The 55,719-nt window shown below is 71.0% G+C and carries 50 protein-coding genes, 2 tRNA genes and 3 pseudogenes (1 of these 55 only partly in view); 29 read left to right on the top strand and 26 right to left on the bottom strand.

Annotated elements, in window-relative coordinates; all coding sequences use genetic code 11:
• Positions 1–706, bottom strand: the 5' portion of a protein-coding gene (locus tag AB0K15_RS16030) for an MFS transporter (RefSeq protein WP_364050060.1). The gene continues 518 nt to the left of window position 1, outside the view; 706 of the gene's 1,224 nt are visible here — the first part of the coding sequence; it begins with the start codon at positions 704–706; its stop codon lies off the left edge, out of view.
• A gap of 122 nt (positions 707–828) precedes the next feature.
• Here AB0K15_RS16030 and AB0K15_RS16025 point away from each other — a divergent pair, with 122 nt between their 5' ends.
• The gene (locus AB0K15_RS16025; protein ID WP_364050058.1) at positions 829–1,803 is read left to right on the top strand and encodes an aldo/keto reductase; all 975 of its coding nucleotides are present in this window, start codon (positions 829–831) and stop codon (positions 1,801–1,803) included.
• Between the two features lie 3 nt (positions 1,804–1,806).
• On the opposite strand, the gene AB0K15_RS16020 is transcribed toward AB0K15_RS16025, so the two are convergent.
• On the bottom strand, positions 1,807–3,177 hold the full coding sequence (locus AB0K15_RS16020; protein ID WP_364050056.1) for a wax ester/triacylglycerol synthase family O-acyltransferase: 1,371 nt from the start codon (positions 3,175–3,177) through the stop codon (positions 1,807–1,809).
• A 161-nt stretch (positions 3,178–3,338) separates the two neighbouring features.
• Between AB0K15_RS16020 and AB0K15_RS16015 the strand changes: the two genes are divergently transcribed.
• Genes AB0K15_RS16015 through AB0K15_RS16000 form a run of 4 tightly spaced genes read left to right on the top strand, consistent with a single transcriptional unit; the run spans position 3,339 to position 9,494 of the window.
• A complete protein-coding gene (locus tag AB0K15_RS16015; RefSeq protein ID WP_364050054.1) occupies positions 3,339–4,970 on the top strand; it encodes a thiamine pyrophosphate-binding protein in 1,632 nt (543 codons plus the stop codon).
• Positions 4,970–7,027, top strand: a complete 2,058-nt coding sequence (locus tag AB0K15_RS16010; RefSeq protein WP_364050892.1) for a hydantoinase/oxoprolinase family protein — start codon at positions 4,970–4,972, stop codon at positions 7,025–7,027. Before AB0K15_RS16015 ends, AB0K15_RS16010 begins: the two co-directional genes overlap by 1 nt.
• Positions 7,021–8,706 (top strand): hydantoinase B/oxoprolinase family protein, encoded by a 1,686-nt coding sequence (locus tag AB0K15_RS16005; protein WP_364050889.1) that lies wholly within the window; start codon positions 7,021–7,023, stop codon positions 8,704–8,706. The genes AB0K15_RS16010 and AB0K15_RS16005 overlap by 7 nt, the downstream gene beginning before the upstream one ends.
• Positions 8,707–8,708: 2 nt before the next feature.
• Positions 8,709–9,494: an SDR family oxidoreductase gene (locus AB0K15_RS16000; protein WP_364050052.1), complete on the top strand. Its 786-nt coding sequence runs from the start codon at positions 8,709–8,711 to the stop codon at positions 9,492–9,494.
• A 364-nt stretch (positions 9,495–9,858) separates the two neighbouring features.
• On the opposite strand, the gene AB0K15_RS15995 is transcribed toward AB0K15_RS16000, so the two are convergent.
• Complete coding sequence (locus AB0K15_RS15995) at positions 9,859–10,350, bottom strand: DUF4231 domain-containing protein (RefSeq protein WP_364050050.1); 492 nt, start codon at positions 10,348–10,350, stop codon at positions 9,859–9,861.
• 49 nt (positions 10,351–10,399) lie between these two features.
• On the bottom strand, positions 10,400–12,373 hold the full coding sequence (locus tag AB0K15_RS15990) for an NPCBM/NEW2 domain-containing protein (RefSeq protein WP_364050048.1): 1,974 nt from the start codon (positions 12,371–12,373) through the stop codon (positions 10,400–10,402).
• 151 nt (positions 12,374–12,524) lie between these two features.
• Here AB0K15_RS15990 and AB0K15_RS15985 point away from each other — a divergent pair, with 151 nt between their 5' ends.
• Both AB0K15_RS15985 and AB0K15_RS15980 read left to right on the top strand, forming a co-directional pair.
• Complete coding sequence (locus tag AB0K15_RS15985; protein ID WP_364050046.1) at positions 12,525–13,706, top strand: CoA transferase; 1,182 nt, start codon at positions 12,525–12,527, stop codon at positions 13,704–13,706.
• A gap of 15 nt (positions 13,707–13,721) precedes the next feature.
• Entirely contained in the window at positions 13,722–14,978 is a 1,257-nt protein-coding gene (locus tag AB0K15_RS15980; RefSeq protein ID WP_364050044.1) for an aminotransferase class III-fold pyridoxal phosphate-dependent enzyme, read from the top strand.
• 56 nt (positions 14,979–15,034) lie between these two features.
• Here AB0K15_RS15980 and AB0K15_RS15975 read toward each other — a convergent pair whose 3' ends face one another.
• The 7 genes from AB0K15_RS15975 to AB0K15_RS15945 all read right to left on the bottom strand — a co-directional run bounded on the left by AB0K15_RS15975 (position 15,035) and on the right by AB0K15_RS15945 (position 21,168).
• Complete coding sequence (locus AB0K15_RS15975) at positions 15,035–16,051, bottom strand: DUF2891 domain-containing protein (RefSeq protein ID WP_364050042.1); 1,017 nt, start codon at positions 16,049–16,051, stop codon at positions 15,035–15,037.
• Between the two features lie 990 nt (positions 16,052–17,041).
• A complete protein-coding gene (locus AB0K15_RS15970; protein ID WP_364050040.1) occupies positions 17,042–17,467 on the bottom strand; it encodes a VOC family protein in 426 nt (141 codons plus the stop codon).
• Entirely contained in the window at positions 17,446–17,643 is a 198-nt protein-coding gene (locus AB0K15_RS15965; RefSeq protein WP_220243923.1) for a hypothetical protein, read from the bottom strand. Before AB0K15_RS15965 ends, AB0K15_RS15970 begins: the two co-directional genes overlap by 22 nt.
• A 153-nt stretch (positions 17,644–17,796) precedes the next feature.
• On the bottom strand, positions 17,797–18,291 hold the full coding sequence (locus AB0K15_RS15960; protein ID WP_364050037.1) for a GNAT family N-acetyltransferase: 495 nt from the start codon (positions 18,289–18,291) through the stop codon (positions 17,797–17,799).
• 16 nt (positions 18,292–18,307) lie between these two features.
• A complete protein-coding gene (locus AB0K15_RS15955) occupies positions 18,308–19,003 on the bottom strand; it encodes an IclR family transcriptional regulator C-terminal domain-containing protein (RefSeq protein ID WP_364050035.1) in 696 nt (231 codons plus the stop codon).
• A gap of 195 nt (positions 19,004–19,198) precedes the next feature.
• Complete coding sequence (locus tag AB0K15_RS15950; protein ID WP_364050886.1) at positions 19,199–20,653, bottom strand: PH domain-containing protein; 1,455 nt, start codon at positions 20,651–20,653, stop codon at positions 19,199–19,201.
• A gap of 74 nt (positions 20,654–20,727) precedes the next feature.
• Positions 20,728–21,168: a PH domain-containing protein gene (locus AB0K15_RS15945; RefSeq protein ID WP_364050883.1), complete on the bottom strand. Its 441-nt coding sequence runs from the start codon at positions 21,166–21,168 to the stop codon at positions 20,728–20,730.
• Positions 21,169–21,409: 241 nt separating this feature from the next.
• Between AB0K15_RS15945 and AB0K15_RS15940 the strand changes: the two genes are divergently transcribed.
• Both AB0K15_RS15940 and AB0K15_RS15935 read left to right on the top strand, forming a co-directional pair.
• Entirely contained in the window at positions 21,410–22,333 is a 924-nt protein-coding gene (locus AB0K15_RS15940; RefSeq protein WP_364050033.1) for a PAC2 family protein, read from the top strand.
• 324 nt (positions 22,334–22,657) lie between these two features.
• Positions 22,658–23,524: a class I SAM-dependent methyltransferase gene (locus AB0K15_RS15935; protein WP_364050031.1), complete on the top strand. Its 867-nt coding sequence runs from the start codon at positions 22,658–22,660 to the stop codon at positions 23,522–23,524.
• On the opposite strand, the gene AB0K15_RS15930 is transcribed toward AB0K15_RS15935, so the two are convergent.
• Positions 23,521–24,510, bottom strand: coding sequence for an MCE family protein (locus AB0K15_RS15930; protein WP_364050029.1), 990 nt, complete (start codon positions 24,508–24,510; stop codon positions 23,521–23,523). The two genes, AB0K15_RS15935 and AB0K15_RS15930, sit on opposite strands and share 4 nt — an antisense overlap.
• A 134-nt stretch (positions 24,511–24,644) precedes the next feature.
• On the opposite strand from AB0K15_RS15930, the gene AB0K15_RS15925 reads away from it, so the two are divergent.
• Together AB0K15_RS15925 and AB0K15_RS15920 are read left to right on the top strand one after the other, a co-directional pair.
• Complete coding sequence (locus AB0K15_RS15925) at positions 24,645–25,616, top strand: magnesium transporter CorA family protein (protein WP_364050027.1); 972 nt, start codon at positions 24,645–24,647, stop codon at positions 25,614–25,616.
• Between the two features lie 71 nt (positions 25,617–25,687).
• Positions 25,688–25,882 (top strand): hypothetical protein, encoded by a 195-nt coding sequence (locus AB0K15_RS15920; protein WP_364050025.1) that lies wholly within the window; start codon positions 25,688–25,690, stop codon positions 25,880–25,882.
• Between the two features lie 2 nt (positions 25,883–25,884).
• Here the strand turns inward: AB0K15_RS15920 and AB0K15_RS15915 are convergent, their stop codons facing one another.
• Together AB0K15_RS15915 and AB0K15_RS15910 are read right to left on the bottom strand one after the other, a co-directional pair.
• Positions 25,885–26,076, bottom strand: a complete 192-nt coding sequence (locus tag AB0K15_RS15915) for a hypothetical protein (protein WP_364050023.1) — start codon at positions 26,074–26,076, stop codon at positions 25,885–25,887.
• Between the two features lie 137 nt (positions 26,077–26,213).
• Entirely contained in the window at positions 26,214–27,863 is a 1,650-nt protein-coding gene (locus tag AB0K15_RS15910; protein WP_364050021.1) for an amidohydrolase, read from the bottom strand.
• 366 nt (positions 27,864–28,229) lie between these two features.
• On the opposite strand from AB0K15_RS15910, the gene AB0K15_RS15905 reads away from it, so the two are divergent.
• A complete protein-coding gene (locus AB0K15_RS15905) occupies positions 28,230–28,718 on the top strand; it encodes a hypothetical protein (protein WP_364050019.1) in 489 nt (162 codons plus the stop codon).
• A gap of 7 nt (positions 28,719–28,725) precedes the next feature.
• Here AB0K15_RS15905 and AB0K15_RS15900 read toward each other — a convergent pair whose 3' ends face one another.
• Both AB0K15_RS15900 and AB0K15_RS15895 read right to left on the bottom strand, forming a co-directional pair.
• Positions 28,726–29,139 (bottom strand): cupin domain-containing protein, encoded by a 414-nt coding sequence (locus AB0K15_RS15900; protein WP_364050017.1) that lies wholly within the window; start codon positions 29,137–29,139, stop codon positions 28,726–28,728.
• Between the two features lie 2 nt (positions 29,140–29,141).
• Positions 29,142–30,251, bottom strand: coding sequence for a reverse transcriptase family protein (locus AB0K15_RS15895; protein WP_364050015.1), 1,110 nt, complete (start codon positions 30,249–30,251; stop codon positions 29,142–29,144).
• Positions 30,252–31,534: 1,283 nt separating this feature from the next.
• Between AB0K15_RS15895 and AB0K15_RS15890 the strand changes: the two genes are divergently transcribed.
• The 7 genes from AB0K15_RS15890 to AB0K15_RS15860 all read left to right on the top strand — a co-directional run bounded on the left by AB0K15_RS15890 (position 31,535) and on the right by AB0K15_RS15860 (position 38,220).
• Positions 31,535–32,035, top strand: coding sequence for a GNAT family N-acetyltransferase (locus tag AB0K15_RS15890; protein ID WP_364050013.1), 501 nt, complete (start codon positions 31,535–31,537; stop codon positions 32,033–32,035).
• Between the two features lie 59 nt (positions 32,036–32,094).
• Complete coding sequence (locus AB0K15_RS15885) at positions 32,095–32,562, top strand: MarR family transcriptional regulator (protein WP_364050011.1); 468 nt, start codon at positions 32,095–32,097, stop codon at positions 32,560–32,562.
• Positions 32,559–34,154 (top strand): chloride channel protein, encoded by a 1,596-nt coding sequence (locus AB0K15_RS15880; RefSeq protein WP_364050009.1) that lies wholly within the window; start codon positions 32,559–32,561, stop codon positions 34,152–34,154. The genes AB0K15_RS15885 and AB0K15_RS15880 overlap by 4 nt, the downstream gene beginning before the upstream one ends.
• 45 nt (positions 34,155–34,199) lie before the next feature.
• Positions 34,200–35,183 (top strand): DUF1996 domain-containing protein, encoded by a 984-nt coding sequence (locus AB0K15_RS15875; RefSeq protein ID WP_364050007.1) that lies wholly within the window; start codon positions 34,200–34,202, stop codon positions 35,181–35,183.
• 131 nt (positions 35,184–35,314) lie between these two features.
• Positions 35,315–35,860, top strand: coding sequence for a sigma-70 family RNA polymerase sigma factor (locus AB0K15_RS15870; protein ID WP_220243906.1), 546 nt, complete (start codon positions 35,315–35,317; stop codon positions 35,858–35,860).
• Positions 35,860–36,570: a zf-HC2 domain-containing protein gene (locus AB0K15_RS15865; protein WP_364050005.1), complete on the top strand. Its 711-nt coding sequence runs from the start codon at positions 35,860–35,862 to the stop codon at positions 36,568–36,570. Before AB0K15_RS15870 ends, AB0K15_RS15865 begins: the two co-directional genes overlap by 1 nt.
• 207 nt (positions 36,571–36,777) lie before the next feature.
• Positions 36,778–38,220 carry a hypothetical protein gene (locus AB0K15_RS15860; RefSeq protein ID WP_364050003.1) on the top strand — a complete coding sequence of 481 codons (1,443 nt, stop codon included), beginning with the start codon at positions 36,778–36,780 and terminating at the stop codon, positions 38,218–38,220.
• Between the two features lie 170 nt (positions 38,221–38,390).
• Here the strand turns inward: AB0K15_RS15860 and AB0K15_RS15855 are convergent, their stop codons facing one another.
• On the bottom strand, positions 38,391–39,362 hold the full coding sequence (locus AB0K15_RS15855) for a zinc-binding dehydrogenase (protein ID WP_364050001.1): 972 nt from the start codon (positions 39,360–39,362) through the stop codon (positions 38,391–38,393).
• A 123-nt stretch (positions 39,363–39,485) separates the two neighbouring features.
• Here AB0K15_RS15855 and AB0K15_RS15850 point away from each other — a divergent pair, with 123 nt between their 5' ends.
• Positions 39,486–39,863, top strand: coding sequence for a helix-turn-helix domain-containing protein (locus AB0K15_RS15850; RefSeq protein ID WP_364049999.1), 378 nt, complete (start codon positions 39,486–39,488; stop codon positions 39,861–39,863).
• A gap of 48 nt (positions 39,864–39,911) precedes the next feature.
• Here AB0K15_RS15850 and AB0K15_RS15845 read toward each other — a convergent pair whose 3' ends face one another.
• Together AB0K15_RS15845 and AB0K15_RS15840 are read right to left on the bottom strand one after the other, a co-directional pair.
• The gene (locus AB0K15_RS15845; RefSeq protein ID WP_364049997.1) at positions 39,912–41,270 is read right to left on the bottom strand and encodes an AMP-binding protein; all 1,359 of its coding nucleotides are present in this window, start codon (positions 41,268–41,270) and stop codon (positions 39,912–39,914) included.
• Positions 41,271–41,427: 157 nt separating this feature from the next.
• Positions 41,428–41,865: pseudogene (locus AB0K15_RS15840) on the bottom strand (TIGR03086 family metal-binding protein); the annotation flags it as partial.
• Positions 41,866–41,988: 123 nt separating this feature from the next.
• Between AB0K15_RS15840 and AB0K15_RS15835 the strand changes: the two are divergent.
• On the top strand, positions 41,989–43,059 hold the full coding sequence (locus AB0K15_RS15835) for a glycoside hydrolase family 3 N-terminal domain-containing protein (RefSeq protein ID WP_364049995.1): 1,071 nt from the start codon (positions 41,989–41,991) through the stop codon (positions 43,057–43,059).
• Here the strand turns inward: AB0K15_RS15835 and AB0K15_RS15830 are convergent.
• A complete protein-coding gene (locus AB0K15_RS15830) occupies positions 43,056–44,276 on the bottom strand; it encodes an MFS transporter (protein ID WP_364049993.1) in 1,221 nt (406 codons plus the stop codon). The two genes, AB0K15_RS15835 and AB0K15_RS15830, sit on opposite strands and share 4 nt — an antisense overlap.
• Positions 44,273–44,767 carry a MarR family transcriptional regulator gene (locus AB0K15_RS15825; protein WP_364049991.1) on the bottom strand — a complete coding sequence of 165 codons (495 nt, stop codon included), beginning with the start codon at positions 44,765–44,767 and terminating at the stop codon, positions 44,273–44,275. Before AB0K15_RS15825 ends, AB0K15_RS15830 begins: the two co-directional genes overlap by 4 nt.
• Positions 44,768–45,137: 370 nt before the next feature.
• Here AB0K15_RS15825 and AB0K15_RS15820 point away from each other — a divergent pair, with 370 nt between their 5' ends.
• Entirely contained in the window at positions 45,138–45,896 is a 759-nt protein-coding gene (locus AB0K15_RS15820) for a hypothetical protein (RefSeq protein WP_364049989.1), read from the top strand.
• A gap of 101 nt (positions 45,897–45,997) precedes the next feature.
• Entirely contained in the window at positions 45,998–46,546 is a 549-nt protein-coding gene (locus tag AB0K15_RS15815) for a hypothetical protein (protein ID WP_364049987.1), read from the top strand.
• Between the two features lie 323 nt (positions 46,547–46,869).
• On the opposite strand, the gene AB0K15_RS15810 is transcribed toward AB0K15_RS15815, so the two are convergent.
• Complete coding sequence (locus AB0K15_RS15810; RefSeq protein WP_364049985.1) at positions 46,870–48,336, bottom strand: alpha/beta fold hydrolase; 1,467 nt, start codon at positions 48,334–48,336, stop codon at positions 46,870–46,872.
• A 123-nt stretch (positions 48,337–48,459) separates the two neighbouring features.
• On the opposite strand from AB0K15_RS15810, the gene AB0K15_RS15805 reads away from it, so the two are divergent.
• The 5 genes from AB0K15_RS15805 (at position 48,460) to AB0K15_RS15785 (ending at position 53,934) form a co-directional block, all read left to right on the top strand.
• A complete protein-coding gene (locus AB0K15_RS15805) occupies positions 48,460–49,605 on the top strand; it encodes a CaiB/BaiF CoA-transferase family protein (RefSeq protein ID WP_364049983.1) in 1,146 nt (381 codons plus the stop codon).
• A gap of 61 nt (positions 49,606–49,666) precedes the next feature.
• Entirely contained in the window at positions 49,667–50,176 is a 510-nt protein-coding gene (locus AB0K15_RS15800) for an isochorismatase family protein (RefSeq protein ID WP_364049981.1), read from the top strand.
• Positions 50,177–51,357: 1,181 nt separating this feature from the next.
• Complete coding sequence (locus tag AB0K15_RS15795) at positions 51,358–52,716, top strand: MFS transporter (protein ID WP_364050880.1); 1,359 nt, start codon at positions 51,358–51,360, stop codon at positions 52,714–52,716.
• Positions 52,713–53,273: a TetR family transcriptional regulator gene (locus tag AB0K15_RS15790; protein ID WP_364049979.1), complete on the top strand. Its 561-nt coding sequence runs from the start codon at positions 52,713–52,715 to the stop codon at positions 53,271–53,273. The genes AB0K15_RS15795 and AB0K15_RS15790 overlap by 4 nt, the downstream gene beginning before the upstream one ends.
• Before the next feature lie 202 nt (positions 53,274–53,475).
• Positions 53,476–53,934 carry a DUF4232 domain-containing protein gene (locus AB0K15_RS15785; RefSeq protein ID WP_364049977.1) on the top strand — a complete coding sequence of 153 codons (459 nt, stop codon included), beginning with the start codon at positions 53,476–53,478 and terminating at the stop codon, positions 53,932–53,934.
• A gap of 7 nt (positions 53,935–53,941) precedes the next feature.
• Here AB0K15_RS15785 and AB0K15_RS15780 read toward each other — a convergent pair.
• Both AB0K15_RS15780 and AB0K15_RS15775 read right to left on the bottom strand, forming a co-directional pair.
• Positions 53,942–54,409, bottom strand: a pseudogene (locus AB0K15_RS15780) (enolase C-terminal domain-like protein).
• A gap of 29 nt (positions 54,410–54,438) precedes the next feature.
• A pseudogene (locus AB0K15_RS15775) lies at positions 54,439–54,600 on the bottom strand (enolase C-terminal domain-like protein); the annotation flags it as partial.
• On the opposite strand from AB0K15_RS15775, the gene AB0K15_RS15770 reads away from it, so the two are divergent.
• Complete coding sequence (locus tag AB0K15_RS15770) at positions 54,572–55,414, top strand: hypothetical protein (protein WP_364050931.1); 843 nt, start codon at positions 54,572–54,574, stop codon at positions 55,412–55,414. The pseudogene AB0K15_RS15775 and the gene AB0K15_RS15770 overlap by 29 nt on opposite strands.
• Positions 55,415–55,430: 16 nt before the next feature.
• On the opposite strand, the gene AB0K15_RS15765 is transcribed toward AB0K15_RS15770, so the two are convergent.
• Together AB0K15_RS15765 and AB0K15_RS15760 are read right to left on the bottom strand one after the other, a co-directional pair.
• Positions 55,431–55,505, bottom strand: a tRNA-Val gene (locus AB0K15_RS15765).
• A gap of 26 nt (positions 55,506–55,531) precedes the next feature.
• Positions 55,532–55,603: transfer RNA gene (locus AB0K15_RS15760), tRNA-Val, on the bottom strand.
• Positions 55,604–55,719: the final 116 nt, after the last annotated feature.

Below are 55,719 nucleotides of genomic sequence, written 5' to 3'. Positions count from 1 at the left end.
TGCCGAGGCCGGCGGCGTTGACGAAGGCGAACTGCACCACCACGATCCACACCCACGCGCGCGAGCGGAACTCGTGCCAGCCCGCCACGAGGTCGGCGAGGGGATGGCCCGCGTCGATCCGGGCGCCGCGCGGGAGACGGATGCCGCGGTAGGCGACGGCGGCGGCGAGGAACAGCAGGGCGTTCGCCGCGACCGCCCAGCCCGAGCCGGCCACGGCGACCACGATCCCCGCGGCACCCGCGCCCGCGACGCGGCCGGTGTTGGTGAGCAGCCGGATCAAGGCGTTGGCCTGGCTCAGCCGGGTCCGCGCCACGGTCTGGGGCGTGATCGCGGCCGCGGCAGGCAGCGAGATCGCCGCCACCGCGCCGTTCACCGCGCTCAGCCCGACGAGAAACGGGATCGACGCGAATCCACAAAGGACACTCACCGCGAGCACGCCCTGCGTGACGCCGGCGGCCACCTCGGTGCCCTGCATGATCACCGAGCGTGGCAGCCGGTCGGCCAGCACGCCGCCGAACAGCAGCAGCGCGATGTTCGCGACCGATCGCACACCCACCACGAGGCCGAGGTCGACGGCCGAACCGGTGAGGTCGAGCACGGCGAACGCGAGCGCCACGGGGGCGACGGCGTTGGCGAAGGTGGCGAGCGTCCGTCCGGTGGCGAGCGCGCGGAAACTCCTGCCGCGCAACGGCTCGAGGAGGCTCATCGGCGCGTCACGCGAGCGAGTATCCGATCACGGGGACATCCGGCACAACTCGATATCCGCTGGCCGGGACGCACGCCACAGGTGTGGTGCGCGGCCGTGGCCCGTGTGCTCTCCTAAGGGCCATGCGAACGACGATTCTGGGCAGGAGCGGCCTCGAAGTGTCGAGGGTCGCCTTCGGCACGTGGCAGCTCGGCGGGCAGTGGGGTTCCTTCGACGAGGACACGGCGATCGCGGCCATCCGGCACGCGCGCGAGCTCGGCGTGACCCTCTTCGACACCGCGCAGGCCTACGGCGCCGGCGCGGCCGAACAGCTCCTCGGCAAAGCACTTCGCAGTGAACTCGAGCGCGACCGCGACAGCGTCGTCATCGCGACCAAGGGCGGCACGAAACCGCGTGCCGAACGGGCCCGCGACTCCCGCCGTGAGTGGCTCACGCAGGGCGTGGACAACAGCCTGCGCCTGCTCGGCGTCGACCACCTCGACCTCTACCAGATCCACTGGCCCGACCCCGAGACGCCGGCGGCGGAGGTCGCGGCGACGCTGCAGGAGTTCGTCGACGCGGGCAAGGTCCGCCACGTCGGCGTCTCGAACTACAACGCCGCGGAGCTCGCCGCGTTCGACGAGACGCGCCCGGTGGAGACGCTGCAGCCGCCGTACCACCTGTTCCGCCGTGGCATCGAGACCGATCCGCTGCCGTACGCGCGGGAGCACGACATCGGGGTGCTCGCCTACAGCCCGCTCGGCAGCGGCCTGCTCACCGGCACCTTCACGGCCGACTCCGTCTTCGACGAGTCCGACTGGCGCTCGAAATCCTCGGCGTTCCAAGGCGAAAACCTGCGGCACAACCTGGAGATCGTCGACGAGCTCGCCAAGTTCGCCGCCGAGCGCGGCGCGTCGGTCAGCCAGCTCGCGATCGCCTGGACGCTCGCCCAGCCCGGCGTCCACGTCGCCATCGTCGGCGCCCGCAAGCCGCGCAACATCGAGGCCAGCACGGCCGCCGCCGACCTCGACCTGACGCCCGAAGACCTCGCCGAGATCGAGCGCATCACCGCCGGCGCCATCCAGGTCGGCGGCGCCAGCCCGGAGGGCATCGCGTAACCGCTACTTGACCCCCGTCGCCCCTTCCAGCTCCGCCAGCGCCGTGTCCAGGTGCGTGAGGATCCGCTGCAGGTGCGGCACGCTGCGCCGGCACCCGGTGATGCCGAAGTCGAGGTTGTCGCCGTTGCTGGTCAGCGTGATGTTCAGCGCCTGGCCGTCGAGCAGCACCGACGCGGGGTAGATGCCGTCGAGCGCGGCCCCGTTCCAGTACATCTGCTTGCGCGGGCCCGGGACGTTGGAGATCACCAGGTTGAACGGCGGCCGCGTGTTGTTCACGACGCCCGGGATCGGCGACGCGCCCAGCTGTGCCACGTTGACGCCCGAGAGCAGCAGTGTCTGCAACGGCGTGAGCTCCGAGAAGAGCTTCTTGCCGTTGGTCATCGACGTGTGGATCGCCGAAAGCCGCAGCGCCGGGTCGGACAGGTCGGTGCCGAGGTTGCACAGCAGCGCACCGATGTTGTTGCCGCTGGCCTCGCCGGCGTCGGCCTTGCGGCGCAGCGACACGGGCACCATCGCGATCAGCGGCGCGTCCGGCAGGGCGCTCTGCTCGATGAGGTAGTCGCGCAGCGCACCGGAGCACATGGCCAGCACCACGTCGTTGCGGGAGACGCCGGCGGCGGTCGCCACCGCGCGCACGCGGTCGAGCGACCACGACTGCGCGGCGAACCGGCGCGCGCCGCCGATGGGCACGTTCAGCATCGTCTTCGGCGCCTGCATCGGCAGTGTGAGCGTGTGCTCCCGGAACGCCTCGCGCGCGACCTTCGCCGCGGCCGGCGCGATGCCCGCGACCTGGTCGAACGTCTTGCCGGCGAGGCTGAACAGCGACGGTTGCGCGTGGCCGTTGCCGTGCGTCCCGTTCTGCCGGCTGCCCCACGGCGGCGGGCAGTCGAGGTCGTCCGGATCGTCGGACAGCGTGCCCTGCAGGTGGCGCAGCGCCGACACGCCGTCCATGAGCGAGTGGTGGATCTTGGAGTACATCGCGAACCGGCCGTCCTGCAGGCCCTCGATGAGGTGGATCTCCCACAGCGGCCGGTGCCGGTCGAGCAGGGTGCTGTGCCAGCGGGAGGTGACCTCCAGCAGCTCACGGATGCGGCCCGGCTGCGGCAGCGCGGAGTGGCGGAAGTGGTAGTCGAGCTCGAGCTCCGCGTCGGCGGCCCAGCGCACGTAGCCGGCGGTGTTCACGGGCCGGCTGGGCCGGCGCCGGAAGACGCTGCGCATGTTGTCCGTGGCGAGCATCTTCTGGCGGAGATCGCTGAGGTAGTTGCCGCCTGCGTTCTCCGGTTTGCGGAACAGCTGCAGGCCGCCGACGTGCATGGGGTGTTCGCGGGTCTCGACCATCAGGAACATCGAGTCGGTCACGGGCATCAACGGCATTTCCGACCACCTTCCGCCACGCCGGGGGCATCGGCGCTCCCCGGAGCCTGAGTCTACGCACGATGCGCCGTTCTCTGCCCTTTACCACGTAATCGCTGGTGACAAACGGTGTCCGGTGACGACTGTGCGGCGGTGTTCGTGTGGTGGATACGATCGCAGGCGTGGCAGGACGGACTGGTGCTCAGCATCTGGGCGACGCGCTGAAGGCACTCGGGACCGAAGTCGTGTTCGGGCTCCCGGGGGTGCACAACCTGCCGCTGTGGGAGGCGTTGGCGGAAACGGGAATCCGGATCGTCGGTGTCCGGCACGAACAGACCGCGGGGTACGCGGCCGACGGTTATGCCCGCGCCACGGGGAAACTCGGCGTCGCGCTCGTGACGACCGGGCCGGGTGCGGCCAACACCCTCGGCGCCGTGGGTGAGGCGATGGCCTCGGCCGCGCCGGTGCTCGTGGTCGCCACCGACATCCCGTCCACGCTCAAGCGCCCCGGCGTGGTGCGCGGCGTGCTGCACGAAACGTCCGACCAGCAGGCGATGTTCGCGCCCGTGACCAAGGCCGGCTTCACCGTCCACCGCGCCGAGCAGATCGGCACCACCGTGCACCGCGCGGCGCGCCTGGCGTTGATGCCGCAGACCGGCCCCGTGTACCTCGGCATCCCGACGGACTACCTGCGGGAAACCACGGAGGCGAGCGGACCGCCGAAGCCGCTGGCCGAGCGGGTGCTCGACCTGCCCGACCTGGCCCGCGCCGCCGATCTCCTGTCCCACGCCAGGCGTCCGTTGATCTGGGCCGGCGGCGGCGCACTGCGATCGGAAGCGGGCGAGGCCATCGGCAAGCTCGCCGAACGCCTGGCCGCGCCGGTGATCACGACGTTCGCCGCGCGCGGGCTGCTGCCGCTCGATCATCCTTGCCTGGCCCCGAATCCGGTGCACGCGCCGGAGGTCGGTGAGCTGTGGGACGAGGCCGACGTGGTGCTCGCCATCGGCACCGACTTCGACGGCCTGATGACGCAGAACTGGCTGATGCCCGCGCCGCCCCAGCTGATCGCGGTGAACGTGGACGCGTTCGACGCGGCGAAGAACTACAAACCGGACATCACGTTGGTGGGTGATGCCCGCCGGGTCGTCGAGTCGCTGCGGCCGGCCAGCAGGCCGGGCCTCGACGAGCTGACCGCGCGGCTGGCGTCGATCGGCCGCCGCGTGCGCCAGCGCATCCGCACCGAGGAGCCGCAGGCCGCCGACTTCCTGTCCACTTTGGAGGAGGTGCTCCCGGAGCCGGCCATGCTGGTCACCGACATGTGCGTGGCCGGTTACTGGATCGGCGGCTTCCACCGTGTGCCCGCGCCGCGCCGGCTCGCCTACCCGATGGGCTGGGGCACGCTCGGTTACGGCTTCCCCGCGTCGCTCGGCGCCGCCGCCACCGGTTCCGGGCGCGTCGTGTGCGTGACCGGCGACGGCGGTTTCCTCTACGCCGTGGGCGATCTCGCGACGCTCGCCGAGGAGCAGCTGCCGGTGACGGTCGTGGTCGTCGACGACGGTGGTTACGGCATGCTGCGCTACGACCAGGACCAGGAAGGCCTGCCGCACCGCGGCGTCGACTGGGACAGCCCGGATTTCGTCGGCCTGGCACGGTCGTTCGGGGTGCACGCCGACCGCGTTTCCGGGTTCGGTCGGGCGTTCCGGCGGCTGCTGGGCGAGTTCATCGAGTCGGACGAGCCCAATGTGCTGGTGGTGCGAGCGAAGCTGAAGCCGCCGGTCAACACCTCGCCTCGGTGGCCGCGGAAGCCGCGCTGATGGCCGGCCTGCGGGTCGGCGTCGACATCGGCGGCACGTTCACGGACCTGTGCGTGCTCGGCGAGTCCGGGGTCGTCGCGGTCGGGAAGGTGCTCACGACCCGTCGCGAGCCGGCGCTCGCGGTCGCCGAGGGCCTGGCGGAGGTGTTCGCCCGCGCCGGGTTGGACTTCGGTGACGTCGACCAGCTCGTGCACGGCACCACGCTGGTCACGAACGCGCTGATCGAACGCAAGGGCGCGCGCACGGCGTTGCTGGCCACGGCGGGGTTCCGCGATGTGCTGGAGATGCGCCGTGAACACCGGTACGAGCTCTACGACCTTCGTCTCGAGCTGCCCGAACCGCTGGTCCCGCGTTACCTGCGGTTCGACGTGCCGGAGCGGATCCTGGCCGACGGGACCGTCCACACGGGACTGGACGAGGAGCTCGTCGCACGGCTGGGGCGTGAGCTCGACGCGCGGGGGATCGACGCCGTCGCCGTGTGTTTCCTGCACTCCTTCACCAACCCCGCGCACGAGCGGCGCGCGGCCGAGGTGCTCGCGCGCGTGGCGCCGCGGCTGCGGGTGGCGCTGTCGTCCGACGTGGTGCCCGAGATCCGGGAGTTCGAGCGGACCTCCACCACGGTCGCGAACGTCTACGTGCGGGACCTCGCCGAGCGGTACCTGGCGGATCTGGCTCGCCGGCTGCGCGAGCTGGGGGTGCGCCCCGCGCCGCACATCATGTTGTCCCACGGCGGGATCGCGACCGTCGAGACCGCGGCCCGTTACCCGATCCGCATCCTCGAATCCGGGCCGGCCGGCGGGGCGCTCGCCGCGTCCGCGTTCGGTGTCGGGGCCGGGGAACGCGACCTGCTGGCGTTCGACATGGGCGGTACGACGGCGAAACTCTGCCTGGTCGCCGACGGCGCGCCCCTGGTGACGCACGAGTTCGAGGTCGGCCGCGAGTACCGGCTGCTGCCCGGTTCGGGGCTGCCGGTGAAGGTGCCGGTGACCGACATGATCGAGATCGGCGTCGGCGGCGGCTCGATCGCGCGGGTGAACGCGCTGGGGCTGCTGACCGTCGGCCCGGATTCGGCGGGGTCGGAGCCGGGGCCGGTGTGTTACGGCCGCGGCGGCACCGAGCCGACGGTCACCGACGCCGACCTGCTGCTGGGTTACCTCGACCCCGCGTACTTCCTCGGCGGCGGCATGGCGCTCGACGTCGAGGCCGCGCGTGCGGCGGTGCGGACGAAGATCGCCGAGCCGCTGGGCGTGAGCGTCGAGGAAGCGGCCTGGGGCATCCACACGAGCGTGAACGAGGACATGGCCAACGCGGCGCGGGTGCACGCGGTGGAGCGGGGCAAGGATCCGGCGAAGCTGCCGATGTACACGTTCGGCGGTGCGGGCCCGGTGCACGGCGCCGGGGTGGCCCGGGCACTCGGGGCGCCGACGGTGGTGGCGCCGCCGGCCGCGGGTGTGCTGAGTGCGCTGGGGTTTCTGACGGCGCCGCTGGCGTTCGACTTCGTGCGTTCGGCGCGGGCGGCCGTGCTCGACCTGTCTTGGGAGGACGTCGACGCGCGGTTCGCCGAGATGGAGGCCGAGGGGGCGGCACTGCTCCAGGAGTCCGGTGTGGACGGTGCGGACGTGACGCACACGCGCGTCGCCGAGATGCGCTACGCCGGGCAGGGGTACGAGATCCGCGTGCCGGTGCGGGCTTCGGCCGTCTCTTGGCCGGACGCGTTGGTCGCGGATTTCACGGACGTCTACCGCTCGTTGTACCGCCGAAGCGGACCGCCGGTGGCGGTGGAGGTGCTGAACTGGCGGGTGGTCTCGTCGGCGCCGGCGCCCGAGGTTTCGTTGCGGCTCGAGGACTCCGCGTCCGGGGATGCCTTCGACGGCAGCCGTCCGGTTTACTTCGCGGGTGGATTTGTCGACACGGCCGTGGTCGACCGGTACCGGTTGCGGCCGGGCACGCAGGTCGCCGGTCCCGCGATCGTGCAGGAACGCGAGTCGACCGTGGTCGTCCCGCCCGGCGCGCGCTGCGTGGTGCGTGGCGACGCGAGCCTGGAGGTGAGCTGGTGACCGACCCGATCCTCGTGGGCCTGATCGGCAACCGGCTGCACTCGATCCTGGCCGAGCAGCAGAACGCACTGGTCAACACGGCGTTCTCCGCCGTGGTGCGCGAGTCGCTCGATCTCGCGTGCGCCGTGTTCGACTCGCACGGCGAGATGATCGGCCAGTCGACCGGCGGCACGCCCGGCCACATCAACGCGATGGCCACCGGGCTGCGTCACTTCGTCGCCGAGCACCCGCCGGAGACGCTGGAGCCAGGCGACGTGCTGCTCACCAACGACCCGTGGCAGACGGCCGGGCAGATCAACGACATCACCGTCGCCACGCCGGTGTTCGCGGGCGGTCGGCTGGTCGCGTGGTTCGCGTCGTGCTGCCACGCGCCGGACATCGGTGGCCGGCTCGTGTCCGCGGACGCCACGGAGGTCTTCGAGGAGGGCCTGCGGCTGCCGATCCTGAAGTTCCTGCGCGCGGGCGAGGTCAACGCCGATCTGGAACGGCTGATCCGCGCCAATGTCCGCACGCCCGAGGAGACCATCGGCGACCTGTACGCGCAGGTCGCCGGCAACGACGTCGGCGCGGCGAGCCTCGTGCGGCTGCTGGAGGAGTTCGGGCTCGCGTCGCTCGACGACGTCGCCGCCGAGATCATGAACCGCTCCGAGCGGGCGCTGCGCGAGGCGATCAGCGCGTTGCCGGACGGCGTGTACCGCAACGAGCTGGTGACCGACGGCTTCGACGACGAACCGGTCACGCTGCGCGTCGCGGTCACCGTGGCGGGCGACGAGATCCACGTGGACTTCGCGGGTTCCTCGCCGCAGAGCCGACGGGGGATCAACGTGGTGCTGAACTACACGCGGGCGTACGCGTCGTTCGCGGTGAAGGCCGCGATCTCGCCGGAGGTGCCGCACAACGCGGGGTCGTTCCGGCCCGTGCACGTGAGCGCGCCGGAGGGCTCGGTGCTCAACTGCCTGCCGCCGGCGCCCGTCGCGTCACGGCACTTGATCGGGCACTTCCTGCCGTCGTTGCTGATCGGGGCGCTACCGGGCTGTCCGGTCGCGCCGAGCGCCGACGCGCTGTGGATGACGATCTGGCGCGGTGAAGGCTTCATGTCCACGGTGTTCCAGACCGGCGGCATGGGCGCGCGCGTGTCCCGCGACGGCCTCTCGACCACGGGTTTCCCCAGCGGCCTGCGCTCGACGCCCACCGAGGTGATCGAGACGAGCGCACCGCTGGTGCAGGGCGTGCGCGAGCTGCGGGTGGACTCGGGTGGCGCCGGGCAGTTCCGCGGCGGGCTGGGGCAGCGGACGACGATGTCGGCCCGGGGCGGGGTTTCCTGGAGCGTCAACGGGAACGTCGACCGCGTGCGGGCCGCTGCGTCCGGTGTGGACGGTGGTGCTCCCGGTGGTCTCGGGCGGTTCGGGCTGGTTTCCGGGGATGAGCTGCCCGCCAAGAGCCGCGTGGCCCTGGACCCGGACGCCGAGGTCGACGTCGTCCTCCCCGGTGGCGGCGGCTACGGCGACCCGCGGCGGCGCGCCGTGGCGGACGTGCTGGCCGACGTGGTGGCGGGGTACGTTTCCGCGGAGGCGGCGGAGTCCGTCTACGGCGTGGTGGTGCGGTACACCGGTGCGCCGGACGCGCTGGTCAGGCTGCCGGAGGACTACGAGGTGGCCGAACTTCGAGGGAGGGACTGAACATGGGTCGGCTGGCCGGCAAGGTCGCGGTGATCTTCGGGGGCGCGCGGGGCATCGGCCTCGCGACGGTGAAGGAGTTCCTGGCCGAGGGCGCCGTGGTTTTCGCGAGCGACATCCGCGAACCGGCAGCGCAGCTGGACGGCTACCGCCATTCGCTCGTGGACGCCACCGACGAGACCGCGGTGAACGACTTCGTCGCGGGCGTCATCGAGGACGCGGGCCGCGTCGACGTGCTGGTGAACAACGTCGGCGTCCACCTCGCGAAGCCCCTCACGGAGACGACGCTGGAGGACTTCGACACCATCTTCGCCCTCAACGTCCGCTCCGCCTTCCTCGGCACGCGCGCCGTCCTGCCCCACATGCTCGCGCAACGCTCCGGCAGCATCATCACGACGTCCTCCAACGGCGGCGTCATGGGCCGCCCGGGCGACCCGGTCTACAACGCGACGAAGCACGCCTTGGTGGGCCTGACGAAGTCCCTCGCCGTCGCCCACGCCCACCAGGGCATTCGCGCCAACACCGTCAACCCGGGCGCCATCGACACCGACATGCTCCGCTCGACCCTCGCCTCCCCGGACGACTTCGAGACCAAGCAACACCAACTCGTGGCCAGCACCCCGGCCGCCCGCGTCGGCGAGGCCACCGAAGTCGCCAAGGCCATCCTCTTCCTGGCCACCGACGAATCCCGCTTCATCAACGGCGCCGTCCTCCCCATCGACGGCGCCAAATCCGCCGGCGCGATGCCCTCGAACCGCTACAGCCTCGACTTCGACCTCGGCGCCCGCTGACCGCTGACCCCAACGCGGCGTTGGTTGCGCCCAACGCACCCAATGCGGCGTTCGTTGCGCTCAACGCTCCGAACGCCACATTGGGGCGCTTCGGCCCCCACCCCACCAGCCACCCGCCTGCCTGACTCACCACCCACCCAGGCCACGCGCGGACCCTCGCAACCGCCGCCCACCCACGCGACGAAACCGGCACCCAGACCCGCCCCGGCACCCCGATCCGAAGCCTCCTTGCGGCCGGCGAGCCGTTGGCAAGGCACGCTTTCCCGCCTTGACAACGGCTCACCGGCCGTCAACACAATCCAGCTTCGGGGTGCACACCCACCGCAACACGCCCTGCGAGGCCCAAGACCCAAAACCCAACCCCCTACGCCACCGGTTTCACCCCCCGCCCTCCATCCCCCAACTTCTTCCTCCTCGCAAACCACCCATCCCTCAACTCGGCACCGAGCTCCTCATGCCGCGTGACCAGCACCCGCACGGCCTCCTCATCCGAAACGTCATACGGCGCGATCCCGTACAGATACGCCGTCGCATCCCGTTCCAAGGAGAATCTCAACCGCACATACTCGATCCAGTCGTCGTGAAACCCCAGGACCGTCCGGATCGTCGTCGCGATCAGCACCAGCGCGCCGGCGATCGCGCTGAACGCCACGTCCCACCGCAGCGCCGCGAACACCGGCACGGCCGCCGCGCAGGCCACGCCGACGAACTCCGTGGTCACGTAGTGGATGCGGCTGCGGCGGGCGTGGTCGCAGAACCACACCCACCGCCGCACGACCACTTCCGGCAGCGGCTTCCCGTTGCGGGTTCCGGTGATCATCCAGTGCTCGGCCGGCAGGGCCTCCGTCGACGCCATGCCGCATTCTCCCGCCGCGACGTGGCGGGTGTGAATGGTTCGAACCGATTCAGCACGTCACCGCCGCATCGGCCCAGTCGGCGTGATCCGTGTTGTTCCCATCCCCACCATCCGTCACCACAAGGTCCAGCACCTGCACCCCACCCAACGGCACATCCACCACCTGCGCCGCCGACCCATGCCGCAACACGTCCGTCGAAGCCAACGTCTTCCCATCCCCCCGAACCTCGAACGTCACACTCCCCGTCGCGAACTCGTCGTCCAGGCCCACCACGGAATGAAACGTCTGGCAACCGCCACCCAGATACACCCGGACCAGCGAAGGCGCATGCGCCCCCAACCCATCCGAATACACCTGGCCATTGATCGTGATCGGATTCCCATCACCAGCCTGGTTCTCCCCATTGCTGGTCCCGCGCTCGACCGGACCCCAGCCGTTCTCCGTCAGCAGGAACGGTGCCTTCGACATCGGCGTCACCCCGGAAGCGAACGGGGTCACGACCGGTCCGCTCGCGTCGGCCGACAACGAACGCCGCCCCCACCCCGTCGTGTACGAAGCCTTCGCCGACATCGCCACCTGCGCCCCCGGCTTCACGGGCTTCACCGTTACCGCGCGGTCCCAGGACTTCCCCGGAGCCACCACCGGCACGAGGACGTCGCCGCGTCCGTCGAGCTGCCAGCCGGACGGCGCCGACACGGTCACCCGAGCCGCGGCGAGGGGGGTGCTGCCGTCGTTGGTGAGCCGGACGTGAGCCGTGAACGGCTTCCCCGCGGGGAAGTACGAGCCCGCGTCGAGTGACAGCGTCGCCGCCGGGGCGGCGGCCGGGAACTTGGCCGGCCACACCCGGAACACCGCCGACCCGTGGCTCGGCACGGTCGCCCGCAGCGTCCCGGTGCTCTCCGTCTCGGCGCCCGTCCACAGGTCACGCACGCGGAAATCGCGCCCGGACAGGCCGATCTCCGACGCGTTGCTCGTCATCGTCGCGGCGGAGATCCCGCGGTTGAACAGCACCACCGCGGCCGAACCGTCGGACATCGGCTTGGTCCACACCTCGGTGTCGCCGTCGTCGCGGACCTTGTGGCCCTGCACGCCCGCCCAGTCCTGGTCGAGGGCGACCACGTCCTTGTTCGCCAGGATCGCCTTCGTCGCGGCCGGCATCGAGCGGACGTCGTTGCCCGCCAGCAGCGGCGCGTTCATCAGCGACCAGAGCGCGAAGTGCGAGCGGTACTCGGCGTCGGTCATGCCGCCGTTGCCGACCTCGAGCATGTCGGGGTCGTTCCAGCCGCCCGGACCGGAGTACTTCTCGAGCCCCACCTGCTGGTCGAGGATGCCGGTCATGCTGGTCCAGTTGTCGCTGATGTCACCGGTGGTGCGCCACAGCTGCGCGCCGGAGGTCTTGCCCCACAGCCACGGCTGGTTCTCACCCCACTCGCACAGCGCGTAGATCATCGAGCGGCCGGTCTTCTTGATCGCGTCGCCCATCTTCGTGTAGCGCTCGATCGCGGGGCGGCCCTCGTTGTTGCAGTTGTCGTACTTGAGGTAGTCGACGCCCCAGTCGGCGAAGGTCTGCGCGTCGACGTCCTCGTGGTCGAGGGCGCCGGGCATGGTCTTCGCGCAGGTCTGCGTGCCGGCGCTGGTGTAGATGCCGAGCTTGAGGCCCTTGCCGTGCACGTAGTCGGCGAGCGTTTTGATGCCGCTCGGGAAGCGTTCGTGGTTGGGTTCGAACTTGCCCTCGGCGTTGCGGTTCTGCTCGGCCCAGCAGTCGTCGATGTTCACGTACTGGTAGCCGGCGTCGCGCAGGCCGCTGCTGACGATCGCGTCGGCGGTCTCGCGGATGAGGGTCTCGTTGATGTTGCAGCCGAACTTGTTCCAGCTGTTCCAGCCCATCGGCGGCAGCGCGCCGGTTTCCTGCTGGACGGCGTTCGGGGCGGCGGGGGCCGCTTCCGCGCTCGCGGTGGTGAGGGTGGTGGCCAGGCCGGTGGCCAGACAGGCAGCCGCCAGCAGGCCCACAAGACGACGCATACAAACCTCCCAGAGTGCGCAACTCTGCACAGACTTCCTCAAGAATCAACAGGAGTGAACGGTTCACGTCAATGGGCCGTTGGTAGGTAATCCGTTGGCCGGAAGGTAGAAAGGAGGTGTAGGTCCGCGACGATGCCCCGAGGAGCCGCCCATGCTCGAGGTCCGCCCGCTCGACGGTCTCAAGGTCGTCGACCTCTCCCGGATCCTGGCGGGGCCGTACTGCACGCAGTACCTCGGCGAGATGGGTGCCGACGTCGTCAAGGTCGAGCCGCCCGGCCACGGCGACGACACGCGCCTGTGGGGCCCGCCGTTCGTCGGCGACGAAGCCGTGTACTTCCTCGCCGCCAACCGCAACAAGCGCGGGATCGTGCTCGACCTCAAGTCCGACCGCGGCCGCGAAGCCGTGCGCCGGCTCGTGGCCGACGCCGACGTGCTCGTCGAGAACTTCCGGCCCGGCACGCTGGAGCGTTGGGGCCTGTCGTACGCCTCGCTGTCCGAGCTGAACCCGCGCCTGATCCATGTCTCGATCACGGGCTTCGGCCAGACAGGGCCGTACCGCGACCGGCCGGGCTACGACCTCGTCGCGCAGGCGCTCGGCGGCGTGATGGGCCTGACCGGCGAGCCGGACGGCGCGCCCGCCAAGGTCGGCCTGCCCGTGGCCGACCTCAACGCCGGCACGTGGGCGATCATCGGCGTGCTGATGGCGCTGCAGGCGCGGCACACGACCGGACGTGGGCAGTACCTCGACGTCTCCCTGCTCGACGCGCAGCTCGCCTGGCACATCTACGCCGCCGGCGCGCACTTCTACGACACCCCGCGCCCACGCCGGATGGGCTCGGCGCACCCGAGCATCGTCCCGTACCAGGCGTACCACGTGTCCGACGGCTGGCTGATCATCGCGGTCGGCAGCGAGAAGCTGTGGCGCGCGTTCTGCGGTGTGCTCGGCCTGGACATCGCCGAGGACCCGCGGTTCTCGACCAACGCGGCGCGGTCGGCGCACCGCGACGAGCTCAACGCGTTGCTGGAGGGGGTGCTGGTCACGCGCACCGTCGACGACTGGATGAAGGCGCTGGACGAGGCGAGCATCCCGGCCGCGCCGATCAACGACATCGACGACGTGTACGCCGACCCGTGGACCGCCGCGCGCGACCAGGTCGTGCGGCTGCCGCACCCGACCGTCGGCACCTACCTGGGCACGGGCTTCCCGGTGAAGGCATCGGACACGCAGCCGCGGCCGACGTCGGCGCCGCCGGTGCTGGGCCAGCACACGGCGGAGGTGCTCGCGGAAATCGGGTACTCGGAGTCGGAGATCGCCGAGTTCCTTTCGTTGTGACACAAGGAGGATTGCATGGAGAACCCGCTGTGGCACCCGTTCGCGGACATGGGCGCCGTCGACGGCGACCGCTTCGTGATCACGCGCGGCTCGGGCTCGTACGTGTGGGACGACGGCGGCCGCCGCTACTTCGACGCCACGGCTTCGCTCTGGTACGCGAACTTCGGGCACGGACGGCCTGAGATCACCCAGGCCGTGACGGCGCAGCTGGAGAAGCTGGATTCGTACAACCTGTTCGGGTATTACGCGAACGAGCCGGCGTTGGAGCTGGCGTCGCGGCTTTCTTCGCTCGCTCCGGTGCCGGGTTCGAAGGTGTTCCTCGGGTCGGGCGGTGGTGATGTCGTCGACACGGCGGTGAAGATCGCGCGGGCGCACTTCGTCCACACCGGACGGCCGGAGAAGACCCACATCATCGGGCGGACGCAGGGGTACCACGGGACACACGGCTTCGGTACGGCGGTGGGCGGGATTCCCGTCAATGCCGAGGGATTCGGGCCGATGCCCTCGGGGTTTTCGCATGTGGCGTATGACAGTGTTGCGGCGTTGGAGGCCGAGATCCTGCGGGTGGGCGCGGATCGCGTTGCCGCGTTCTTCTGCGAGCCGGTGATCGGTGCGGGTGGCGTGTTGTTGCCGCCGGAGGGGTATCTCGAGGCCGCGGTGGAGGTTTGTCACCGGCACGGGGTGCTTTTCGTGGCGGACTGCGTGATCGCCGCGTTCGGGCGGTTGGGGACGTGGTTCGGGATCGATCGGTGGGCGGTTCGGCCGGATATGGTGACGACCGCCAAGGGCCTTACCGGTGGGACCATTCCGTTGGCCGCGTTGTTGGTTTCGCCGGAGGTGGCGGCGCCGTTCTTCACCGGTTCGCCCGGGGCGCCGGTGCTGCGGCACGGGGCTACCTATGCCGGGCACCCGGTGGGCTGTGCGGCGGCGTTGGCGACGTTGGACATTTATGAGAAGGACGGGTTGATCCCGCGGGGGCAGGAGCTGGAGAAGCCGCTGGCGGACGCGCTGGCCGCGGCGGCCGAGCATCCGTTGGTGGCGGAGGTTCGGGCCGGGCTGGGGTTCCTGGCCGCGGTCGAGCTGTCGGCGGAGGTGCTGGCGGCGGATCCCGGGGCACCCGGGAAGCTGCAGCGGCTGGTGCGGGACGAGGGGGTTTTGGTGCGGCCGTTGGGGAAGGGGATCGCCATGTCACCGCCGCTGGTGGCGGGGGACGAGGAGCTGGACCTGCTGGCGGCGGCCATTCCGGCGGCGCTTTCCCGGCTGCGGGGTTAGGTTTCCGCTCGTTGGGGGGCGTTCCGCGTGGCGCGCCCCTTGACTTCGTGGCCGCGTCAGCCGGCGGTCAGGTAGAGGACGGCGTAGCAGGCGAGCCAGTGCTCGACCATGTAGTCGCTGCCGCTGACGTGGTCCAGCTCCGGCTCCGCGTGGACTTCGGCGGCTCGGGCCAGAAGGGGTTGGCGCGGGTCGGCGGCGGGGAGGCTGTCGGCCAGGCGCAGCCAGCACCAGGCTCGGCTGAGGTTGAGGCCGCGGAGGTGCGCGATCTGGCCGTCGCTGTCGTCGGTCACGGTGGCCGGGGTGAGCAGCGCGGCGGGGAGCTCGGGGAGGAACCGGTCGAACCACGCCGCGAACTCGTCGGGCGGCAGGAGACTGGCCTGCAGCTCCGCTTCGGTGAGGGCGGGCGACAGGAAGTCGGCGCCGGAGGGTTCCCAGCCGGCGGGGTAGCCGGCGTCGGCGCTGAACCAGCGGGCGGCGGCGTCTTCGATGGCGGCGAGGAGGGCTGGGCCGTCGGCTTGGCTCCGGGCGTAGGGGAGGGCTCGCGACAGACCGAAGGCGCTGTTGTTGTGCGCGCCGGTGCGGATGGGGTAGGCCTGTTTCGGCAGCCAGCCGAGAAAGGCCTCGGTGACGGCTGCCGACAGGGGTGCGAGGTTGGCCGACCAGGTGCGGGCGTCGGGGTCGTCCCAGGTGCCGATTTCGTGGTGGAGCATGAGAGCCCAGCCCCAGCCGTAGGGGCGGGCTCTTGATCCCTTGGTCCGGAACGTCTCGGCTTCGCCTTCGAGGGCGTCGGCGGTGAGGTGCTCGTTGAGCGTGGCCCGGATGTCGTCGGTGGGGATTGCGTCCGGGACCGTGCGGAGCAACCGGACCAGGAGCCAGTGCATCTCGACGCAGGAATGCCAGTCGAAACAGCCGTAGAAGGCGGGAAACAGGTCGCGCGGACGGTTCGGGAAGTCCCCCGGGAACCGCATCGTGCTGCGGATGTCGTTGGGGAACTCTTTCCTGACGTTGCGCAAAGCGGCCACACTGTACTCGGCGGCTCGGGACAGCAGCTGGGTCTCTCGCCGGGACGTCATGGGTGTCGGGGCCTCCTGTCGCTGGGCGATCGGACCGGCCGGTATTGCAGCCGGCCTGTCACGCATCACCCCACATGGATGCGCCTGACCGCAAGACATGGATGCGCCTGACCGCAAGATCCTCGGTCACGCTACCCACAACTTGCCACTCTTGGTCGCGAGTTGTGGTTTCCACCGGCAAGGCGCCGCGTCTGCTGGCACGCGCGGGGGTGAGCGGCAACCCTCATGCCTCCTCGCTGCCATTGCCACGGCACCGTGCGACATCTGGTGGGCAAGTTTCCGCACCGGTTGGCAAGGCGCCATGGGTCTGGCCATCAGCCGGCGTGCCGCAAGAGTTGTGCCGCTGCCGCTGTCACTGCCTTTGTCGTGGCAAGGCGCGGCGGGCAGCGGCGAGATTCCCCGCGGATTGGCGGGGTGCCGCTTCACGTGGCAAGAGTGCGGATGGCATGGCGACGAGGCAATGGCAAGCGCCGGGCGCCTGGCATGTGCCATTGCTGTGACGACATCCAGCTCGAGGTGGCGAGGTGCCGTGCTGGTTGGCGAGGCGGTGGCAAGTGCGGTGCGCTTGGCGTGTGCCGTTGCTTGGGCGATGTGCGGGGTGAGGTGGTGAGGTGCCGTGCTGGTTGGCGAGGCGCATCACGGAATGGCATGAGCCAGCGTGGAGTGGCATGTGCCCGTGCGGAATGGCAAGGATCAGCGTGTGGCATGTGCTCGCGTGTGGATGGCGAGGATCCGAGTAGTGAGGTGCCGCGAGGGGTTGGCATGGCGCCGAGCGGGATGGCATGACGCCGCGTGACGTGGCAAGGAGCATCGCTGGGCGCGTGGACCCGCGTGGACCCGCGTGGAATGGCATGGGTGGCCCGAGTGGCAAGGCATGGTCACCACGAAGGCTCGGCTGCCCCCAAGTCAGCCGAGCCGCGGCGCGATGTGGGTCGGGCCGAGGCGGTCAGCGGGTCCGCCCCCCCCAAGAAAAGAAACCCGGCCAAGCCATCAGCCGATGCAGAATTCGTTGCCTTCCGGGTCCGCCAGGGTGATCCAGCGGTTCGGGCCCTGCGAGCCCCGGTGCAGGAACGTCGCGCCCCTGGCCTGGAGTTTGGCGAATTCCTTCTCCATGTTCTCCGGGCCGCCGACGCGGACGTCGAAGTGGAGGCGGTTCTTCACCGTCTTGCCCTCGGGTACGAGCTGGAACAGCACGCGGCGCGACGTCTCCGGGTGGGAGATCGCCGCGCCTTCGCGCCAGACCAAGACGCCCCGGTGCAGTGCGGTGTCGGACTCCATTGCGTAGCCCTTGGCGATCATCTCGCGGATGAAGGCCTCGTCGCTGGGTTCGACGGTCCAGCCGAGCGTCTCGGCCCACCAGTCGGCCTGGGTGTGCGGTTCCGCGGAGTCCACGGTCACCTGGAAGTCATACGCCATACCGGGACATTAACGACCGACCCCGACATTTTCGGCAGCTCGGACTCGCCCGGCACGTCGGTGAACGCCCACTTGTCGACGCCGCCGCCCATGATTTCGGCGTAGCGGCGGGCGCCGTCGGCGTTGGCGAAGCGCACCTGCTGGCCGTTGGTGAGGTGGGTGATCTTGACTGCCACACTGCCTCCAGACGATCAAAAACCGGGAGTGCCGGCCCGCGGAGCTTCCCCCTCCGGGGCCGGCTCGACCAGTAGAACACGTGTTCGAAGGCGCCCGCAAATCGGGTCCCCCTCGTGGGCGACGCATGTCCCCCGGAGGGGTAACGGAGCTGGTCAGCGGATCATCGCGAGACGCGGCCAGCGGTCCAGCCCGAGGGCCGCCTCGTGCTCGCGGATGGCCCGCAGCGAAGGTCCCCACGACGACTCGGCCAACTCCCGGAAGCCCAGCCGCGCGTAGTACGGAGCGTTCCACGGCATGTCGCGAAAGGTCGTCAAAGTCAGCGCCGGCAGGCCACGGCTGACCGCCCACGAAGCCGCCGTCTCGATCAGCCGGCGGCCCAGCCCCCGGCGGGCGAAGGCCGGCAGCACTGACACCTGCTCGACGTGACCGTTCCCGTCCACGACGTCCGCCAGCAGGTATCCGGCCACGACACCCGAGACGTCCACGACCCAGCACCGCCCGTCGGCCTGGTACGGCCGCAGCTGGGCCATCGAAAACGGTTCGTCATCCGCGACGGCCACCATCCCCAGGTCGCGGAACGGTTCCCCGGCCGCGCGTTCGAGTTCACCCAGCAAGGGCAGGTCGGACGCACGAGCGAGCCGGATCATCCCCCATTCCTACCCGCTACACCGAATACGACGAAACTGCTTTCTGGATGCGCTCGGCATACACCTGCAACGCGCTGATCGCCTCCGCCCGCGCGGCGTCGCCGATGCGCGCGGCGGGCCCGACGAGCGAGAGCACGCTCGGCCGCGTGCGCCCCGTTTCCACCGGCACCGAACACGCCCACACGCCGTCTTCGATCTCGCCCCAGCTCTGGGCGTAGCGGTTCGCCAGGGCGAGCTTCAGCTCCTCGCGCACCTCGATCCCGTGTTCGCGCGCGATCTCCGCCACGCGCTGCTCGCGTTCGCCGTCGGGCAGCAGGGCGAGCAGCATCTTGCCGGTCGCGCCCGCGCCGAGCGGGATCGAGTGCCCGGGCTGGAACGTGAACCGCATCGCGCGGTCGCATTCGACCCGGTCGGTGCACACGGCCAGGTCACCGAAGTGCTGGAACAGCAGGATCGTCTCGCCGAGCTCGCGCGACGCCTCCTCCATGGTCGGGCGGGCGATCCGCGCGACGTCGTTGGCCAGCCGCGCGGCGCGCGCGAGCGGCATCACCTGGCTGGTCACGTGGTAGCGGCCCGAGCGGGCCTCTTCGAGCAGCTGCAGTTCCTTCAGCAGCTGCACGTAACGATAAGTCGTGGCGACCGGGCTGCCGATCACCTCGGCCAGCTCCGCGACGCTCGCTTCCCACCGGTGCTCGGAGAACGCGAGCAGCACCTGCAGAACCTTGCGCGAACTGCTCGTGCCTGCCGTTCGGCGCGGCGCCGCGGAGCTTGCAGAGCTTTCCTCGGAAGGCGGCATTCGAATCCTCTTCGTGGTCTGCGACCCGACTCGCGCACACGACAAGTGAATAAATTACCACACGCCCAGAACAATCGCGGGCGGCACATTCAGTGGAATGATCACGGCCGGTTATTCGGCCCGTTTCTCGGCGACCAGGAACGGCGTGAGCAACCCCGGCACCGTCGCGTCGGCCAGCGCGAGTCCGGCGCTTTCGCCGACATCCACCACGTGGTAGCGGCCGCGCCCCGCCGCGATCGGCGCGACCACCGTGACGAGCCCGGCGCGCCGCTGGAACCACGAGCGCTCGACGACGATCCCGGTCAGCCCGTCGCGCCGCACCGCGACCGTCGTGCGGGCCAGTGAGCCGGAGCGTGAGACGAGGTAGCGCCCGGCCAGCGCGTGGCCCAGCGTGCGATAACGGTCCCAGCCCACCAGCACCGCGAACGGCACCAGCACCAGCGCGAGCTGCCACGGCCAGTCCGGCAACGCCCCGGCCCACGCCAGCAGGAACAGCGCCGCCGCCGGCACCAGCACACTCGTCAACGCCCGCGTGATCCGCCGGTTCAACGCCTGCCGCGGGTGCCGCACGAGCACCGCTCCCGCGACGTCCTCGCCCAGCACCTCGCCCGCCACCTCCTGCGCGCGTCCCAGCGGCGCGGGCGGCAGCAGCAGCCCGCCGCCCCTGTCGGCACCCTTGCCCTCGCGAAGGCCCGCGGCCACCGCCACGCACTTCGCGCCGCCCACGATCCGCAGCGGCAAGGGTTCTTTCAACTCGACGCCGCGCAGCCGGTCTTCCTCGATCGACACCGACCGCGTGGTGATGAGCCCGCGCCGGATGTGCAGCGTGCCGCCCGGCTCGCGCGTGAGGCGGAAGTTCCAGAACGACAGCACGTAGCCGCCCACCGACAGCACCGACACGAGCAGCAGCAGGCCGATCGCCGCCGTGACCACCGTGAGCCACACGGGTTCCCGCGTCACGCGGTCGGCGAACTCGCGCAGCGGCCCGTAGCGCACCGGGTCGAGGTTCAGCTCGTGTGCGAAGTGGTAGACGGTGCCGAGCATCGCGCCCACCACCGCGATGCCGGACAGGGTGAACGGCGCGTACCGCAGCCATTTCCGGTCGACGGCCGCCACCAGCTGCTCCGGCGGCGCCACGACGTCGGCCGGCACGGTCTTCCGGTGCAGCAGCAGGGTCCGCAGCCGTTGCGCTTCCTCGCGCGTGACGGCGTCGAGCACCAGCTCGTCCTTGCCCGGCCCCTTCCCGTGCGAGTGCCGTCCGGTGCCGATCCGCACCGCGGCCAGGGAGAACAGCCGGTGCTTCGGCTCCGACACCACGTCGACGGTGCGGATCCGGTCGCGCGGCACCGCCCGCTGCTTGCGCAGCAGCAGCCCGGTGCGCCATTCCACCTGCGTCGCGGTGACGCGGTAGCGCGAGGTGAGGCAGTGCGAGATGCCGGTGGCGATCGTCAACGCCGTGAACGCGAGCCCGATCCACTGCCAGCTGTTGCCGGAGCCCAGCACGAGCGCCCCGACGAGCACGGGCAGTGACCGCACGAGGTCGAGCACCGGCCGGATCAGCAGCATCCGCAGGTCGAGCCGGTGCCACGGCGCCTCGGCCGTGCCCTCGTACGCCTGCGTGGTCGCCGGCAACGCCGCGCTCACGTGGCGTCCCCGCGCACGGCCTGCGTGGTCCGCGTCAGCTCGTCGGCCAGCGCCACGGCGCGGTCGTTGTCGAGTCCGGAGATCCGCAGCGGCCCCGCGGCCGACGCCGTGGTCACCGTGATTCGGGCCAGCCCGAACAGCTGCTCCAGCGGACCGCGCTCGATGTCCACGGTCTGGATCCGCGAGATCGGCGCGATCCGCCACTCCTGCTTGAGCCAGCCCGCCTGCGTGTAGACGGCCTCCGCGGTGACCTCCCACCGGTGCACGCGGTAGCGCCACTGCGGCATCACGAGCAGGTGCAGCGGCCCGAGCACGCAGCAGAGCACCAGCGTCACCGAGAGCCACGACGGCGCGTCGTCGCTCGTGGCGACCACCACCGCCTGCACCCCGATCACGACGAGCCAGCCGATCGCGGCCGACGTCGTCCAGTGGCCCATGGCCTTGCGGCTCACCCGGTGCTCGGGTGGCCGAAGGCTGAGGCTCAGTTCTTCTGCGGTCACCTGCTCAGCGTGCCTGAACTGTCGTGATCGTGGCCACGACAAGTGTCAGGGTGCCCCGATCCGGGGCCTCGGTGAGTGCGTGGCGTTACTATTTCGGCCGCGGGCGGGATGGATTCGTGGCGGCGCCGCGTTGTAACGACTTAAGCCTGTGCAAGACAGCGATCAGCAGGAGGATCCGGTGGGATTCGATCCCGAGGAACTGTACGAGGTGGACTCGGACGTCCCCGACCTGGACGGAGCCGTGCTCCTGCACTTCTTCGACGGTTTCATGGACGCGGGCTCCACGGGCAGGCTCGTCACCGACCACCTGACGAACGAGGTCGAGAACCGCGTGATCGCGCGCTTCGACGTCGACCGCCTCATCGACTACCGCTCCCGGCGCCCGCCGATGACCTACGCGGTGGACCACTGGGAGGACTACGAGGCTCCTGAGCTGGCGGTTCGCCTCCTCCACGACACCGACGGCGTGCCGTTCCTGCTGCTGTCCGGCCCCGAGCCCGACCACGAGTGGGAGCGCTTCGCCACCGCCGTGAAGCACCTGGTGGAGCGCTGGGGCGTGCGCCTGACCGTCGGTTTCCACGGGATCCCGATGGGCGCCCCGCACACGCGTCCGCTCGGCGTCACGGCCCACGCGACGCGTGAGAGCCTCATCGGCGGCGACCACCAGCCGCTGCCCAACCGCATGCAGGTGCCCGGGAGCGTGTCCGCGCTGCTGGAGTACCGCCTCGGCGAGTGGGGTCACGACGCGATGGGCTTCGCCGCCCACGTGCCCCACTACCTCGCGCAGTCGGCCTACCCGTCGGCGGCGCTGCTGGTGCTGGAGTCCGTCGAGCGCGCCACCGGGCTGCACCTGCCGGACGGGGAGCTGCGCGTGGCCGCGCAGGTCGCCACGGCCGAGATCGACCGCCAGGTCGCCGAGTCCGACGAGGTCGCCGACGTCGTGCGCGCGCTGGAGCGCCAGTACGACACGTTCGTCGAAGCCTCCGGTCGCGACAGCCTGCTGGCCGAGTCGCAGGAGCACATGCCGACGGCCGAGGAGCTCGGTTCGCAGTTCGAACGGTTCCTGGCCGAGCAGGGCGGCGGGGAGTCACCGGACCGCTGACGCGCCGGCGGCCCCCCTGAGCTCTCAGCCGCGGGCCCGTCTGCGCCCGGTGCGATACGCGATCGCGGCCGAGCGGACCGTTTGCCAGGCCCACCACATTCGTGTCGTCATGGTCGCCACCATCCCATGATCGGCCCTGGGGGTTTCCGGCAAGCTGCCCGCAGGGGTGCGGCGGGTGACGTTCGGACCACGGGCAGCCACCTCTTCCGCTGATCGGTACACAGTGGACGCTTGCCGTTACCCGCCGGTAAAGCGGCCGCCTCGATCCGGTGCCCTGTTGTTGTATATCGTCCCGGGATGACCCAGCCGCACCGAGATCGTTCCATGGCAAGGACGTTGGGCGGAGCTCTGCGGCGCAAAGCCGGCCTGGCGCTGCGCCGGGTGGCCACTCGCCTGCATGACCCGTACACCGATCAGCTGAACCGGATCCGCGACGAGCTCCGCGAGGAGATCGTCCGCCAGGGTGACCGGTTGCTCGACCGGGTGGTGGAGTTCGAAATCCGCAGCCGCCGCGACATCGTGTACGCCGGCGACCAGGACGCGGCGCTCGAGAGCAACGTGTTCGCCCGCGAGAACCTCGTCGGTGCCCGCCACTTCGGCAGCCCGCCCGAGACGCTCAAGTTCGCGTTGTCCCTGGCCCCGACGGGTGGGATGGCGCTGGAGTTCGGCGTCGCGTCGGGCAACACGCTGCGCACCATCGCCGCCGCGCGCGGCGGCGTCGAGGTCTACGGCTTCGACTCCTTCGAAGGCCTGCCCGAGGCCTGGCTCAACGGCATGCCCGCCGGCGCCTTCGCCCGCGAAGACCTGCCGGACGTGCCGGGCGCGGAACTCGTCGTCGGACTCTTCAACGACAGCCTCCCGGGCTTCCTGGAGAAGCACCCGGGCCACGTCGACTTCCTCCACGTGGACGGCGACCTCTACAGCTCCGCGAAAACCGTGCTCGACAACGTCGGCCCGCGCCTGCGCCCGGGCAGCATCGTGCACTTCGACGAGTTCTTCAACTTCCCCGGGTGGAAGCGCCACGAGTACCGCGCGTGGATGGAACACATCGACAAGACGGGCATCGAGTTCACGTACGAGGCCTATACGTACAACGACAATCAGGTGACGGTGCGGATCACGCACGTGCCGGGGTACGAGGCTCCCGCGCCGGAGCCGGCGGATCACGCGGGCCGGAAGATCACGCCCTAACGCGGGTAGCAGCCCTGCTCGTTCAGCGGCCCGATCGGCGGGAGGACCAGACCGCACAGGTACCCGTCGATCCAGTGGCCGTTGCCCGCGACGTTGGTGCCGAGGCGCACCAGCGGGGCAAGCGCTTTCACGGCGCGGGCGAGGGAATCCTGGTTGCGCTGCAACAAGGACGTGAGCTGGTCGAGACCGGCGAGCGTGGGAGCGAGGGCGCGGTCGTTGTCGGCGACGAGGCCGGACAGCTGGGTGGCGAGGCGCCGCGATCCGTCGAGCAGGGTGGAGATGGCGGACTCGCGGTGGGCCACTTCGTCGAGCAGGAGGTTGCCGTCGGCGAGCAGGCGCTGCACTTGCGCGTCGCGGTCGACGAGCGTCGACGACACGGTGCGGGTGTTGGCCAGCAGCGTGGTCAGCTGTGTGTCGCGGGACGCGATGGTGTCCGACAGCCGGGAGAGGCCGCCGAGTGCGGTCCGGACGTCGGCCGGGGTGTCGGCGAAGGTGGCGGCGAGCGTGTCGAAACTGTGCGCGAGCCGCGCCGTGTCGATGTGGTCGACGGTGGCCGAGAGGTCGCGGAACGCGTCGAGCACGTCGTAGGGCTCGGTGGTGCGCGAGCTCGGGATGGGCACGTCCGGGTCGAGCGAGCCCGCGCCCGCCGGGTCGAGCGCGAGATATTTCTGGCCCAGCACCGTTTTCAGCTTGATGGCGGCGGTCGTGCCGTCGCCGAGCCACGCGTCCTTGACCTTGAACGACACCCGCACGCGAGCGCCGTCGAGCGTCACCGCGGACACGCGCCCGACCTCGACGCCGGCGATGCGCACGTCGTTGCCGTTCCGCAGCCCGGCGGCTTCGGTGAACTCGGCGGCGTAGGTGGTGCCGTCGCCGATCACGGGCAGGTTCCGGGCGTTGAGCGCGGTGACGATGCCGAGCACCAGCACCGTGAGCCCCACCAGCGCGGTGCGGACGGGACGGCGGGGACCTCGGGCTGAGTGCACGGCGTGAACAGTGCCGCAGCCGGCGTGGTGACGCCAGTCACACAACACCTTCGGTGGACGCCGGGGGGTTCGGCGGCGATCGCCGGCGGGTACTTTTCGGCGAAGCGTTCAACCTCGACGGAAGGTGGCACGGCGTGGCGCACACGCGGGTCTACCGCGACGGCGTGCTGGTCGAAGAGAACTTCCCGGTCGAGCAGGTCTCCGACTACCTGCAGGACCCGGCCACCACCGTCTGGCTCGACTTCTGCGAGCCGACCGAAGACGACCTCACCTCGATCTCCGAAGAGCTCGGCCTGCACGCGCTGGCCGTCGAGGACGCGGCCGAGGAGCACCAGCGGCCCAAGTTCGACCGCTACGACACGCATTCCTTCCTCATCGCGTACTCGGCGCACTTCGACGTCGACACGGGGATGGTCACGAAATCGGAGCTCGCCGCGTTCGTGACGAAGCAGGCGCTCGTGACCGTGCGCAAGGACGACGGGTTCGACATCGAAGCCGTGGCGCAGCGGTGGGACGCCTCGGCCGATCTCGCGAAGTCCGGCGTCGCGTTCCTGCTCCACGGCCTGCTCGACTACATCGTCGACGGGCACTTCGACAGCGTGCAGGCGCTCGACGACCAGATCGAGGCGCTGGAGGACCTCGTGTTCGACGAGCGGCCCGACCAGCGTGAGCTGCAACGGCGTTCGTTCCGGCTGCGCAAGAGCCTCACGGCCTTGCGTCGCGTGGTGCTGCCGATGCGCGAGGTCGTGAACACGGTGATGCGGCGCGACCAGCACCTGATCGACAGCGTGATGATGCCGTACTTCCAGGACGTCTACGACCACGTGCTGCGCGCGTCGGAGTGGACGGAGTCGTTGCGGGACCTGGTGGCGACCGTGCGCGAGACGCAACTGAACCTGCAGGGCAACCGGCTCAACACGATCATGAAGAAGGTCACGAGCTGGGCTGCGATCATCGCGGTGCCCACGGCGGTGACCGGGTTCTACGGGCAGAACGTGCCGTACCCGGGATTCCAGGCCACGTCCGGGTTCTGGGTGTCCACAGTGGCCATTGTGCTGCTTTCGGTGGGGCTCTACGCGTCGTTCAAGCGCCGCGACTGGCTCTGATCGCGTTTCGCCCCGCGCGCACCCGGGTAGGTTCGGAGAGGAAGGGATTTCGCACTTCGGGGAGAACAGGCATGCGTGACTTCAGCGCCGGGCTGTACCCGGCCGCGGACCTGATGACCGAGGAAAACGTGGCGCACCAGGAAGAAGTGCGCCGCAAGGCGGCGCTTGCCGTGGCGGCGAACTCGCGTGACGCCGACGACTGTGCGCTGCTGCTGGACCTGCTGGGGCTGCACACGGCGGAAAGCCGGCGCGGGGAAGTGGCCTGAGCTCAGCCGGCGGAGAGCTTTTCGGGTACCTCCTGCTCCTGGCTCTCGTTTTCCTGGCAGAGCGTGCACACGAGCTTGCGGCCGATGCACTGGCCTTCGGGGGTCACGAGGTGGGCGACGTGCAACGTCGGGTAACCACACTTCTCACAGGGAATCGCGGTGCTCTCGTGGCTGATCAGCACGCGGATGGGCATCGGGCTCTCCTCCGGCGGAGTCGGGGTCGCGTTCGGCTAACCCGTTTGCCCGCAGCTCAGACGCGGCGGCGGCGATTGTCACCCGTTCGGCGCAACAGGTTCACCCTGGGTAGAACGACCGGTCCGGCTGAGCTCTTCTAGGCCCGGTAAACCTCGGTCCCGTCGACGTAGGTCCGCACCACTCGCGCCGTGCCGATCTCCCGGCGTGGGCCGTCGAACGGGTCGCGGTCGAGAACCACCAGGTCGGCGGCCTTTCCGACGGCGATCGAGCCCGTGCCGTCGTCGAGGTGGTTCACCGCGGCGCTGCCCGCGGTGTAGGCGCGCAGCGCCGTCGCCAGCGGCAACGCTTGTTCCGGACCCAGCGGCGGAGTGGTCGCGCCGGGCAGGACGCGGTTCACGGCGACGTGGATCGCGGCCAGCGGGTCGGGGCTGCTGACCGGCCAGTCGCTGCCCATCGCGAGTGCGGCGCCGGTGCGCAGGAGGTCGCCGAACGGGTACTGCCAGGCGGCGCGCGGATAACCGAGGAAGGGCAGCGTGAGCTCGTCCATCTGCGGTTCGTGCGCGGCCCACAGTGCCTGCAGGTTGGCCGTGGCACCGAGGCGGTGGAAGCGCGGCACGTCGGAGGGGTGCACCACCTGCAGGTGGGCGAGGTGGTGTCGTCGGTCGGAGGTGCCGTTCCCGGCGATGGCCGCTTCGAGCGCGTCGAGGACGTCACGGACCGCGCGGTCGCCGATCGCGTGGAAGTGCACCTGGAAGCCGGCGGCGTCGAGAGCGGTGGTGACGACGCGGAGCAAGGCGGGGTCGAGGAAACCCAGGCCGTGGTCGTCGGTCGGGTGGCCGTGGCGATCGAGGTAGGGCTCGAGCATCGCGGCCGTGAACGTCTCGACCACGCCGTCCTGCATCACCTTCACCGACGGCGTGCGGTAGTTGCGGCATCGCGCGGCCGTCGCCGCGCGGATCTCGGCGAGGTGCGCGACCTGGTCCGCGACGGCTTCGGGCGGGCACGAGCGGTCCCACCACAACGCGCCGGTGACCTTCGCGGTCAGCGTGCCGGCGGCGTCGGCGCGCCGGTAGGACTCGTGGACGTTCGGCCCGTCGCCCGGCACGGCCACCCAGGCGTCCTGCCAGTTCGTGATGCCGCAGGAGTGCAGGTAGCGCTGGGCTTCGGCGAGGGCGGCGTCGAGGTCTTCCTGCGTGTCCGCCGGCGCGACGCGCGCGACGAGGTCGGCGGCGCCTTCGTGGAGGAGCCCGGTGGGTTCGCCGTCGGGATCGCGTTCGATGCGGCCGTCGGCCGGGTCGGGGGTGTCGCGGCCGATCCCGGCTCGGGCCAGCGCGGCCGTGCTGACCCAGCTGGAGTGGTGGTCGCGGTTGGGGAGCAGCGCCGGGCGATCGCCGACGACGGCGTCGAGCGCGGCGCGGTGGGGGCGTCCGCCGGGGAACGCCTCCATGGCCCAGCCGCCGCCCAGGATCCACTCCCGGTCGGGGTGCGCGCGGGCGTATTCGCCGATGATGCGGGCGTAGGCGTCGGCGGTTCCGGCGCCCGAAAGGTCGCAGCGGATCCGTTCGAGCCCGCCTAGCACGGGGTGCACGTGGGCGTCGCCGAAACCCGGCAGCAGGAGTCCGCCGGCGAGGTCGACGACGTCGTCGGCTTCGCGCAGGACCGGCTCCACCGTGCGGTCGCCGCCGACGGCGACGATCCGTCCGCCGGACACGGCGACGGCCGAGCAGCTCGTGCCCGCGGCGTCGGCGGTGAAGACGCGGCCGCCGCGGAAGACCGTGGTCGTCATTACCGCACGGTAGCCGGACGAGTCCACGGAGGACTGCGGGTCGGATGGGGAATTTTCGTTGCCCCTGCGAACCATCTGCGCGCTTCGAAGAGGACCGATCCGGCAACTGACCAGCGAGATGACCACATCGGCGGACGTGAACGTTTCGTCCGAGATGGTGCCCTCACCCGCGTTGATCTTGCCCGAAGTTACCCCATCCGGTCGGCCGGAGGGGCCAAACCACCGACCTCTGAGCACACTTCGTGACTCCCCAACCTTCTAACGGAGGAAGGCGTTGGGGCATTCGATGTATCTGCCGCTCCGCCGTAACATCTTGTGCAGAGGAGCAGTCGGGTGAAAGCTCGGCTGAGGGGAGGGGTTTCGATGATGAATGCCGACAGGGTGGATGTGGCGGACGACTACCTCACGCGCCAGCAGCGTGCGCTGGCCGAGGCGGTGGAGTCCGACGGGGGATTCGGTGAGGGAGGCCGCAGCTTCCGGATCGCCGAGCACCTCGCGGCCGAGGGTGGTCTGCACCGTTCCGAGGTGATGGCCGCGACGGCGCTTTTCCTGGCTTACACGGCGTTCCAGGCGGGCAACCTCGACGCGGCGCAGGGGTTCGCGCGCCGGCTGCGTGGTCTGGACCCGGGCAGCGTGGAGCTGGTGTTCCACCTCATGCGGCTCGAGGTCGGGCGCGAGCAGGGCTGGCTGCCCCGCGCGCAGTACGACGACCTGCTGGCCTACGCGTGGCGCGAGAACCGGTTCGACCTGGCGCAGCGCGCCGGCGACATCCAGGCGCGCGACGTCGACCCCGGTGCGGCGCCGGTCGGCTCGTGGGCCGAGCTCGAGCGGACGCTCTGCCCGCTGCTGGCGTGACGCCTGCCTAGCGCGGTGGTTCCGGCGCGTTGCGCGCCATGAACGTGCCGGCGTCGCCCTGTGCCGGGTCCACGAAGACGACGTCGTCGGGGCGCCGCCTCGGCACGTCGACCGACAGCACCACGAGCGGGTGCTCACCGATCCGCGGGAAGCCGTGGACCTTGGTCTTCTCGAAGTGCAGCAGCAGGCCCGGGCGGGCTTCGAACTCTTCACCGTCGAGGTGGAACGTGCCGCGGCCGATGAGCACGTAGAGGTGCTCATCGCATTCCGTGTGGTAGTGCAGCGGCAGCTCGCGGTAGATGCGGAAGATCCGCGCGCTGGCCGTGGGTTTGTCCACGAAGTACTCGTCGACCAGCATCGTGTCGGCCGTGTCGGGCAGCCGCTCCAGTGCGGCGAGGACGTCGAACACGTTGGTTTCCACAGTCAGCTCCAATCGATTCGGTCGAAGAGCTCTTTCAGCTTGGCACCTCGGTGCGCGCTCGTCGCGGAGATCCAGGCGATGCGGCCTCGCAGGTGCGCCTGGAAATCGGGGTGGCCGGCGCGGTTCTGGGCTTCGGGACCGGTTGTGGCGCAGTTGTGGAGGGTGGCGCGGAGGTCGTCGTACTGGCTTCGCTGAGCGGCGGGTTTGGTGTTGACGACGAGCCCGGCCACGCGCTGGCGTTGGTGCTTGGCGGCGACGGAGGTTTTGTTGTCGCGGAGGCGGAAACCTTCGTCGTCGACGATCCGGCGGACGCCGGGGAAGAGCCGGTGGAGGGGGAGGGTGGCTTCGCCGGAGAAGGCGAGGTCGTCGGCGTAGCGGGTGTAGTTCGCGCCGAGTTTCCGGGCCAGGCCCCAGAGCCTGCGGTCGAGGCGGTGGGTGACGGCGTTCGCGACGGCCGGGGATGACGGCGCGCCTTGGGGCAGGTGCGGATTCTTGAGTGGGTCGCGGACTTTTCTCGGCGCGTTCTTGAGGACGTCCGGTGGCGTGGCCGTGGTGAGGATTCCGGCCAGCGCCTGGGCGACGGCGGGCGGGTAGCCGGCGAGTTCGAGCAGCGAGCGGACCCGGCGCGCGGAGACCGTGGGGAAGAAGTGCTCGAGGTCCATCCGGACGACTTTTTCCTGGCCCGCGTGGGGTTGCGCGCACGTGAGGATGGAACGGCCGGGGTGGAAGCCGTGGGCGGCGTCGTGGACCGGGAGGGCGGCGAGGACGTGCCGGCGGACGCGTCGCTGCACCTCCGCGAGGCGGGGCTTGGGGCGTTCGATGAGGCGCAGGCCGCCGGTCGCGGTGGGGATCCAGTGGTGGTGGTAGTGGCGGAGCGTGCGGTTGGCGCGGTCGTTCCAGCGGCGGGTGTCGGCGAACCAGGAGAGCTCGCCGGGGGTGAGATTCAGGGCCGCGGCGCACGATTCGAAGGTGGCCCAGCGGGCGACCTGCCAGCGCCAGATCGGGGGAAGCGGGTCGAGCGGGGACGGTTCTTGGGGTCCGAGTGGCGCGGTGCGGTCGGTTGACGCGGCTGGGCTGGTCGGCGACGCGGGGGTGACTCTTTCTCCGTTCATCCGCGCGGTCTTGTACGCGCAGCGTGCCGCCCTCGCGTGGGGCGCTGTGGGTGGGTGATGTGGTGCGTTCCGGGGTTGCCCCGGAAGGGGTGGTTCTCCACCGGGCTCACCTCCGCGTCGCCGAGTCTCCGAGTCTAGGGGTGCTCGGGTGGCTCGGCGTGCTGCACACACCATTGCGCCCGGGGTGGTGGGCGGTGGGGCGCCCCGATTTTTGATTGTGACCGTGTGGTCGAAAGACATCGGGGGCCGCGGCCGGTTTGGGGAGGAGTGGGTGGGGGGTGAGTTGCGCTGCAGGGTGGGGTTGAGGGGTGGCAAGAGCGGCGCGGGCTGGGTGGGGCGTGGGTGAGGTGGGCGGGTGGCGGTGTCTTGGTGGCTCACTTCGCTTGGTGGTGGCCCGCCCATCAACGGCCCGGCGGGTGCCGGGCGCGCCCTGGTCGCCGCTTTACTCTGCACGGGACCACTGATTCGCCGGCTGCTGGCCGGACCCGGCTGCGGCTTTCATCTGCACGGCGCCACTGACTCGGCGGCTGCTGGCCGGACCCGGCTGCGGCTTTCATCTGCACGGCGCCTCTGATTCGCCGGCTGCCGGCCGCACCCGCCGCGACTTTCATCTGCGCGCCGCCGTGGTTCGTCAGCTGGCGGTCGACGCCTGGCCGCCGTCTTCGCGTGCACGGCAACGCCGGCCCGTCGGCTGCCGGCCGCCATGGCCGCCCTTCAGCTGCACGCCATCAACGGCCCGGCCGCTGCCGACCACGCCGCGGTCGCCGGGTTTGCCTGCCCGCCGCCACTGGTTCACCGGCTGCCGGCCACGTCCGGCCACCGACCTTCATCCGCACGCCATCGCTGGCTCCTCGACCGTCGATTACGTCCCGGCCGCCGATGTTCATCCGCGCGCCACCGCTGGGCCGTCGGCTGTCGACCACGCCGGGCCGGGCTGCCGATCTTCAGCTGCCGCCGCTGGATCGTCGGCCGCGCTCCGGTGCCGCTTTGCCCGCACGCCGCCACTGGTCCGCCAGCTGCAGACTGAGCCCGGTCGCCGCCGCCATCTGGGTGCCGTCGCCGGGTCGCCAGCTGCCGGCCACGCCCCGGCGGATGAGGTTCGTCCGCACACCACCGCTGGTCCGCCAGGCGTCTGCCGCGCGCAGGCCGCCGATCTTTGTCCGCGCGCCATCATCGGCGCGCCGGTGCGCAGAAGACCCGCCTGGCACCACGCCACGCGCCGACGAGCCAGCGGTTGTGTGGTGGGTAGCTGCGGGACGTGGTCGGTTGCTGGGGAGGTGTCGATGGAACGTGGAGTCGATCAGGCCATGGTCGAAGTTCGGGTCGCGGTGACGTTCGCTGAGTTCGAGCAGGCGCGGGAGTGTTGGCGGGCGGCCAATGTTGCGCGCGGCAAGGTGCCGGGGCGTGAGCGGGTGGAGCGGGTGCGCGAGAAGTTGGCGGATCCCGAGGCGGTGGTGCTCGTGGCGGTGGAGGGCGCGCGGGTCGTGGGCATGGTGTTGGCGGAGGTGGGGCGGGCGGAGGACGGCGAGGGACCGGTCGTGCCGGGGTTGTGTCACGTCTCGATGGTGTTCGTGCGGCCGGAGCGCTGGGGGGTTGGCGTCGGTGGGGCATTGCTGGGTGCATTGAAAGAGCGCGTGGGGTACGCGCGGCTGCAGTTGTGGACCGGCGTGGCCAATGGGCGGGCGCTCGCGTTGTATCGGCGCGCGGGGTTCAGGGCCAGTGGGCGGCGGCGCGAGATCTTCGGGGTCGGGCAGGTCGTTCACCTCGTGTGTTCCGGTGGGTGACACGGGCCACCCACGGACTCTCTTGACCTCAAGACCTTGCCTATAGCAAGTTTTGCCCTATGCAAGACTCCGATCTCGAACGCCTGGAACGCCTGGAGCGGCTGACGCGGGTGCTCGTGGCGGTGGCGTGGGACAGTGCGCACGCCGCGCCGCGGGGGGTGACGTTTCCGCAGGTGCGGTTGTTGGTCGTGTTGGCGAGTGTGGGGCGGGTGCCGTGCTCGCGGCTGGCGGCGGCGATGGGGGTGAACGCGTCGTCGGTGACGCGGTTGGCGGACAAGCTCGAGGCGCACGGCTATGTGCGGCGCGGGGAGGACGAGCACCGGCGCACTGTCGTCACGATCGAGGTCACGAAGGCGGGGCAGGCTGTGGTGGACGACGTGCTCGCGCGGCGGCACGAGGCGCTCGGGGAGTTGCTGGGGCAGCTCGGACCCGACCAACGGAAACGAGCAGCGGCAGCCGTCGAGGACTTGCTGGCGGCGGCGGAGAAGGCGCCGCTGGTGCCGTCGGCCGGGCCGGGGCGGCTGTGAGCGCGCAGGGGCGGGCGGCGCACCTGGGGGACTTCAGTGTGCGGCCGCGGATGTTGCTGATCACGGCGTTCGCGCTGTTCGTGGGGGCGGCGAGCGCGGTGGCGGCGTTCGCGTTGCTGAAGCTGATCGGGTTGATCACCAATCTCGTCTTCTACCAACGGGTCGCCACCGACCTGGTGGCGCCGGGTGCGGTGCACCACCCGTGGTGGCTCGTGGTGACCGCACCGGTCGTCGGGGGACTGGTGATCGGGGTGATGGCGCGGTACGGCTCCGAGAAGATCCGCGGCCACGGCATGCCCGAGGCGATCGAGGCCATCCTGACGGGCGAGAGCCGCGTGGCGCCGCGGGTGGCGGTGCTCAAGCCCGTGTCGGCGGCGGTGAGCATCGGCACGGGGGGACCGTTCGGGGCCGAGGGTCCGATCATCATGACCGGCGGCGCCGTCGGGTCGATCCTGGCGCAGCTGCTGAAACTCAGTGCGGACGAGCGCAAGACGTTGCTGGTCGCGGGGTCCGCGGGTGGCATGGCGGCGACGTTCAACGCGCCACTCGCCTCGATCCTGCTGGCGGTGGAGCTGCTGCTGTTCGAGTGGCGCCCGCGCAGCCTCGTGCCGGTGGCGGCGGCCGTCGCGGTCAGCACCGTACTGAGGGGCTACCTTCTCGGCACCGGACCGGTCTTCGGCGTGCAGGCGCCGCAGAACACCGGGCCGCTGGCCGACGGTCTGGCGCTGATCCCCGGCATCACGGGCGGCCTGCTGGCCATCGGCGCGACGGCGCTCGTCTACTTCGCCGAGGACCTGTTCGCGCGCGTGCCCGTGCACTGGATGTGGTGGCCCGCGATCGGCGGCCTGATCATCGGCGCGGGCGGGCTGGTCGAGCCGCACGCGCTGGGCGTGGGCTACGACGTGATCGACCAGCTGCTCACCGGCCAGGCCACCACGCAGCTGATCGTCGGCATCCTCGTGGTCAAGACGCTGATCTGGGCCCTGTCACTGGGCTCCGGCACGTCCGGCGGCGTGCTGGCGCCGGTGTTCATGATCGGCGCCGCGCTGGGCGCGGCCGAGGGGGCGGTGCTGCCGCACGTCGCGGCCGGGTTCTGGGCGACGTGCGGGCTGGCCGCCGTGGTCGGTGGCGTGATGCGCTCGCCGCTGACCGGCATCGTCTTCACGCTCGAGCTCACCCACGCGTGGAGCTACCTGCTGCCGCTCGTGGTCGCCTCGGTGTCGGCGTACGCGTTGTCCGTGTTGCTGCTGAAGCGTTCCGTGCTCACGGAGAAGATCGCGCGGCGGCGCCTGCACCTCACGCGCGAGTACACGACCGACCCGTTGGAGACGTTCTTCGTTCACGAGGTCATGACGCCGGGGCCGGCCGCGCCCGCGCGCGTCACCGCGTTCCCCGACGAGACGCTGCGCGAGGTCGCCAACAAGCTCGCGCTCGGCCACGTCACGCGCGCCCGGGTGGTGGACCGCGAAGACCCGGAGAAGGTGCTCGGTGTCGTCACCCTCGCGCAGCTGCTGCACGCCCGCCGACGTGACCTGCACGAGGAGCACCACCGCGAGCGCGTGCTGCCGATGCGGGTCGTGGTCCCGGACTGACGGCCCCGCGCACGTCCCGATCTTGACGGTGTGAAAATGATCCACGTGGGTTCGCAATCGCGGCGGCGCTGGTCGCCCGGGTGGATCGTGTTCACCATCGTCCTGGTGCTGATCGCCGTGCCCGTGAGCGTGGTCGGCTACAACACGCTCACGGCCGGCGCGCACGAGGAGGAGCACACCGTCTCGCCCGCTTACTTCGCCGACGTCTCGGCGCTGCCCGTCGCGCCGCCGGCGCCCGCGGTGCAGCCGGGCGGGTCGAGCGGCACGTGGCGCATCGACTGCGGCCGCGACGAGGAAGGGCGCCACAACTCCGACAACGTCGTGATCAGCCCCGGCGTGGCCGGCGGGGCGCACCACCTGCACGACTACGTCGGCAACGACTCCACCACCGCGTTCTCCACCGACGCCTCCCTCGCCGCCGCCGGCACCACCTGCCAGGCCGGCGACAAGTCGACCTACTACTGGCCCGTGCTCCGCCTGCCCCGCGGCGACGCGCACCAGACCGTGTTCGGGCGGATCCTCGTGCCGGATTCGGTGCTGATCGAGTACCAGGGCAGCCCGGTCACCAACGTCGTGCCCATGCCCCGCTTCCTGCGTGCCAACACCGGCAACCCGCACGGGTACACGCAGGGCGGCGTCGGCACCGACCACGTGCAGTGGACCTGCTCCGGCAGCCGTGACCACGTCGGGCGCCAGTACCCGCGCTGCCCGGCCGGGCAGCAGGTCGTGCGGTTGTTCGACTTCCCGAGCTGCTGGAACGGCCGCACGACCGACAGCGCCAACCACCGGTCGCACCTGGTCTTCCCCGCCCCGAACGGCGCGTGCCAGGCCGGCACGTTCGCCGTTCCGCGCCTGCACCTGGAGATCTCCTACACCGTGCCGCCCGGCGCGGAGTACGCGATCGACTCGTTCCCGGAGGAGCTCGACAACCCGATCTCGGACCACGCCGACTTCATCGACGTGATGCCGGACGCCCTGATGGCGAGGGTCGTCGACTGCGTGAACTCCGGCAAGCACTGCTCAGCCTGACGCTCGGCGGCCGGAAAGTGGTGTTGGTCACGGTTCGGTATCCGCTGAACTGAACCCCGCTCGCCATCCGTGTGCCCCTCGTGGAGGTGGAGAGATCCCGCACCTTGCGGGACTCGGGAGGGTGGTAGCGGATGGCCGGGTTGAGGACCCGTCATCGTCAGCAGGTCGCCGACGAGGCTCTCGTGCGCTCGCTGTTCGAGGAGCACGGCAAGGCGATGCTGGCGTACGCCACAAGGCTGCTCGGTGATCGAGCGGCGGCGGAAGACGTCGTGCAGGAGGCACTGGTGCGCGCTTGGCGACACCCCGACAGCCTGGTCAACGGCAAGGGCTCGGTGCGTGGCTGGCTGCTGACCGTGGTGCGGAACCTGGTCACGGACAAGATCCGGGCACGGGCGGCGCGGCCCACGGAGGTGGCGGAGTCGCCCACCACCGTGCCGGTGGCGCGCGACCACTCCGACCAGGTCGTGGACTCGATGGTGGTGCTCGCGGCGCTGGACGACCTGAGCGCCGAGCACCGCGAAGTGCTGGAACACGTGTACCTGCACGGGCGGACGGTCGGTGAGACCGCCGAGAAACTGGGCATACCGCCGGGCACGGTGAAATCGCGCTCCTACTACGGGTTGCGCGCTTTGCGTGAGCAGTTCCGGTCGCAGCGACTGGGAGTGGGGGCCGCCTGATGAACACTTCGCACAGCGACCGGTTCGATCTTGAGGCCTACGTGGCCGGCGAGGCGGGCACAACCGACCAGCAGGACGTCGAGCAGCACCTGACGACCTGCGCGGAGTGCCGGGAGGAGGTGGAGTCATTGCGTGAGATGCAGGAGTTCCTGGGCGCGTTGCCGCCCGAGGCGCTGCTCGACGGGCCACCGGACGACGCGGACCTGCTGCTGCAACGCACGCTGCGGCAGATCAGGTCGGAGTCGGCGGGTGCCCGCGGCCGGGGCCGGATCCTGGCCGCGTCGGCGGCGGTCGTCGTCGCCGCGGCGGCGCTGGGCGCGGGCGTGCTCGTCGGCAAGTCGGGCGACAGCGGAGCGGGAACGGCCGTCGCCGCGCCGCCGGTGTCCGCGCCGGCCACGGTGGCACCGGGAACCCGCTTCGTGACAGGGGAATCCGCCTCCGGCGCACGGCTCAACGTCGCCGTCACGCCGGCGGTCGGCTGGGTGCGGCTGAACGCGTCCGTCACCGGCATCCCGGCGGGGCAGAAGTGCCGGCTCGTGGTGGTCGGCAAGGACGGCAGCCGGGAGATCGCCGGCAACTGGCTGGTGTCGGACAAGGCCGCGAGCGACGGCGTGAACCTCGACGGTTCCGCGCTCGTCGACCCGGCGAACGTCGGGTCGGTGCTCGTGGAGAACACCGACGGGCACCAGTTCGTGTCGGCCTCGCTGTAGGTTCTTCAAAGGGCGCTGCCCGTTCGTCCAGTGTGGACTGGATGAACGGGCAGCGCCTTTTTGCCGTCCTGGCAAGGAGTTCCCGGTTCAGGCAGGTGTGACCGCCGTCACGAAACTTCGGTGAACCCTCACGGCGACCACACCCGTGTACCGGTCATCGAAGGCTCGCCATCTCGGGCGGCCGGCTCTGACAGGGAGAAACCCGAAATGTTGCGTACTCGAGTTGCGATGCTCGCCGCCCTGGTGGCGACGGGTGTGGCGGCGCTGACGGCGTGCGGTTCCACCGCCGGCACGCCGAGTGCCGCGCCGGCCGGTGCCGGGGGCGCCGAACTTGCTTCGTCGGTCAACTTCCTGACCGGCACGGCCCAGGAGAACGGCGCGCCGCAGAACACCGGCGACTTCGCCGACCCGGCCGACACCGACGCCGCCGAGCAGTGGGTGGAGCTCGACGCCGGTTCCGCGTCCGGCCTGAACCCGGTGGTGCTGAACGGAAAGGGCTTCCTGCTCTACCGCTTCGACAAGGACAGCCCGAAGCCGCCGACGTCCAACTGCAACGGTGACTGCGCCAAGACCTGGCCGCCGGTCACGGTGAAGGCGGGCGGCAAGGTGTTCCTCAACGGCGTCGACAAGAACGACGTCGGCTTCGTCAAGCGCCAGGACGGCACGCTGCAGGTGACCATCGGCAACTGGCCGGTGTACAAGTTCAGCGGCGACTCGCAGCCGGGCCAGGCCAAGGGCCAGGGCGTGGGCGGCACGTGGTTCGGCGTCACGCCGGAGGGTGGCAAGGCCCAGACCTCGCAGGAGGGCACGGACCCGACGACCGGCGTCGACTACAAGACCGGTACTGCCAAGGAAAACGGCGCCGACCTGAGCCAGGGCGACGACTACAAGGGCCCGCGCACCGACGACGCGGCGATGAAGTGGGTGCAGCTGACCCGCGGTTCGGCCGGTGGCCTGAACCCGATCGTCCACGACGGTGCCGGCATGACGCTCTACCGCTTCGACAAGGACAGCCCGAAGCCGCCGACGTCCAACTGCAACGGTGACTGCGCCAAGACCTGGCCGCCGGTGCTCGTGAAGCCGGGCTCGCGCATCTTCGTCAACGGTGTTCCCGCAGCCAAGATCGGCATCCTGACCCGCGCCGACGGCACCCGCCAGGTCACCATCGGCGGCTGGGCGCTCTACCGCTTCTCCGGCGACAAGAAGGCCGGCGACATCAACGGTGAAGGCGTCGGCGGCACCTGGTTCGCCATCTCGCCGACCGGTGGCAAGGTCCTGCCGAAGGGCGGCGCTCCCGCCTCCAGCGGCCAGGCGGCCCCGCCCGCGTCGTCTTCCTCGACCGCGACCCCGCCCTCGTCGAGCACCACGACTCCTCCCGGTGGCGTGACCCTCGGCAACGGCAGCGCGATCCTCGACAGCGGCATCAACTTCTCCGAGCCCAACGGTTCGTTCGGGGTTTCGGGCCCGGGCTGTGTCGCCAACCCGCAGCCGACGCAGGTTTCCTCGATCCAGCTCAGCGGTGGCCCGGTGAAGCTGTGGAAGGGCCCGAACTGCACCGGTCAGTCGATGGTCATCACGGCCAGCGTGCCCGACCTGAGCAAGATCGGTTTCGACAAGCAGGTCGCCTCGATCCGCTTCGGCGACAAGTGAAGTAGTCCGTAGCCGAAGAGCCGGGGTGTGCACCGACGGGGGGTGCACACGCCGGCTCTTCTTTTATGGGCTCTGTTCATCTCCGTTTTCGCGGTCATGGTGAGGTTTGCTTTCCTGGCTTCCAGGGCGCGAGTTCCCTTCGCCGCCGGACGGTGGCCGGCTGCCGGGTCTCACGGCGTGAGGACTGTTTTCCCGACGGCTGCCCGATCCTCGAACGCCTGGTGGGCCGCGCGGGCTTGCGCCAGGGGCAGGACCGTGCCGATGATCGGCCGCAGTTCGTCGGACTCGGCCAGTGCGAACGCCTGGTCGCGCAGCCGCGCCAGTTGCTGTGCGGGTAGGGCTACTGCCGCGAAGCCGGTGACGGACACGGCCCTGTGGTAGACGGCGAGCGGGTCGAAGCGTGGTGGCTGCCCGCTGGTCGTTCCGTAGATCACCATCCGGCCGACAGCGGGTGCCAGCAGATCGAACGCGGCCTCGGATATGGCTCCGCCAGTGCTCTCCAGGACCACCGAGACGCTGCCGCCCACCGCGTCGCGGACGCGTCGGGGCCAGTCCGGCGTGCTGTAGTCGATCACGACATCGGCGCCGAGTTGCTTGGCCACCGCCAGTTTCGTCTCACCCCGGGCAGCGGCGACCACGGTGGCGCCGGCGTGTTTGGCCAACTGCACCAGAAGACTGCCCACGCCTCCAGCGGCTGCTTCGACCAGGACCGTGTCCGCCGACGTGAGGCCGGCAGCCTCGGCCACGCCGACCGCGGTCGCGCCTTGGCCCAGCAGCGCCACGGCCATCCGGTCGTCGAGCGCATCGGGCAGCGGTACCGCCGACGCTGCCGGCAGGATCGCCAGCTCGGCGTAGCCACCGCCGGACGTCGTCCCGACCACCTGCCTGCCGACCGTCCGGGCGTCCACCCCGGCTCCGACCGCGACCACGGTACCCGCGACCTCGAATCCCGGCGCGAACGGCAAGGGAAGATCCGGCAGCGCGGTGCGCATCAGGCCGGCCCTGATCCGGACATCGGCGAACCCGATCCCCGCGGCTGTGACCCGGATCAGCATCTCACCGGAACCCGGTCGTGGATCGGGCGCCTCGTCGACGCGCAACACATCTGGCGGGCCGTACTCATGGAACCGAACAACGCGCATTCTCCTTGCCCTTCGGTCTTGTCCGTTGATCAGGACCGGCGACGCCGGATTCGGGCGCCGAGTGCGAAGGTATCCATGAGATGCTGGTTACTTCAAAGGTATCTGACTACCGTGAGGGTACTGATGGACCCGCTCGATCCCGACATGTTCCACCCCACCTGTCCCAGCAGCATCATGCCGATCCGCATCGGCGACAAATGGTCGGCGATGATCATTGTCTGCCTTGAACAGGGCCCACGCCGGTTCTCCGAACTCCGCGTACCCATCCACGGCGCCACCCCCAAGGTCCTCACACAGACCCTGCGTGCCCTCGAACGCGACGGCATGATCACCCGCACCGTCTACGCCGAGGTGCCACCACGAGTGGAATACGAACTGACCCCGCTGGGACGCACCCTGCTCGACCCCATCGCGGCCTGTCGACGCTGGGCACAGGAACACCTGCCCACCCTCCTGGCCGCCCGCGAGGCCTACGAGAACCACACAACTCAGCCCGCCTAGCCAGCCGGCCACGACATCGAATTCGGGTGGAAGTGCGGAACCCGAGGGTCATGCGATGTGGCGAGAATGGCCGGCCCAGAAGGGTTCGGCCAGTTTTCGTTTGTCCACTTTGCCCACCGGGGTGAGGGGCAGTTCGCCGGTGAAGTCCACGGTGGACGGTACGAAGTGGTCTCCGCCGAGTTCTTCGCGTACGTGGTGGCGGAGTTCGGTTTCCGTCGTGTCCGGGTGTGCGACGACGACGGCGTGAACCAGCTCCCCCTCGCCGTTCGGTCCGGGCACGGCGAAGACGGCCGCGGCTTTGACGTCGGGGTGGGTGAGCAGCGTGTGCTCGATGGCGGTGGAGGCGACCTTGGTGCCGTGCTCGCCGGTGATGATCACGTCGGCGATGCGGTCGTGGAGGTAGAGGTAGCCTTCGTCGTCGAAGTGGCCCAGGTCGCCGGTGGGGAGCCAGGTGTCGCCGATCGGGGGTTCGCCGTGGTAGCCGTCCATCATGGACAGGCCGCGGACGAGGATCTCGCCGTTTTCCGTGCGGGCCTCCATGCCGGGGACGATGCGTCCTACGGAGCCGAGGCGGTGGGCTTGCGTGAGTTCCTCCGCGGAGATGCTGGCGATCATCGGTGCTTCGGTGAGGCCGTAGCCCTGGCCGACTTTCGCGCCGAAGGCGTCGAGCGCCTGGGCGAGCCTTTTCGGCGGAAGCGGGGCGGCGCCGAGGGAGAGGGATTTCAGGCTGGAGACGTCGGTGCTCGCCAGCGCCGGGCTGTCGAGCACCTGTGCCAGCCTCGGCGGTGTGAGGGAGAGGCTGGTGACTCGGTGGGTCTCGATGTCGTTGAGGAGCTCTTCGGCGTCGAAGCTTGTGCGGAGGACGACTTTGTTGCCGCTGAGCAGGGCGCCGAGCGCCGCGGCGTTGCCGGTCATGTGCGTGAGCGGGGCGGTGATGAGGACGGTTTGCCCGCCGTCGGGGGTGAAGATGTGGGCCATGCCGTCGTAGATGCCGCTGTGGCGGATGAGCTTCGGTGTGCCGGTGGTGCCGCCGGTGGGGAAGATCGCCGTCACCCGGTCGGGCGTGGTGTCCGGAGTGGACGGTTCGCCGGCGGTGAGTTCGTCGAGGTCGATTCGGGTGGCACCGGTCTGCTTCAGGGCCGCTTCCCGGGCCGGCTTGCTGGCTGACGCCGCCACGAGCAGGACTTCGAGGCCCCGCAGCTGCGCGGCGACCTGCGCGAGGATCACCTCGGGCCGGTTGGGCGAGTCGATCGCCACGACGCCGGTTGCGCCGCTGAGCCCGGTGTGGATCCGGCGGAGCGTGTCGGCCGCCGCGCCGTAGGTGGTCGCTCGCCCTTCGTGGTGGAAGAGCACGGTGTCGCCACCCCGGTCGAGCATGGCGAGGACGCGGGTCAGGAAGTAGCTCACGTGCGGCACGGTAGCCCTGCCTGCTGCGGCCCATGCGGTGCAGCAGCAAGCCTTGCGGCGACGGATCCGGCGTCCCCCGCGGCGCGGCGAAGAAACGGTGTGTGGTCTCGGCCGAGATCGGGGTTTCGGCGAGGCCGGCGTAGATCGTGTCGAGGTGGGTGGTGACCCAGTTGACGAGGTCGGAGTCGAGGGATTCGTCGGTGCCGGTGGCGCGGGCGAGGTCCCAGGTGTGGATCACGGTGTCGGTGGTGCGGACGGCGAGGGCCTGCGCGCCGCGGATCCGGCCGAGCGGGTAGTCGACGAGGCGCTCCAGGGCGCCGGGCGCGCTGAACGCGGCGGCGGTTTCGGTGAGCGAAGCGGTGTAGGCGGCGACGGGGTCCGCGCCGAGCGCGTCGGTGTCGCGCAGGTGGAGGAAGTCGGCGGCGGACGCGCCGTGCAACAGGGCGACGTAGTTGAGGTTTCCACGGGTGACGTGGTTGACCAGCTGACGTACGGTCCAGTCGGCGCAGGGGGTCGGCGCCGACCACTGGTGGGCGCACACCTGGCGCAGGCGCCGGCCGAACTCCGCGCCGGCGTGGCGGAAGCGTTGGATCATCCGCCGAGTCAACCGCGGGCGCGAACCTGGCACTCGCGGATTTCGGACATCGCGCACCCTTCGGTCGGAAAGTTTCCGCCCGCCACGCCCAGGCGTTACCGTGGGCGCACTGGAGGGAGTGCCATGAAGCGAGTCGTGCAGGTGGTGGCCGCCGTCGCGGTGGCTGTGGTGACGGTGGGGGCGGTGCCCGGGGCGGCGGGCGCCCGGGAGCTCACGCCGAGGCAGCTGGCGGGGCAGCGGGTCATCTACTCGTACGCCGGGTTGACGCCGCCGGAGCAGTTGCTGCAGCGGATTCGCGCGGGTGAAGCGGGTGGGGTGATCTTCTTCGGGGAGAACATCTCGTCGAGCAGCCAGATCGCAGGCGTGGTGAAGCAGCTTCGCGGCGCGGCGGCGCAGAGTCCGGTGCGCGAGCCCTTGCTGTTGATGACCGACCAGGAAGGCGGGCAGGTCCGGCGGCTGCCGGGCGAGCCGACGCTGTCGGAGAAGCAGGTGGGGCAGTCGGCGAACCCGGAGGCGGCGGCGAAGGCCGCCGGCACGGGCGCCGGGAAGAACCTCGCGGGCGCGGGGATGAACGTCAACCTCTCGCCGGTGCTCGACGTCTACCGGCAGGCCGGGAACTTCATCGACGAGTACGGCCGCTCGTACTCGAGCGACGCCGCCACGGCGGGCACACTGGGACGCGACTTCGTCGCCGCGGAGCAGGCCACGGGCGTCGCGTCGACGGCGAAGCACTTCCCCGGGCTGGGGGCGGCGCCGGCGGGGAGCAACACGGACGTCGCGCCGGTGACGCTGAACGTGCCGCTTCCCGAGCTGCGTACGAAGGACGAAGCGCCGTACGCGGGGACGGCCGCGAAGCTCGTGATGCTGTCGTGGGCCGTGTACCCGGCGCTCGACGCGAGCCACCCGGCGGGCCTCTCACCGACGGTCGTGCAGGAAGAACTGCGCCGGCGCGACGGCTTCCGCGGCGTCACCATCACCGACGCCCTCGAGGCCGGCGCCCTCCAGGACTACGGCGACACCGGCAACCGCGCGGTGCTCGCCGCGAAGGCGGGCGTCGACCTCATCCTGGCCTCCGGCCGCGACGTCAACCAAGGCGACGCGGCAGCCGACGCACTCGCGAAGAACCTCGGCTCGATCCCGGACTTCACGGCGTCGGTGGACCGGATTTCCGCTCTGCGCAAGGGATTGTCCTAGGGGCGAAGGGCGAACCGCCGCAAGCTCGGCGTCGTCACCGCGACGGCCGCGACCGCGGCCACGCACAGCAGACCGCCGCTGACGAGAGAGGCCAAGGCGGAGGTCGGGGCCGCCACCAGGCCCGCGCGGAGGTTGCCGAGGTCCGGGCCCGCCTGGCCGACGATCTGCTCGGCGGCGGCAACCCGCCCGAGCAGCTCGTCGGGCGTGTGCAGCTGCACGACGGTGCTCCGTGAAACCACCGACACCGTGTCCGCCGCACCGGCCAGTGCCAGGAAACCCAGGCCCAGCCACGGATTCGTGGTGAGTCCGAACAACGTCAGCGAGAGACCCCAGGCGGCCGACCCCACCAGCATCACCACCCCTGGCCGCGGCCGGCGGGTGAAGACGCCGGAGAACACGGACGCCGCGACGCCTCCGACGGCGATGGCGGTGAGGAACAGGCCGAGGGTGCGGGGGTTGCCGCCGAAACGTTCGGCGTTGACGAGCGGGAAGAGGCTCATCGGCATGGACAGGACCATCGCGGCGAGGTCCGTGAGGAGAGCGCCGCGCACGACGGGGGTGCGGACGAGGAACGCGAGGCCGTCGGCGATGCCGCGCAGGCCGGGGCGCGCGGAATCGTCGGGTTGCATGGCCGGGAGGCCGAAGGCGCCGTAGAACGCGCAGCCGAACGTCACGGCGTCGATGGCGTAGCAGCCCGTCACGCCGACCCAGCCGATGAGCACGCCGCCGATCGCGGGGCCGAGCAACATGCAGCCCTGGAAGGAGATCCGGTTCAGCGCGAGCCCGGCGGCGAGCTGTTCGCGCGGCAGCAGCCAGGGGATGAACGTGCGCGACGCCGGCCCGCTGCCGGCGACGAAACACGACTGCACCGCGAGGATCGCCAGCACGCCGCCGACCGGGAACCCCGCCACTGCGCTCTGCGCGACCAGCAGCACCGAGCACACGGCCTGCGCCACCGTCATCGCCAGGTAGAACCGCCGCCGGTCGACGCGGTCCACAAGCGTGCCCGCGAACAGCCCGAACACGACGATCGGCAACGCCTGCGCGAGTCCGACGGCGCCGGTCCACACGGTGCTGCCCGTGCGTTCCCAGACCTGGTACAGCACGGCCACGAGCGTCAGCTGCGCGCCGAGCACCGAGCACGTGCGCCCGATCCACAGCCGCTGGAACTGCGGCGAAGTGCGCAACGGTGTCACGTCGAGCAGCTGCGCCCTCATCGCCAGGCCTCGTCGCCCTCGAGTTTCTCCGCGATGCGGTCGTGGAAGCTCTTGCGCGCCAACGCTTTCTCGACGTCTTTGACCACCTTGCTCAATGGGTACGGGATCTCGGCCTCGAGATCGACCAGCACCGCCTCCGTCGCGCGCCACTCTGCCGCGAGCCGGCCGACGAGCTCCTCGGCCTTGGGCGTGAGCGCCACCTTCTTGCTGCGCGCGTCGTCGCCCGTGGTGGTCGTGACCAGGCCGGCCTTGCGCATGGCGGCCACCTTCTGGCTCAACGCCGAGTGTGTCCGCTCGACCGACGCCGCGAGCTCGGTGATCGTCATCGGCCCGCGCGCGTGCAGGCGCAGGAGCTCCATGACGAAGCTCGGTTTCAGGCCTTCGATGCCGCGCTCGGTGTAGAGCCGGCCGATGTCGTCGTCCATCGCGTGCTGCAGCAGGCGCATGGGGCGCCAGAGGCTCTGCTCGGTGGGATCGGTGAACTCGGGCATGGGCGCAAGTGTAACAGGACTTATATAAGTGCTGTTACAATACGGCCGTTCGGGGGAAGGTGTTCCAGTGGCCGGGAAATCGGCCGATTCGTTGTGGTTCAAGGGAAAACTGGCGCTCCGACGCCGGATCGGAAGTCGATCAAGTGGGTACTTTTCCCGTGCTGGCAAAGGATTCCCCACCGCTGCCGGCTGGGAGGACGCATGCGTCACGAGCCGAGGTTCACCCGTCGAGCGGTGTTCACGGCGGCACTCGCGGGGATGGTCGTGAGCGCGTGCGGGGCGGTGTCGCGACGGGTGCCGGCGGGGGCCTCCGTCGCCGTCCTCGATGCCGCAGCCGCCACCGGTACCGCCCCCTCCGCCGCCGAACGCGTTGGCCACGAGCCTGCTCGTCGGCTTCTGCGGCGCGCCGCACGCGAAAGCCCTCGGCGAGATGACCGGTGATCTCGCGGCGGCCGGGCGCGAGCTGATCGGGCAGGCGGGGGCATACCGGCAGGCGGTGACGCCCGTCGTCGAGCTCGTCGCCACGGCCGCCCACCGCACACCCGGGCCCGACGGCAGGTACCGCACCCGCGCGTCCGACAGCACCATCGCCGAGTACCTCGCCGAAGCGCGGGCGCTCAAGGGCGTGCTGCTGCTCGACATCCAGCCCGGCCGCGCGGATTTCCTGCCCGAGGTGCGGGCGTACGAGCGGTGGCTGGCCGAACCGGACGTCGGCGTCGCGCTCGACCCGGAGTGGGCGGTCGAACCGGGCGTGGTGCCGGGCGAGAAGTTCGGGCGGACCACGGGCGCGGAGCTCGACGGCGTCGCGGCCTACCTCGCGCGGCTCGCCCACGACCGCCGGCTGCCCGACAAGATCATGGCCTACCACCAGGTCGCGGCTTCGATCGTCCGGGACGAGGCCGCGTTGCGCGCGCACCCGGGGGTGTCGATCGTGAAGGTCGTCGACGGCATCGGCAGCTCGGCCGCGAAGAAGGCGACCTGGCGCACGCTCATGGCCGCCAAACCCGCGCACGTGCTGGCCGGCTTCAAGCTGTTCTACGAGGAGGACACGCGCCACGGTGCCACGCTGATGACCCCGTCCGAGGTACTCGCGCTCACGCCGAGACCCTCGTACGTCGTGTATGAGTAAGCGCCCCCGATCCGGGTGACACCCACGCGTGTGGTCATCCGCTCGGCGCCGGGAGGAACGGGCACTCTTGCTGCGGACCCTCCACGACGGGAGCAGCTCGCATGCACGCCTGGTGGCCCCTCGCGACGGTCGCCGCGGTGTTCGCGGCGCTCGCCCTGGTGCACCTGCGCCGCTCGGCCCAGCCGCGCGGCACCAGGCAGCCGGCCGCGGCGCCTTCGGCCCGGCGGCTGCTGTCTCCCGAACCGCCCGTCGTCGCGCAGCGCGGCCGGGCCCGCCACCGCCTGGAACCGGCCACGCGCTCCCGCGGGGAGGTGGATCCGCTGGCGCGTTACCCCGTGGCACGGCAGCGTCCGGTGCCCAACGCCGTCGCCCAGCGCCTGGGCGGCCCGGACTCGACGCCGACACGACCGTTCGCGCTTCCGCAGCCCCGCAACCGCGACGCCGACTCGCGGAACTGGCCCGCCGCCGCACCCCCGCGCCCGACCCCGCCGACCCGCCGCCGCAACCGTCCCGGCAAGATCATCACCGACCCGGCCTGGCCGGGACCCCCGGTTTCCCGGTCCAGCCCGGCGGTTCCCGATCCGTCCGGGCGGGACCGGGAACCGCGCACCCGGCGTACCCGCCGCGACCGCGACCGCCCCGACGGGTGACGAGGGTTTCGCGGCCGTGAGATCCGGCTTCGCAACGATGACCGCAGCACATCCCGGCTTGCTGTGCGCCGCTTCGGCGATCCACGTCCGCCCGGCCGTCGCGGGCATCGAAATCGCCCGGTTCCTCGTGGCGTCGTGTCGATGGCCGACCGAGATCAGGGACGTCGAGACCCGTGGTCCCGGAGATCGCGGTCACCCGGACGGTTGACGGGCGCCACCGCGGGGTAGGTAGAGGACAGCCCGCCGCTGTGGTCCCTCCCCCCACCTCTGCGGCGGCGGGCGCGGGCCGGGCCCCTGTACCGGGGCCCGGCCCTGCCATGGTCCTATGTGGACGAAGTCACCGGCTCGCCCGGACAGGTGCCCGCGGCGGTCCGGCCGGTGCTGAAGAATTCCACCGCCTTCGACCCGCACGCCACGAGGTCGAGGGAACCGTGCGCGCCATTGTCGACGGTCAGGAGCGAGCCGCCGATGCGGCGGCGCATGTCCTCCGCCCACGACGCGGGAGTGGTCGTCTCCGTGCGGTGGCCCACCAGCTGCAGCGGGCTCGTGCCGCGAGCCAGGTGCCACGGCTGCTTCGGCAGCGGCCACCCCGCGCACCAGTGCTGGTAGCCGGCCATGCCGTGGAACAGCGGTGACATCGCCTGCCGCTGCTGCTCCTCGCGCCACATCGCGGGTTCGCCCGGGTCGGCGCCCTGGTCGTTGCACAGCACGGAAACCTGCATGAGCAGGCCGGCGAAGTGGCTGTCTTCGAGGCCGAAGCCGGTGAATTCCGGCTCGTTCCCGACGAGCGGCGGGTTCTTGCCGTCCCGCAGGGTGGTGAGGGTGTCGGCCATCGCGGGCCAGTGGGACTGCTGGTAGGTCAGCACGGTGCGGAGGTTGCCGCCGCTGAACGTCAGCGGTTTGCCGTCGGCGGTGACCTGGCGCGGGTGGGCGTCGAGGCCGGCGGCGAGGGCGGTGACGTCCGCGCGGATCTTCGCCGTGTCGGTGCCGAGGTGGTACTGGCCGTCGCGCGCGGCGAGCCAGGCGGCGAACCGGGAGAAGTTGGCTTCGGCGGCGTCGATCTGGCCGTTGTTCATCGTGCGGAGGCTGAAGTCGGGCGGCATCACGGAGTCGAGCAGCATGCGGTCGACGTGCCGGTCGTAGCGGCTGCGGTACACGGCGCCGAGCGCGGTGCCCCATGAAACCCCGTAGAAGCCGATCTTCGGCTCACCCAGGGCGATCCGGATCTGGTCGAGGTCGCGGGCGACGACGTCGGTCGACAGGCTCGCGATGAACTCCGGGTCGTACGCGGTGCAGCGGGCGTTCTGCCTGGCCGTCTGCTCGTAGCCCTGCCGGTACTGCTCGGCGGGCGACGCTCTCGGGTCGGGATTCGGGCCGTCCTCAGGCGCGACGTCGCAATCCTTGCCCTCGCTGAAGCCGACGCCGCGCGGGTCGAAGCCCACGATGTCGTGGTCGACGCCCATGCCCGCCACCGTCGTGTGGCTGAGGGTGAGCGGCATGTCGAGCCCGGAGTTGCCCGGCCCGCCGGGGTTCACCACGATCACGCCCTGGCGCTTCTCCGGCGACGTCGCCTTGAGCCGGCTGACCATCAGGTCGAGGCGGCGGCCGTCGGGATGGGCGTAGTCGAGCGGGACGGAGACCTTCGCGCACTCGGTGCGCGCGTCGGTCTGATCCCACTCCTTGATCAGGGTGCGGCACGGGGCCCAGGCGAGTGCCGCGGGCGCCGGCGTCGCCGCGACGACCGCGGGCAGTGCGACGGCGAGCGCCAGTAAGGGGACGACCTTCTTCATGATGATCATGATCGCGGCGCGCGAGGCGGGCTGCCTCGGGCGATCGGGTCACAAACCCGGCCGATCGGCTGATGTGCCTCCCGGAGGTAGCCTGGTGCGACGGTTGCCGGCGAAAGGATTTCGATGCTGCCCCTGTCCGGAATCACGGTGGTTTCCCTCGAACAAGCTGTGGCGGCGCCGTTCGCGACGCGGCAGCTCGCGGACCTCGGCGCGCGGGTGATCAAGGTCGAGCGGCCGGGTTCGGGGGACTTCGCGCGGTCGTACGACGCCACCGTGCGCGGGCTGTCGAGCCACTTCGTGTGGCTCAACCGCAACAAGGAGTCGATCGCGCTGGACCTCAAGCAGCCGGCGCAGCGGCGGGTGCTCGACGCGTTGCTGGAGCGCGCGGACGTGTTCGTGCAGAACCTCGCGCCGGGCGCGGCTTCGCGCCTCGGGCTCGGGTCGGAGGAGTTGCTGGCGCGCCACCCGCGGCTGATCGTCTGCGGCATCTCCGGCTACGGCACCGACGGCCCGTACCGCGACAAGAAGGCCTACGACCTGTTGGTGCAGTGCGAAACCGGCGTGCCCGCGCTCACCGGCTCGCCCGAGGAGCCGGCGAAGACCGGGATTCCGGTCGCGGATCTGGCCGGTGGCATGTACGCATACAGCGGCGTGCTTTCGGCGCTGTACGAGCGCGAACGGACCGGTCGCGGCCAGGCGTTCGAGGTGTCGTTGTTCGACGCGCTCACCGAATGGGTCGGTTTTCCGCTGTATTACACGGTTTACGGCGGTACGCAGCCGGCGCGAACGGGGCTTTCGCACGCTGCCATCGCCCCGTATGGCCCGTACGTGTGCGGTGACGGCGAGACGGTCTTCCTCGCCGTGCAGAACGACCGCGAGTGGCGGCGGCTGTGCACCGACGTGCTGGGGCGCGCGGAGGTCGCGGATTTCTTCGCCACCAACGACGAGCGCTCGGCCCGCCGCGACGAGCTGCGCGCCGTGATCGAGGAGGCCTTCGCGCCGCTGGACTCGGCGACGGTGCTCGCCCGCCTTGACGCGGCGTCGATCGCCAATGCGCGGCTGCGGACCATCGCGCAGCTGGCCTCGCATCCGCAGCTGGCCGAACGCGGGCGCTGGGGCTCGGTGGATTCGCCGGCGGGGCCGTTGCGGGCCTTGGTTCCGCCCGTGACGGTGGCCGGGCGGGAGCCGCGGTTCGACCCGATTCCGGACGTGGGGGAGCACACCTCGGCGCTGCTCGCGGAGCTGGGTTTCGAGGGGATGCCGGACTGACGGGTTTCGCCCGGCGTTTCCTGTCGGCGTTTTTGTCGGGGGTGGGTGCCAAGCTTCCGGCATGGTCCCCGTGCTGCTCTTGATCGACGTCCAGAACAACATGCTCCGCCCGCCCGAACCGGTGCCTTCCGCGGCCACCGTCGCCCCGGCGATCGAGGCGGTGCTGTCCCGCGCGCGTGCCGCGGGCGCGCCGGTGGTGCACGTGCGCAACAACGGCACCGGCGACGACCCCGACGTGCCCGGAACGCCGGGCTGGGCTCTCGTTCACGACGTGCTCCCCGGCGAACACGTGGTGGACAAGACCACGCCCGACTCCTTCGCCGGCACCCCTCTGTCCACCCTCGTGCCCGCCGGCGCGCCCCTCGTCGTCGCCGGTATGCAGAGCGACTTCTGCGTTCGCGAGACAACCCTGGAAGCCCTCCGGCGCGGCCACCCGGTCACCCTGGTCACCGACGCCCACGCGACCTACGACGGCCCCGTCCCCGCCGCGGAGGCCTCCGCCGCGGTCGCCGCCGAACTCGCCACCGCGGGCGCCTCGCTGGCCTCGAGCGAAGTGATCCACTTCGGCTGACGGAGGTCCCAGCCGCGGCGTGGCCGGGTCGGGGGTAGGGTAAGTCATCAGGTGATGACATCAACTGATGACTGAGGTGTTGCCGCGATGTCCGGGATGGCCGAGCTGAGTGGTGCACCCTGGCGGCCCGAGAGGTCGGGGCTGCCGGGGTGGGCTGGTGAGGTGCTGCCGCACGGGTTCTTGCCCGGTGGGCGCCGGTTGTCCGGGCGAGCCAGGCGCGGGCTCGCCGACTCGGCAGACCTGTGGGTTGTCGGCACGTCCGCGGCGGGTCTGTGGTGAGCGGGCCGGACAAGCCGCCCGTACACGCCTCGGGCCCGCCGCCGTCGTGCGGCGCGCCCGAGACCGGCGACGCCTCGCAGGGCTCAGCGAACGGCGCCGGCGCGGCGCCGGGGTCGGACGGACCCGCCCTCGGCACCGACGGCAGGCGGCATCCACGTGCCGTGAGCGACGTGGCGACGTGCGGTGGAGCCGCATGGCAGCCACGCGATCCGGACTTGGGCGCGCCGGTCTTCCGCGCCGACGGCGGGCAGTCTGCGCACACCGCGGGCGCGGCTGCGGCGCCCGACGGAGCTGCGCGGCAGGTGCGTGCTGCGAGCGGGGTGTCGGAGCCCGCCGGAGGCAAGCGGCAGCAATGCGACCCGTGTGCGACGCCGGGGTTGGGCGGGCCTGCCCTTGGCGCCGAAGGCGAGCGTCTCGCGTCTGCGATGAGCGAGACGGTGGGGTCTGCCGGAGGCGTGCGGCAGCCACGCGATCCGGGCGCAAAGCCGGAGGCGGGTGGACCCGTCGCCGACAGCGCGCGGCCCGCGCGTGCCGTGAGCGAGTTGGCGAAGTCGGCCGGAGCTGCATGGCAGCCGCGCGATCCGGGTGCAGAGCCGGATGTGGGCGCGCCGGTCTTCGATGCCGACGGCGCGCAGTCTGCGTGCGCTGCGGGCGAGGCTGCGGGGTCTGCTGCAGGCAAGCGGCAGTTGCGCGATCCGAGCGCGGCGCCAGTGCTCGGTGAGGGTGGGCAGCCTGCGCGTGCTGCGAACGAGGCTGCGGGGTCTGCCGGAGGTGCACGGCAGCCGCGCGATCCGGACGCAAAGCCGGAGGTGGGCGAGCCCGTCGTCGACAGCGCGCGGCCCGTGCGTGCCACGAGCGACGTAGCCGCGAGCCGCACGGCTGAGCCAACCGCCCGCGGCTTGGTGCCCACGTTGGTGTTCCTCGGGCTCGTCGTGGCGGTGATCAGCAGCCTGGGGGCGCCGCTGATTCCGGCGGTGGCCGAGGTGCACCGGGTGTCGCTGGGGGATGCGCAGTGGTCGTTGACGGTGACCTTGGTGGTCGGGGCGATGGTGACACCCGTGATGGGGCGCCTGGGTGACGGGCCGGCGCGGCGGGGCGTGATGCTGGGCGGGCTGGCGCTGGTGGTGCTGGGGTGTGTGCTCGCGGCGTTGCCGTTCGGGTTCGTGGCGTTGCTGGTGGGGCGCGCGTTGCAGGGCGCGGGGCTGGGCCTGACGCCGCTGACGATCGTGGCGGCGCGGGAAGCGTTGGTGCCCGCGAAGGCGAGGCCGACGATGGCGATCCTGTCGATCACGACGGTCGCCGGGGTCGGGCTCGGGTATCCGGTGACCGGGCTGATCACGGAGCTGGGCGGGCTGCCGGCGGCGTACTGGTTCGGGGCCCTCGTGGCGGCGGTTGCGCTGGTGGCGGCGATCAAGGTGGTGCCCGACGCTGTGAACGCCGAGGCGAAGCGGCTGGACGTGCCGGGAGCGCTGCTGCTGGGGGTGGGGCTCGGCGCGTTGCTGTTGTGGATCAGCAAAGGCGAGGAGTGGGGCTGGGGCTCGGGGGCGTCGGTCGGATCGGTGGTCGTCGCGGTGGGCGCGCTGGTGGCGTGGGTGTGGCATGAGGGCCGCAGCAGCCATCCGCTGGTGGAACTGCGGTTGGTGCGGCTGCCGGGGGTGCTCGCGGCCGACGTCGCGGCTCTCCTGTCCGGCACGGGGATGTATCTGCTGACGTCGTTGATGGTGCAGTTCGTCCAGACGCCGCCGGCCGACGGCGGGCTCGGCGGGTCCGTGGTGGTGGCGGGGCTGGTGCTGCTGCCGTTCTCGATCGGGAGCCTGCTCGCCAGCCGGATCGCGCCGCCGGTGATCCGGCGCGGGTGGGGGCGCGTGCTGATCCCCGGGGCTTCACTGGTCGGCTTGGTGAGCGTCGGCGTGTTCGGCTTCGTGCGCCACGACTACGTGGTGCTCATCGTCGTCATGGCGGCCACCGGGCTCGCCGTCGGCACGGTTTTCGCCGTGCTGCCCGGCATGATCACGCGCGGGACGCCCCCGCACGAGACCGGCAGCGCGATGAGCTTCAACCAAGTGCTGCGCTACGTCGGCTACTCCACCGGCAGCGCGCTCAGCGCCGCGATCCTCGTCGGGCACACGCCGGATGGGCAGCGCTTCCCGAACGCCCTCGGCTACACCGTCGCCGCCTTCGCCGGGGTGGCGGTCTGGGCGCTGGCCGCGGTGTTCGCCATGCTGCTGCCCGGAAAAACGACCGGAGGAGCGCGCCGATGACGGACCGGACCACGCCGCGGCGCCGGGATGCCGGACGGACGCGGGCCGCGCTGCTGCAGGCCGCGGCGGAGTTGTTCGCGGACCGGGGATACGCGCAGGCGACGATTCGCGACATCGGCGAGCGAGCGGGCGTCGATCCGGCGATGATCGCGCGGTACTTCGGGGGGAAGGCGCAGCTGTACGTCGCCGTGCTGCAGGAGGAGACAGGCGAAGAGGAGCTGGCCGACCTCGGAGACGCCGAGCGGTTGCGGGGGCTGGTCGGGCGGGCGGTCAGGCAGGGGCCCGGGCCGCTGTACCAGGTTGCGCTCCAGCCGCATGACGACGCGAAGGCCAACGAGTTCTCGCGGGAAGAGCTGCACCGCCGGATCGTCACGCCGCTCGCGCGTCGGCTGATCTCCGAAGGGGTCGAGCAGGCGCAGGCGCGCGCGGAGCTGCTGACGGCGGCGTTCGCGGGGGTGCTGATCGGGCGGACGTCGGGTGCGTTGCGGGAGCTCGCGGCGCTCGACGAGGAGAGCCTCACGGCCTTGGTGACGCGGCTCGTGTCCTCTATGGAGTGAACCGGGCACGGAATATGCCTCCCTGCCCCGGAACCTGTTTCGGGGGTCGGCCGTCCTGGGTAGTGAAAAGCCGTCCACGAAGGGGAGTGCGCATGTGGGGTAAGACGATCGTCCCGGGTATCGCGGTTTTGTTCGCGCTGACGGCCTGTTCGAGCACCACGCCACCGCGGCCGGCGCGCCGCAGCCGACGCCCGACGCGGCCGTGAACGCGGACCAGCCGGCGGTCTCGCAAGAGAGCCGGCAGTCCTTCCACGCCGAGCTCACCATCCAGGACCAGGGCCTCGGCCTGCTCGCCCTCGAGAACACCGGCAAGGACCCCGTGACGATCGAGGGCTGGCCGGCGCTGCAGTTCCTCGCCGCCGACAACTCGCCGCTCAAGGTGCCGACGCAGAGCGTCGACATCCCCGGCGCGGGCCCGTCCATCACGCTGCGCCCCGGCACCAACGCGTTCGCCGGCGTCAAGTGGGAGACGGGCGACAAGGGCAGCGCCGACACGTTCGTGGCGACCACCCTCAAGCTCACCCCGCCCCACGGCACGAGTGCGACGGTCGTCGACGTGATCGGCACGGACGGCAAGAAGGTCGGCTACCCCGAGCTCGACATCACCTCGGTCAAGGTCGGCACGCTGCAGCCCAGCACCCAGGGCGTGCTCGTCTTCTGACCACGCCTCAGCGGACGCGCAGATCGTCCAGAGCGGACCGGTTCCACGACATCCCGTGGCCCGGCCGGTCCGGCGGGGCCACGCGTCCGTTGTGGACGGTCAGCGTCTCCTGAAGCACGTCGTCGATCAGCGGGAAGTGCTCCACGTAGGGGCAGTTCGGCGCCGCCGCCGCGAGGTGGACGTGCAGCTCCGGCAGGAAGTGCGGGCTCAGCGGCGCACCGAACGCCTTCGCGATGGCCGAGATCCGCGGTCATTCGGTGACGCCACCCGTCAGCGGCACGTCGGGCTGCAGCACCGAAGCGGCCCGCGCGTGCAGGTACGCCGCGAATTCGAAACGCCCGTGCAGGTGCTCGCCGACGGCGACGGGCAGCGCCACGGCTGCGGCAAGCGTCGCGTGGCCGGTGACGTCGTCCGACGGAAGGGGTTCCTCCAGCCAGCGGCCCGACCCAGGTCGGCCAACCGCGCACCGGTCCACGACGCGGTCGGCAGGTCGAGCCGTTCGTTGGCGTCGACCATGATCCGCGCGTCGTCACCCACGGCCTCGCGCACCGCGCGCACACGGGCGACGTCTTCCTCGGCCTGCCGGGCGCCGACGCGGAGCTTCACGGCGTGGTGGCCCTCGTCGAGGTACGCACGTGTGCCGTCGACCAGCTGCTCCACCGACATCGCGTGCGTGGCCCGGCCGCTGCCGTGGATCTCGACGTCGTCGTGGTGCGCGCCGAGGAAGCGGAACAGCGGCAGGCCTGCGCGGCTGCTGGTGCTGGGCGGTGGCATCGGGGGTCTGGCCGCCGAGCTCCCCGTGGCCCGCGACGGCCACGCGGTGCGGGTGCTGGAACAGGCACCCGAGTTCGCCGAGATCGGCGCCGGCCTGCAGGTCGGCCCCAACGCGTCCCGTGTGCTCGACCGCCTGGGCGTGCTGTTGGTGGGGTCGAAGCCGTGGAGCCAGTCGACGATCTCGAAGTCGTCGGCGGCCCGGGGCTTGAGCGCGTGGGCTCGCGGCAGGGCGCCGACGCCATCGAGGTGCAGGAGGCCGCCTCAGGTCCGGGTGGTCGTCTGCACGCGGGCGGTGCGCGGGGCGCGAATCGGTTCGTGGGAAACCATCGAACCGGGGTTCGTGGAGCTGAGGGCGCCGGGCGGGGCGCTGGCCGACGAGGCCGCCGTGCCGAACGCCGTCGTCGGCCACGGCGCACCGTGGGCCCTCGTCGCGGCCGGTGGGCAAGAGGCCGGCGCTCGGCTCGACGCCCTCGCGGATGCGCTCGTGCAGTGGTCACAGGACGAGCGGAGCGCCAACCTGCTGGCCGCCGGCCAGGCCACGACCCCCGCCGAGGTGCGCGCCGCGTACGACCCCGCGCGCTACGAGCGGCTCGCACAGCTCAAGCGGCGCCACGAGCCGCAGAACCTGTTCCGCGTCAACCACACCATCGCGCCCGCGGCGAGCACTCCGGTGCCCTGGACAGCACGATGGCCCCGGATCGAGTGATCCGGGGCCATCGTGGTGGTGGGCGATACTGGGATCGAACCAGTGACCTCTTCGGTGTGAACGAAGCGCTCTCCCCCTGAGCTAATCGCCCTCCAGGTGAGTCCACATCGGACTACGTGCGCGATACTGGGATTGAACCAGTGACCTCTTCCGTGTCAGGGAAGCGCTCTCCCGCTGAGCTAATCGCGCGCTGCGGGAAACCAGCTTAGCGAACCCCTTCCGGGGCCCGTCACGGGGGCCACCCTCTCGCCGCGCCGCGGTCCGGGCGGACCCGTGAAGGGCCCCGAGGCTCTGCCGGGTCCCGG

The organism is Amycolatopsis sp. NPDC049253 (assembly GCF_040678995.1).
Classification (GTDB): Bacteria; Actinomycetota; Actinomycetes; order Mycobacteriales; family Pseudonocardiaceae; genus Amycolatopsis.
Note: the sequence above shows the minus strand (reverse complement) of the source record. Positions and strands in the feature narration are given on the sequence as shown.

Coding starts and splice junctions, on each gene's coding strand:
- AB0K15_RS15815 (WP_364049987.1), top strand. CDS start 45,998: ATGCACGCCTGGTGGCCCCTCGCGACGGTCGCCGCGGTGTTCGCGGCG.
- AB0K15_RS15915 (WP_364050023.1), bottom strand. CDS start 26,076: ATGCCCATCCGCGTGCTGATCAGCCACGAGAGCACCGCGATTCCCTGT.
- AB0K15_RS15830 (WP_364049993.1), bottom strand. CDS start 44,276: ATGAGGGCGCAGCTGCTCGACGTGACACCGTTGCGCACTTCGCCGCAG.
- AB0K15_RS15800 (WP_364049981.1), top strand. CDS start 49,667: ATGGTCCCCGTGCTGCTCTTGATCGACGTCCAGAACAACATGCTCCGC.
- AB0K15_RS15805 (WP_364049983.1), top strand. CDS start 48,460: ATGCTGCCCCTGTCCGGAATCACGGTGGTTTCCCTCGAACAAGCTGTG.
- AB0K15_RS16025 (WP_364050058.1), top strand. CDS start 829: ATGCGAACGACGATTCTGGGCAGGAGCGGCCTCGAAGTGTCGAGGGTC.
- AB0K15_RS15935 (WP_364050031.1), top strand. CDS start 22,658: ATGGCAAGGACGTTGGGCGGAGCTCTGCGGCGCAAAGCCGGCCTGGCG.
- AB0K15_RS15910 (WP_364050021.1), bottom strand. CDS start 27,863: ATGACGACCACGGTCTTCCGCGGCGGCCGCGTCTTCACCGCCGACGCC.
- AB0K15_RS15790 (WP_364049979.1), top strand. CDS start 52,713: ATGACGGACCGGACCACGCCGCGGCGCCGGGATGCCGGACGGACGCGG.
- AB0K15_RS15960 (WP_364050037.1), bottom strand. CDS start 18,291: ATGATCCGGCTCGCTCGTGCGTCCGACCTGCCCTTGCTGGGTGAACTC.
- AB0K15_RS15990 (WP_364050048.1), bottom strand. CDS start 12,373: ATGCGTCGTCTTGTGGGCCTGCTGGCGGCTGCCTGTCTGGCCACCGGC.
- AB0K15_RS15920 (WP_364050025.1), top strand. CDS start 25,688: ATGCGTGACTTCAGCGCCGGGCTGTACCCGGCCGCGGACCTGATGACC.
- AB0K15_RS15885 (WP_364050011.1), top strand. CDS start 32,095: ATGCAAGACTCCGATCTCGAACGCCTGGAACGCCTGGAGCGGCTGACG.
- AB0K15_RS15970 (WP_364050040.1), bottom strand. CDS start 17,467: ATGGCGTATGACTTCCAGGTGACCGTGGACTCCGCGGAACCGCACACC.
- AB0K15_RS15890 (WP_364050013.1), top strand. CDS start 31,535: ATGGAACGTGGAGTCGATCAGGCCATGGTCGAAGTTCGGGTCGCGGTG.
- AB0K15_RS15860 (WP_364050003.1), top strand. CDS start 36,778: ATGTTGCGTACTCGAGTTGCGATGCTCGCCGCCCTGGTGGCGACGGGT.
- AB0K15_RS15850 (WP_364049999.1), top strand. CDS start 39,486: ATGGACCCGCTCGATCCCGACATGTTCCACCCCACCTGTCCCAGCAGC.
- AB0K15_RS15995 (WP_364050050.1), bottom strand. CDS start 10,350: ATGGCGTCGACGGAGGCCCTGCCGGCCGAGCACTGGATGATCACCGGA.
- AB0K15_RS15945 (WP_364050883.1), bottom strand. CDS start 21,168: ATGGGCCACTGGACGACGTCGGCCGCGATCGGCTGGCTCGTCGTGATC.
- AB0K15_RS15905 (WP_364050019.1), top strand. CDS start 28,230: ATGAATGCCGACAGGGTGGATGTGGCGGACGACTACCTCACGCGCCAG.
- AB0K15_RS15980 (WP_364050044.1), top strand. CDS start 13,722: ATGGAGAACCCGCTGTGGCACCCGTTCGCGGACATGGGCGCCGTCGAC.
- AB0K15_RS15810 (WP_364049985.1), bottom strand. CDS start 48,336: ATGAAGAAGGTCGTCCCCTTACTGGCGCTCGCCGTCGCACTGCCCGCG.
- AB0K15_RS16010 (WP_364050892.1), top strand. CDS start 4,970: ATGGCCGGCCTGCGGGTCGGCGTCGACATCGGCGGCACGTTCACGGAC.
- AB0K15_RS15975 (WP_364050042.1), bottom strand. CDS start 16,051: ATGACGTCCCGGCGAGAGACCCAGCTGCTGTCCCGAGCCGCCGAGTAC.
- AB0K15_RS15950 (WP_364050886.1), bottom strand. CDS start 20,653: ATGCTGCTGATCCGGCCGGTGCTCGACCTCGTGCGGTCACTGCCCGTG.
- AB0K15_RS15835 (WP_364049995.1), top strand. CDS start 41,989: ATGAAGCGAGTCGTGCAGGTGGTGGCCGCCGTCGCGGTGGCTGTGGTG.
- AB0K15_RS16000 (WP_364050052.1), top strand. CDS start 8,709: ATGGGTCGGCTGGCCGGCAAGGTCGCGGTGATCTTCGGGGGCGCGCGG.
- AB0K15_RS15865 (WP_364050005.1), top strand. CDS start 35,860: ATGAACACTTCGCACAGCGACCGGTTCGATCTTGAGGCCTACGTGGCC.
- AB0K15_RS15855 (WP_364050001.1), bottom strand. CDS start 39,362: ATGCGCGTTGTTCGGTTCCATGAGTACGGCCCGCCAGATGTGTTGCGC.
- AB0K15_RS15985 (WP_364050046.1), top strand. CDS start 12,525: ATGCTCGAGGTCCGCCCGCTCGACGGTCTCAAGGTCGTCGACCTCTCC.
- AB0K15_RS15870 (WP_220243906.1), top strand. CDS start 35,315: ATGGCCGGGTTGAGGACCCGTCATCGTCAGCAGGTCGCCGACGAGGCT.
- AB0K15_RS15825 (WP_364049991.1), bottom strand. CDS start 44,767: ATGCCCGAGTTCACCGATCCCACCGAGCAGAGCCTCTGGCGCCCCATG.
- AB0K15_RS15895 (WP_364050015.1), bottom strand. CDS start 30,251: ATGAACGGAGAAAGAGTCACCCCCGCGTCGCCGACCAGCCCAGCCGCG.
- AB0K15_RS16020 (WP_364050056.1), bottom strand. CDS start 3,177: ATGCCGTTGATGCCCGTGACCGACTCGATGTTCCTGATGGTCGAGACC.